The organism is Pseudoalteromonas sp. APC 3355, from assembly GCF_030407615.1.
Classification (GTDB): Bacteria; Pseudomonadota; Gammaproteobacteria; order Enterobacterales; family Alteromonadaceae; genus Pseudoalteromonas; species Pseudoalteromonas distincta.
On the sequence record NZ_JASDDB010000019.1, the window covers coordinates 1 to 57671 of the forward strand.

The following is a 57671-nucleotide window of genomic DNA, read 5'->3' on the forward strand; positions in this document are numbered from 1 at the left end:
TATTTTTCGAGTCAACACTTTGTTTTAAACTTTCTTTTTAGAAGATTTAAAACCGAAGTTTTATTTAACTCTCTGAGTAGTTTGTGCCTTGCTATGCTTCAGCGTTTCCCGTCTCAGTGGGGTCGCATTATAGGGAGAACAGATTTTTACGCAAGCGTTTTATTGACAAAACTTTAAATAAAGCACTGTTCGCTGAGAATTTGAGCTAAACGCATTAAAAACACAACATAACTAGCACTTTATTAACATTTAACGCCTATTAAAGTGTTTGTTATGGCCTGCGCTATCAAAAAATACTGTCTACAGACCTGCTATTAAGTCATTTAGCTAAAAGCTATAGTTAAAGCCCGCGTAAAAACGACGACCTGAGTAGCTAGTATTGAGTAATCGCGCATCGGTGTCATTTCCTAAACGCGTTACTGATTCAGATTTAGTTAAATTAATAACCGCTGCGGTAAAGCTAAGCCCGTCGTATAAATTTACGGATGCATTTACATCGAGTTGTTCGTAAGGGTCTTGGTATACATTTAATCCGCTATTTAAACCGAGTACTGTTTCGCCGCGCTTATTATAAGAAGCACGTACATTAAAATAATCTCCTTCATAATAAACAGAGGTGTTGTACTGATACTTTGCACTACCTATTAAGGCCGACTGACCAAATTCTTCACCATTAATTGTTACATCTGCTCTATTGGTTTTGTTATAAGTGTAATTTACGTAAAAGCCAAAACCATTATCAAAGGCATGCTGAATAAATACTTCCGCGCCTTTTGATACTGCATCGGTGCCATTACCTACAGTGCTGTAAGGGGTTATATTAATAGTCCCTGCATCCACTATATTATTTTTACCAGCAAAGTTTTGCTCTACGTCGATCACCAGTGGCACAACAAAGTTATCTACTTTCTTATGAAAAAGTGCCAACCCAACAGCAGAACCTTCGCCATAATAATACTCAATAGATAAATCAGCTTGAACTGATTCAAATGGTTTCAAGTTTTTATTTCCGCCACTACCGCTAAAACCAGGAAGCTCGTTAAATGCGGCTCTATCTTCTGCCCATTCACCTGATACATAGGTAATGCGCTGCTGCGCACCTAAATCACTATAGTCAGGACGAGATATTACTTTAGCTATTGCCCCACGAATAACTAAATCGTCGGTTGCATCCCACGCTATATTAAAGCTTGGCAAAACTTGAGTGTCTTTGTTTTGCTGAGTGACTAATTGATAGTCTTCTACAAAACGAGCGTCACCTGTTACTGGCTCACCTGTTTCATCATTTGTGTGATCTAATTGGTAGGTATATAAGTCAGTAGATGAAGTAAGTGTTTTTGTTTGCACAACACGCACACCCAAATTACCTCTGACTTCACTAAATTCAAAATCACCTTGTATATAAAAAGCCGATATTTTTTCTTCTATATCGTAAACAAAATTATCTTCAATGCGTGTATAAGGTACATAACTAGCAGTGACCATATCGCGGTATTTATTCCAGTCGATACTTGGCATTTGGTTTATATCAAAACCACCTGCAATATTATTCTCACTAGTAAATACATTTTGAGCTAATGGCATTCCACCATTCCATTGGTAGCTATCAAAACGGGTAATACCTTGCTCACTTGCTTCCCCTGCAGCAATATCAAAATTTGGAGCTAAAAAGAAGGTGTTGCCGGTTTCACGGTGAAGAATTGAGTTGCGGTACTTAACACCGGTTCTAATTGTTTTTAAAAAGCCCCAATCAACATAAAAATCCACATCAGCTTGGTAGTAATCTTCTTCTAGCTCACTGCGTACAAAGCTTGAGTTTGAAGAGCCCGCATCACGACCGCCTCCAACTCCATTTTGTAAATTAACTAATGTGTTAGGGTCGATATTAAGTGACACATTATTTTGATTGAGTGACCAGCCAGCCGTTTGAGCTGCGTTTTGAATAGTGGCTGCGTTTTCGCCCGCGTTAGAACTTTTATACGCCGCTTCCCAGCTTTCTTCTGGGCCGCCCTCTGATTGTGTATTACCAATTACAAAGCGCGCTTTAAAATTATCACCTTCATAGGTTAAATTAAAATCAAAGGTATCGGAGGTAGATTCCTCACGTACGTAGCTGCCACGCATCCACGGAAATTGCATATCATTTTCGACACCACTTGCCATTGCATCGTATTGCATACCAGTAACAATAGTGCCCGACTCATCAAGATTTACATCCGTCAAAAAATCAGGATTTAAAGACCACTCTGGTATATCAATCACAGATTCTGTTCTGTCTTGCCCAAGTGTAAAACCAAAATAATTAAAGCCAAGCTCTAAACGATTTGTTGGTCGCCACTGTGAACTAAGTTGAATCCCTTCTCGCTCACGTTTTTCGTTAAGAACAGAACCTCGAACAACTTGCGGAAACCAAACGCCATCGTAACTGTTGCCGTTTGCATCATTAATAGTACCCCAACCGTTATTGTTATCAATTGTATTACCATGTATATCTGTTGCTTGCCCAGTGCCAGTATAGCGCCATACATTAGCATCAGTACCGCCCGAAAGCGTTCTGTTTGTCCGTTCCTGATAGGTATAGCCAACTAATACACCAAAGTTTTCGTTGTCGTTTTTCCATGAATATAAACCCGTAAACTGCGGCTCATACTCTTTTGTAACATCAGCGTAAGTACTCTCGACATTAAATACACCCGAGTTTGCATCCATATTTAAAGGTTTTCGGCTGTGCATTAATACAGTGCCACCAACCCCACCTTCATCTAAGCGTGCCTCTGCCGATTTATAAACTTCGACACTTTCAATCATTGAAGACGGTAACAAAGCATAATCAAACGAACGCGAAGGCTCCCCTGGAGAAGATGCTATAAAATTACCATTAAGCTGTGTAAAGGTAAGTTCTGACGATAAACCACGAATACTGACAGATGAACCTTCCCCGCCATCACGCTCAATTACCACCCCTGGTACACGCTGAAGTGAGTCTGCAACGTTTTTATCGGGGAACTTTCCAATGTCTTCCGCGGTAATGGCATCAACTACTGAGCCAGACATGCGTTTTACATCTAAGTTTTCGGCCATACTTGAACGGATACCACGTACTTCTATTACTTCCATATCTTTTGCGTGCTGCGAGTTTTCTTGCGCTGCAAAAGCACACGTAGAACCCAAAGCAGAAAAAATTGATACATAAAGTGACGACTTACAAAACGTTGAAAAAGAGAAAGGGTATATGCTTGCTACTATCATGTGAGAGGCTGTTCCATTTAAATCTGCTTATATAAAACCTAAAGCGAGAAGTTAGTCCTTTTACGTAAATTATTTACGAAATGGCAAAAATTGTTCCCAATTCTACACAGCCAAACTTAACCGTTTGTTAATCATCAATATTAAAACTAAATAAACGCCTCATATAACTGTATTGGTACCTATTGGATGAAACTTAAAATCCAACCCACACATCAAAACCACTCTTAATTAACAAGCTAAGAGAGGCTTTGTTGAATTTAAATATTTATAGCTTAAAAACAAATTATTCAAATCACCATGAAATCACTTTTTGCTGCTGAAGTTTACCAGTAGGATCTGCTTGCGTTTTAAGTTCACAGAACTCATTTGCCCAAATTGATGTACGCGCTCTTATTGGTGGTTCTTCACTATTTACACATTCCATAACCACATTAGCTACTTCGTCTACTGTTTGAAATACGTCAGCAGAGCGACCTTGAGCACTCGCAATGTACTGCTCTAATATTGGTTTATATTCATCATCTACAATGCCACCAGTTTGCTGAAACTGTGCTAACGCATTATTTGCAAATTCAGAGCTAATACCACCAGGCTCTACATTGGTAAAATTGATATTAAATGCTGGTGTTATATAAGTTGCTACCGATTCAACATAACCTTCAAGTGCGAACTTAGCTGCGCAGTAAATTTCATTAAAAGGTTGACCGACAAGGCCGCCTACTGACGATATATTCACAATATGCCCTTGGCGTGCTTTACGCATATGCGGCAAAACAGCTTTTGTACAGCGTACTACTCCTAAAAAGTTTACATCCATTACCCACTGAATGTCTTGCTCTGTAGTTTGTTCGGTTGTTCTTATATACCCTGCCCCTGCATTATTTACGAGTAAATCTATTTGTCCTTGTTCATCTATAACGTCAGTAATACATTGCTCAATACTTAGTGTATTTTGCACATCTAAATACTTTATTTCAGCTTGCACATTCGCGTTTTGAAGAGCGACTTCAAGTGCACCTTTTTTATCTAAATTACGCATAGTTGCCACAACAAAATAACCTTGTTGTGCTAGTTTTACGACAATGCTAATACCTAAACCAGTCGATGTACCGGTTACAATTGCTACTTTTTTCATCTTGTTTCCTGCTACTAAGTTAGTGCTGACTAGCACGGTACTGTGAGGGCGTTAGACCTACTTTGTTTTTAAATAATCGGGCAAAGTATTGCGGGTACGCGAAACCTAATGCATAAGCAATACTTGCAACAGAGTCGCTACTTTCTAATAAGCTATTTTTTGCTTTATCAATTAAATGATTATGAATGACTTGTTGTGCGGTTTGTCCGGTTTCTATTTTTAATGCATCTGTTAAATAGCGACTAGTCATATTTAGTGAGTCAGCAAGGGTATTAACACTCGGAATTTCATTGTTGTTATTGAGCACTAATAGCTCATCAAATTTTTCCAAAAACGAATCAACAATTGCGCTATGGGATTCTTTTCGCAATAAAAACTGTCGACGATAAAACCGTTCTGCATAGTTAAGCAAAACATTGATGTGTGCTAAAAGAATGTCACGGCTAAATTCGTCGTAGCTGAGCTTTGATTCGCTTTCTATATTCGCAATTACATTGGCAATTAAACGTTGCTCTTTTGGCGAAAGATGAAGTGCTTCATTAACGGCATAACCAAAAAAAGAAGCCTTTTTGAGTGCAGTACTTAGTGCATGGCCACGAATAAAATCCTCATGAAATACAATTGTTTTCCCTTGAGACTCAACAGTTACACCATTGCTATAAAATGTTTGCTGTGGAGAAAAAAACAATAATGTACCGCTACTACAATCATATTTAGTTTGCCCATATACAATCTCTCCTGCAGTCACCTTTTTTAGAGAAATAGCATAAAAATCGGTGCTAATAACACTTTGAGTATTTAAACATGCTTGGTAATTGTTTTGTGATGAACTGTCTGTTGTTGAAATGGCAAAAAGCGGATGCTCCGGCGCAGGTTTTCCAAGCGCGCTGTAAAAATCTGTGATATTACTAAAATGTACTTTATTCATAGGCCATCTCACTTTGGTTGCTGATAAATAGTTTATAGGCTTGATAAAATAATTACAGTGCACAAATCATCATAAAGTGTATACAAAAAAACGAAGGGGATAATTAGATGTGGTAGTCAGCAGTTTATACTTTAAAAAGCAAAACTGCCGGATGATATTTGAAAGAAGTAACAATTGCTAAATAGCGCTTGGTTAACCAAGCGTAGCAATAATCTCTGAAAGCTCAAGTAATGTCGGCTTTCCACCATAATAATTTGTATCTATATGATAACTATTACCAACCCAAAAAGGCGCTTTAGTTGAGTTGTGTCCATGTATTGAAAAGTCGACTCCATGACTTTTAACTACCTTATTTTGTTTAACTACTTCGCGATCCCACAATAAAGATTGCACGATTAGCGATTTATCATCAGGGTAATTTTCCCAATCCCACGATTGTGCAAATGTATGAGACAACCCTATTGTATAACCACGATACTCTAGTACTATTGAAAGCGGTTTAGTTAGTAACTCATCGCACATGACACTGAGCTTTTCACTTGATACCGACTTATGCCAATTGCCACCATTGTCAGTCCATAATTTAAAAGCCGCTTTATCATTACTTAATAATGATTCCAACATTAAATGCTCATGATTACCTAATATCATACATGCCCTAATGGCTTGTAAGTATGTAAATAAGTCATATGTTTTATCCCCGCGATCAACAAAATCGCCTAGGCAAAACAAAGTATCTCTTTCAGAGTTAAAATTTACGTTATTAAGTGCGTTTTTTAAGGCCGGTAAATCACCATCAAGATCGCCAATTACAAATACTCGGCACTCATCATTAATAAATATGGCTTGTTTTGAAGATACAGCCTGAATAGCGTTAATACCTATATCCAAAATAGACTCCTATAGAATGCAATCTAAAACTTAGATTAATACTTGAGTTTATAAAGCCTTAAGGTAACACAATATAGTTGATAATTAATGAAGGTAATAAGATTTGATTGAAACTAAAAATGCATGACAGCGGACTTTTGCTACAAGCTAAATAAGTAATATAGATAGTTTTTAGCCAATAGTAAAAAGCGGCTTAGCAAAATACCTGACGAGTTATTTGCCAGTTACCCGCACAAATTTTTCTGCTAATTCGTCCAAAGTTTCACGCTTATTCGGATCGGGCTTTATGCAGTCAATAGGGCAAACACTTACGCAAGTAGGTTTATCATAATGCCCTACACACTCAGTACATTTACTAGCATCTATTTGGTATATCTTCGCGCCCATATAAATAGCCTCATTAGGGCATTCTGGGTCACACATGTCGCAGTTAATGCATTTGCTATTTATGAGTAGAGCCACTTTTTAGCCTTTTCAATTAATATCATTATAAAACAAAAAGATAAGTAAAAATAAAGGTGTGTAAAGGCTAACTTTTGTGCAGCTCTAGTTTAATAAAAAGCCACTATTTTTTATTAAATCGTAACACACATTTGTAGCACCCCATTTTACTTTTGGGTGTAAATTACAACCGCGAATTATGCCTATCTTTCTCTGTTGCTTTGTTGATCTTAATCAATAGAAATAGCCGCACTTTTACTAAATTTGATATTATTATTTTAACTTTCCTAAGTTATTTATTTAAATTAATATAAAATTAGCTGACCTGCCAAAAAGCGCTTAGGCCCTCTACTTATATGCTAATCCCGTCAAAAGAACATTCAAATAAGGATAACAAGTGAATATAGTACCTCCAAGAATTTAGCCTTTTTCAAAGTGTTATTTGCGCAAATACTCTATGCCTAAAATTAAACCCTATTTAAAGCGTTAAGATGATCTAAATGATGCTTTACTCTTCGTACCATCACTTCAATTTACTTAATCGCTATCAACCTGGCTGTAATCAATTGGTCATATTATTCACTTAGTATTTATTTAAAATAAAATTCTAGACTGAGTAATGAAGACTTTTAAAAGCCCCCTGCCATCGAATTTAAATATTTCTTCTGAACAAAGCGATGTAAAAAACGTTATCAGCCATATTCGTAAATTCATTAGTCGTCGGACCAATAATACAGATGACGTAGACGATCTTGTGCAAGAAGCTCTACTAAGAACATTAAATAGAAATGACACATCAGAAATTGAAAACTTCCAGGCGTACATAAATCAAGTCGCAAAGTCTGTTATGTATAGTGATTGGCAAAAAAATAAAAACCAACCAAATAATGCAGAAGATATTGAGCTTTTTACAAATGATAATAGCGATCCAGAGGCGCAGTCTATTACAGAGCAAAAGCTCGAGCTCGTTAAAAGTGCGTTGCAAGAGTTACCACCTTTAAGAAGAAAAGTATTTAAGCTTCGACGTATTGACGGATTAAGTCGCGAAGAAATTAGTCTGCAGTTAAATATGAGCCAAGAATCTGTAAAAAAACATATTACGCGCGCAATGATACAAATAACGCTTAGCATTGAAAAAAATCAATAAAAATGTCCCCTTTATTACACTTTTACGCTCTTTATATTTAATCAACGCAGGTTAGGTTTTTTAATGAACGAACAACGCTTAGAACAGGCAGCAGATTGGGTAGATCGGATTAATGATTTAAATGATCATGACCGTGAAGAACTATCGCTTTGGTTAAAATGCACAGAAAATAAGAATGCATTTGAAAAAATAGCTAATGTATTTGGCGATCCTGCTGTTAAACAGGCTCTACACATTTACACTAAACAATATAGTTTACCGACTCCAATAATTACGCCTAATGCTAAACGCTCTAGAACTTTCCCTATGCTCGCCTTAGCAGCTAGTTTTAGCGCTATTGCTTTTGCAGTGTACTGGCTTGCTATATCTCAACAGACATTTACACCAACACCGATTGCAAAAACCGCAGTTAAATCTAGCCTGCCTCAGCTTTTAGAAGCACATTTAGGTAAACGTGTATCGCAGTTATTAGATGACGGTTCATATTTGCACTTAAATGCAGATAGTGAGTTAACTGCGCACTTGCTACCACACTCAAGGCAAATCGAATTAAAAAAAGGACAGGTTTTTTTTGATGTAGCCAAAGATAAAACACGGCCATTTATAATAAATTCAGGACAAGCAAGCATTAAAGTACTGGGTACTTCTTTTGATGTAGAGCGCAATAAAGATGAAGTAGTGGTAACTGTGTACGAAGGCAAAGTAGAAGTCTCGGCTTTAGATAAAGTGATATTAACTCCCTCTCAACAAGCTGTTATAAAAAATGGCCATATAACTGTAGATTATAGCCAGCAGTTAGCACAGCTCCCTGCTTGGCGAATGGGTTGGATTGATGCAGAAAAAGAACCTCTAACCAGTGTTATTAAACAATTGCAGCGTTACAGCCCTATGGTAATTAAAGTGGATAACACACTAAATAATACACTAATTAGCGGACGATTTAATCTCGAAACGCCACAACAAAGCCTTATGCTCATTGCATCAACTTATAACTGGAAAGTAGATAAGAAGAACAACGTACTTCATTTAACGTTACCTTAAATGAGTAAAAAATATGACTGTATTACTTTGATTAAATGATTATGCTAAAACAGGTACGTACATTAAATAAAAGTATTTTAGTGTACTTTTTTATCGGTGCTAGTTGTTTAACAACGTTGCCTAGTGCGGCAAAAAATATAAATACCTTTATTTATATACCAGCGGGTTCTCTCAGTGATAGTTTAAGAGAGGTAGCAAATGCATATGCAGTCTCTTTTAGTAGTAACCCTTCACTTATCAACGACAAAACTACGTCCACCTTAGTGGGCGATCATACACTTGCTCAAGCACTAGATTTTTTATTAAGAGGCAGCGAGTTAACATATAAAATTCAAGACAAGGGTTTTGTTATTTTTCAAAAAAAAATAACAACCAATAACGAAATACTTGAAGAAATAACAGTAAAGGGTATTCGCTATTCATTAGCTAGCTCACGAAATTTAAAACACAATAATAAAACGATTAGTGAAGCAATTTCAGCACAAGATATTACCGATATTCCCAATACTAACTTAGCCGAGGCCTTACAGTATATTCCTGGCGTAGCAATTACTCGCGAAGCAGGCGAAGGTCGCCAAGTTTCAATACGAGGTAACTATCCTGATTTTAGTTTGGTGACACTCAACGGTATGCCTGTGTTAGCAAATAATGATTCACCTATGGATAGTCGAGTACAAAAACAGCGCGATCGTTCTTTCGATTTCAATATTTTACCTGCCGAACTTTTTAAACAAATCCATGTAATTAAAGCATATTCCGCCGATAAAATTGCAGGTGGAATATCTGGAACAATGGCATTACAAACTATAAACCCTTTAGATAATGAGGGGTTTAAATTTATTATTACCCCAGAAGTTGGCTACAACGACTATGTGGGTACAGGCGCAAAACGCTATTCAAGCTTAATTTCTAACACGTGGAATAATTGGGGGGTACTTGCAAGCGTTGCATACACAACCAGAGAGTCGTTAGAGCAAGGTGCTAATACATTTCGCTGGCGTAATATTGCAATAGATGGGGCTGACCTATCGGCTTTAACCCAATCACAAGCACTGCATTTGACTCAAGGCGATTATATAGTTCCTCGTGGTAATCGGTACTCGGTATGGCAAGCTACACAGCAGCGATTTGGGGCAAATCTATCTGTAGAGTATAAAAATGAAACCACCCATTTTGATTTTGATATGCTCTCAGGGTTTTTAAAAGGGGATAGGCATGAATATCATTTATACCCTAGAGGGGAGCAGTCTACGCCTATAATTAAAGGGCTAACAACAATTACAGACATTCAAACGAATGAAAATAATGAGCTAGTGTATGCACGTTACGAAAATGCACGAGTCGCAACCGAAAGTAGAACCCAAGAAATAAATACGGCATATCAGCAAGGTGTGCTATCACTTACGCAACAAGTGAATACAAATTGGAAAGTAAGCGCCATATTAGGAAAAGAACAATCAAAGTATGACATTCCTTACAGTAATAAGATTTATACCCAAGGCATAAGTGACGTTACGATTGATTATCGTAAAACTCCATTTTATGCAGATATTAACTACAGTGAAAATTTAAAAAATCCTACAATGTGGCAAATGCACCATGGTGATATAGAACAATACAATTCAAATAGTGAGTACACCTTCGCAAAATTAGATTTTCAATATGACATTAATAGTTTAATAACCCTGCAATTTGGAGCTGATTGGACTCTGTTTGAAAATAAAATGTATAACGCACAGCAAAACGACATTTTTTTTAATGAATTAACCAACGCACCACAACAATTAACTGACCTTCCTGCGTCGTATGTTTCATCGCAAAATGCACATAAAAATCTACAATGGTTAAAAATAAACACGAATGAAGCACTTAAACTTTATGGCATCGACCCATTTAACATAAAAAATAATAGCTCATCAATTACCACTGAAGCTGAGCATATACAAGAATATAGTAGAGGAGCCTATACTTTATTAAGTACAGAGCAAGCACAATGGGAAGCTCATATAGGTTTGCGTTACCAATCAGAATCTATAACATCTCACACTCAAGCGCCTTACTCCCCTATTTCATATAGCCTTTGGCTTCCAACTTTTAATGGATCATATTTTATAAACGATAAATGGCGATTACGTGTAGGACTTTCTAAAAACTATTCAAAACCATTACTGAACTCACTAAGTTTTGATGGTTCAAACGATACCTCAAACAATAAAAAATATACATTTAACTCAAGTCTAAAACCTTACTTATCTTATAATACCGATATTTCCTTAGAAGCAGATTTTAGTAGTCGTAGTACGTTTAATATATCACTCTTTTATAAAGATTTGGATGATTACATAGTTACAACGCAAGTCCCCTTATCAAAAACTTCAGAGTCTACAACCCCCGATATTAATAACCTTTGGCTAAGTAATGCAGAATCAGCTTATCAGTGGGGAGCGGAAATAAGTTTAAATTATTTAATACATAATTCTGACTGGGGTATCAACCTACAAACAACTTACAATAAAGGCAAAGTCACGTATTACGACTCAAATAATGGCTCAGCTTTATTTAAAAAAAACCTACCTTTTTTATCTAAAATAACCGCCTCAAGTATGATCTTTTACGATCACCCTAAGTTCAATTTTAAACTAGGCGCTATTTTTAGAGATAAATATTTAGTTCGGGCAGGCAGTCTTTTGCTCGATGAAAACGAAACAGGGTTTATGCCGACTGTTTATTGGGATGCAAACCTAAATTATTATTTTTCTAATCATTGGAAACTTAAATTTAGCGCATTTAATCTCAGCAATGAACAAGAGCGACAATACAGTAACTCAACACTAAGAGCCTATAACTCAACCACAAGTGGTCGCACTTATTACTTGGGGTTGAGTTATCAGTATTAGATAATCTCCCCCGTTTTCAAATCAACGCTAAAATTCTCACCTTGGGTATGCTTACTAAATTTTGCCATTATTTTTATTAACAAAGCCAAGTACTGCTGTGTTTGCGTATCTGTTTTACAAGTCGATTGAGCTAAAAACTCATTTAGCTGTTGATAAGTAATACGCTTTTGAGGTGTTATATCTGCAGTTACATCACCATTTCGTAATAAATAAAAATCTCGAAGCCATTCTTTTGTAGATACAGCTTTAAGTTGAATTAGCAAATTAGGCGAGACTTTATTTAAACACTGCATATCTGTAAACCAATCTGCTAAATAGTGATTATCGTTTAGCCATGCCACTAAATTTTTTGGCCAATCGCGTTTTAAAAAACGCTGACTAATAAGTCCAAATAAATGCTGTTTAGTAAAATCACCATAATTTTTTGAGCTCAAAATAGTTCGGTCAAAGTTACTAAGGTTATGCCGATTACGATATAACCATTCCTCTTCATATAAACCAAATAAATCATTAAAACCAGGAACATCGTTTAATGTATGAGTACTTACCAATGCGGTTTGCTTAGCTAAATTTAGCTCTGCAACCTTATATGCAGCTTTATAAGCAGCTAAACTTGGCACTTGTACATTAACTAACTGTGAGTCCCGATTACTTGTTACCAGCGCCGTATCATTAAGATGCATATGCCCTGCAAAATGTAGTGTTAGTCCTGTATCTGCAAGTATTTGTGCTGTAAGGGGTGTAGGCACTCTAGGTAGTGAAAAGTGGCCACGACTAAACACTTTATGTAATTCATCATTCGCATTATCGTAAAACTCTCCCATTGGAAAGTGACTAAATGCGATCAGTGTTTTGTTTTGCTCTTTTGACCTTTTTACAACCGTTTTTATCCACTTTAACAGTAAGGGCTTTGCATCAATTAAAGCATTATAGCCGGCACTAGACGACCCCTTAAAAGTGAGTGGCGAATTTTGCCATTGTGGTGCATACACATTGGCATCTATTGCCATTAACCAAACACCTTTTATGGGCTCAACTAAGTAGCTCGCATCTGGCATCGTTATACAATGATTCATATCATGAGGGTCACACCATATAAACTCTCGGTTTTCATAAGGTGTTTCATATAGCACGTCACTTTTATGTTTGCTAAATCCAAAGTCATTAAGTGTGCTTAATATTTCAGTGTATCCCCAGTTCTTTAAACCATCATCACATACAGACTGCTTAGTCATACACTTTTCATGTTGATAACTATACACGCCAAACTCTTTACCTTGAGCCGTTAAGAAGTCAGCTTTACCTGCCGGTGTTGTAAATGGCTTTACGGGGTCATGATTGCCTGGAATCGCAAAAAAACGCATCCCATATTTTTTTCCATAATGGCCTAAAATACGTGCCAGAGCCCTTACATTAATGGGTTGGCCGTCATCAGTAAAATCGCCAGGTAAAACGACTAACTTAATTTCTTTTTCCACCAGCTCATCTAATACATGTAAAAAAACGAAATAATTTTCATTGAAAAGTCGCGTTGAGTGAAGCTGCGCATACATACTGCGCACCAGTAATGGTTGCTGTGACCCTACATCCTTTGGTAGCTCTATGTTGTCTGTATTATGTAAATTAGCAAAAATATCATGTAGATGAATATCGGCTAAAAATGCAACTTTAACCGTCTCCATCTTCACTGCACTTTTAACCTCGTAGTACGAGGTAGCACTCACTTTAAATGTAATACATAACCCAATCCATAGTGCTAACCATAGTGCTTTGAGTCTAATCATGATGGCTTTATCCAGTTTTCACTCAACTTATTATTTAGAGCGCGGTAATGGATAAAAGGGGACATAAAATTTTATAAACATGCTTTTCAATTATGAAACTTTTATTAAATGCATATTTTTGTGTCCCCTAATTTATGAATGCCCGCTCTTAGATAGCAAACTCAACAATTGAGACGTGGTATGCCACTTTTTATTTTTATTATTTTTGCAGATTATGTAACTAGCATTAACGCTATGCCATTAAATACCTTTCAAATGATTGGCTCACATAACAGCTATAAAAAAACATTAAACGTAGGCGTTAATAATAAATTAAATACTCTAAATCCTAAACTAATGGCCCGTATTGATTACGGTCATTCTCCCATTATTAAACAGTTAAATAGCGGTGTTCGCCATTTAGAAATTGACGTTTTAAAAGACCCTAATGGTGATTTATACATAAAACCTTGGGCTAATACTTTTGCAACGACTCCTTTATTTAATGAGTTAGAAAAAAAGCAATTAGCTACTCCTGGATTTAAAGTAATGCACATTCCCGATATTGATGTGCAAAGCCATTGTGTATTGCTCAGTGGATGTTTGAATACACTCAAAACATGGTCAGAGGCAAACCCGCAGCACTTTCCTATTGTTGTAATGCTCAATGTAAAAGAAACGCGATCAGATGTAGTTCTGGGCAATAATCCACTTAAATTTACACCGAACGATTATTATTTACTCGATGAAGTAATTCTAAAGTCGTTACCTAACTCATTATTCACGCCCGATAACTTACGTAAAATACCGTTATCTTTAAACCAAACAGTCGTTAGGTTTGGGTGGCCAAGTACACGCGCCTTGGCTGGTAAGTTCATATTCTTATTTGATGGCAATACACAGCAATCGGCACTTTATAAACAAAATAGGCCTTCGTTAAAAGGGGCAAGCATGTTTGCCAATTATGATGAAAACCAGCCCGAAGCTGCTTTTATGATTGTAAACAACCCTACACGCGACTTTTATAAAATTCAGCAACTTGTACTTAAAGGTTACATGGTGCGCACCCGCGCAGATGCAACCTTAAGTGCAACCAATTCTCAGCGAGCAATCCAATTTAATGCCGCGAAAAATAGCGGCGCACAAGTAATTTCGACCGATTTTATACCCAGCTCGCCACAGCAGGCGCGCTTTAACTATGTGGTGCAATTTGACGAAGGTCATTTAGTGCGCACAAACCCTTTTATTAATAATCAACTTTAAATTAAAAACCAAGGAAGCATTATGTTGAACAAACCATCTCGTACGCTTTTGGCAACGGCTATAATGAGCTCATTAGGCGCGTCTAATTATGTGTATGCAGAACAATCTGCTCAAACAGAAGTAGAAGAAATAGTTGTACAGGGTTATCGCAACAGTTTGTTAAAAGCAAAAGATTTAAAACGAAATGCTGTGGGCGCACAAGACTCTATTGTCGCTGAAGATATTGCTGATTTTCCGGATCTAAACTTAGCTGACTCACTACAACGAGTTCCTGGCATTGCGATTACCCGAGAAGGTGGCGAAGGCCGACAAATTTCATTACGAGGTTTAGGACCAAACTTTACACAAGTACAACTTAACGGTATGGAGGCTTTGGGTACGTCTTCTTCGGCAATGGATAGCCGAGGCTCAGTAAGCAGATCACGCGCTTTTGATTTTAACATATTTGCTTCTGAGTTATTTCAGCGCGTTGATGTGAAAAAATCCTTCTCTGCCGAAATGGATGAAGGTGGTATAGGTGGAACTGTTGGACTTCATACAGCAAAACCATTTGATTTTGATGGGTTTAATACTGCAATATCAGGTCAACTTGGTGACAATTCACAAACTGATGATGTTAGTCCACGTTTTGCAGCTCTGATCTCAGATACTTGGGATGATAAATTTGGCGCATTATTTTCAATTGCATACAGCAAACGTGATGTAAATGAGCAAGGTTACAATACATATCGCTGGCGCAAAAAAAATGCTTCAGGCTCAGATATATCCGAGCTATCAGATGAGTTACAAGACAAAATTAACAACGAAGAAGTGAGCTTTTCACGTGGTAGCCGTTATTCGTTATTTGAAAACCAACAAGAGCGCCTAGGGACAACACTTGCCCTGCAGTATCGCCCAAGTAATAACCTTGAATTTAGTTTTGACGCTCTATATGGTGAACTGAATAATGACCGCAGTGAATACCACTTACAAAATAGAGGTTCTAGTTCAACAGCTATTGGTTGTACTGGACCGGCTTATAACAACGAGCAAATATGCTCAAAGCTAACAACTCTTGAAATAAATGAAAATAACGACGCTATTTATTCGGTATACGAAGACGCCGCTATTCATTCAGAAAGTCGTAGCCAATATGCTGATACTCAAATTAGTCAGTTTGTATTAAATAGCGATTGGCAAATTACAGAAGATTTAAATATGACCGCCTTAGTCGGGCGTTCACAAACCAAGTTCAATACAGGCAGTGTTAAAGTTTACCTAGAAACATTTGGCGATGAAACTATTGATTATCGCAAGGATGCTTATTATGGGGAAAATACATACGGGTTTGATCCTACTGACAGTAGTTTATTCCGCTATCACGAAATTGATATATCTGAAGAAGAAATCACCAATACATTTGACTCTATAAAATTAGATTTTAATTACACGCTTAACAATACTTCAAATATAAAGTTCGGTGTATCTAATAAAAAGTTTGAAAGTGAAAACGGTGAAACTAAATCTGATAACGTTAACCGCAGCGATTGGGAAAATGGCGTACTGGATGACACGGTAGATCCAAGCCTGACATTTACAAATACCGCGCACAATAAACAGCAATGGGTAAGTGTCGATGTACTAGGCACCCTAGCAAGTATGAATATCGATCCTAATTTAGATAATCCTGATTTTACCGATAACGTACAAGAAAAAACCTTTGGGGCTTATTTGCAATACGAAGCTGAATGGGAATTGGGCTCAGGTTATTTAATGGGTAATGCTGGTGTACGCCATTACGATACTAAAACCAACGCCGTAGGTTTAATAAATGGAGAAGTAGTTGATGTTGAAAACACCTACTCAGGACTTTTGCCTGCTATAAATTTAGTTTGGGATAGTAATAACAGTTTAGTACTTCGTGCAAGCTATGGCGAAAATCTCACCCGCCCTTCGCTCGGTGCATTAGTGCCAACAGGCGTTGTTCAAAATGATGCCACATCAACCAATGGCCTTAGTATCAGCTCAGGAAACCCAAACCTTAAACCCTACGAATCAGTTAACTTCGACTTTTCAGTCGAGTACTATTTTGAAAACATTGGGTATGCGGCCGTAAGTTACTTTCATAAATCTATCGATAACTTCATTATCACCGAAACATATGATATCCCATACAGCCAAACCGGATATCCTCTTAGCTTTTTAGGCGACGTAGACGAAAGCGGTAATCCGCAAACAGCAAATACTGTTTTTACTGTTATTCAGCCTCAAAACTTAGATGAAAGTGATATTAGTGGCTGGGAACTCGCTTTTCAACGTGACCTAGACTTTTTACCTGCCCCGTTTAATAACTTAGGTGTTATTGCTAATTATACATTTGCTGATGGTGAAGCGTTGTACCGTAATGTGGGTAATTCAGGTATTGATCAATATAAATCATTCCCTGGCCTGTCAGAGCATTCGGGTAACTTTACAGTATATTACGATTCTGATTCATGGGGCGCACGCGTTGCAGCAGCTTATAGAAGTGACTATATTGCATCGGTACAAGCGGGTAACGGCGATGAAGACGAAAATGGTTTTCATGCCAGTACATACATAGATGCATCAGCATTTTATCAGGTTAATGAAAAGCTAAAGCTCACTATAGAAGCAAGTAATTTGACTAATGAACGAGAAGAGCAGTATTCAGACTCCAATGATCGTTTGTACAATACGACGGTTAATGGCCGTACTGTTTATTTAGGTGCAAGTTATCGCTTCTAAATTATAAAAATGAGGCTCTACTTTTGTGTAGAGCCTCTCATTATTCTTTAGGGATTCATCAAAAAAAGACGACGTATAAATTCACTTAATTAAGCGAATTTATATAAAGCACTCGATGTAAATCACTATTTTAAGTCTATTTTCAATCGCTTTAGCAAATATGACTTAAAACTACTTTTAATTTATTTAGCTGAACAGATAGAGTTACGTTGTTTACCAGTGCCTTTATTGCAGAGTTATGAAATCAAAGTTATATAAAATTTTATTGCCTAACTTCAGTTCTTACCCCTTAATCTCTAATGAAATTTTAAAGTGCCGCTGTTAATATTGTCTACCTCCTAAATAATAAAGTAGTTCTAATGGCAGCTAGTTATTCTCTTGATGATTTACGTTACTTTTGCACCATAGTAAAACTAGGTAGCTTTAAAAAAGCATCCATAAACCTTGGTATGTCACTATCAACTTTAAGCCGTAGAATACGTTTATTAGAGCAAGCTCTGCAATTAACGTTACTAAATCGAGATGCTCATCGGGTAACACTTACGCATACTGGCGAATTATATTACGACCGCTACCGCAAGTTATTTGACGAAGTAGAGTGTATTGAGCAAGCACTTTGTGATGAGAAAGACCAACCTAAAGGAAAAATTAGGATCTCTGCACCCATTTACATAGGTAAACACTTTTTAAGTGCTATTTTTTGTGAATTTTTACTGCAATATCCCGATATTCAATTAGATTTACGCTTTTCCAATAACCTTATTGATATTGAAAAAGAAGGAATTGATATAGCGTTTAGAGTGAGAAACCCAGCCATCGATAATTGGGTTATTAGAGAACTTAAGCTTACTCATAACCTGCTGTGTGCTCACCAAAATTATGCTCATCATCCCATCACTCATCCTGAGCAATTAGAAGAACACCCAAAAATTACGTGCGTTGGGTTAGTTCCGTGGCAGTTAAAAAATCAGCAAACGAATGAAGAATACAGTTTTAATCCAAACACGCATGTCCGGTTAGAAGTTGATGAAATTCAAATGATGAAACAAGCCGTTGAGTCTGGTGTGGGCATTAGCTACATTCCTGATTATATAGCATTGCCTCTTATTGAAGCCACAAAGCTTAAACGTATTCTTCCTGACTGGCAAAGCAAAGGGCAGCCATTTTCTATGCTTTATCGCGACAGAAAACAAGTACCTTATCGGGTACGACTATTAATAGAGCATACATTGCAACACTTCAACGAAAAGTAGCAATGTATGCTTTTAAAAAGAAAGCTTTAAACGTTTAAAAACTAAGCCTAAGTACAATTACACCTAAAAATGCTGTTGCTAATCCTATCACTTCTTGGCGTGTAAAAGACTCTTTTAGGATGATGCGTGAGTACAATAAAATAATTAAAATGTTCATCCCTGAAATTGCCGAAACGAGCCCTGTATTACCAATTGCAAAAGCCGATATTATTGCCACCATACCTGCCACGTTTGTTAATCCAATCAGTAACCCGCATGAAAATGTTTTACTCGCAGACCAATACCCTTGAGAAGTGCCTTGCTCTGCTAGCATTTTTTTACGCTTTACTAACCAACTAACAGCAAAAAGAAAACTACCAAAACCAAACATAGACGTTAGCGTTGCAAACGTATCGGCCTCAAGAAGTGTTGATTGCTTACCCATTAAATCATTAAATGCAAAGGCAAGTGCAGCGAGTAATCCCCATTGCGCACCTTGTAGGTTGTTCAACGAAATATCGCTTGAATAACGAATGATATAAAGGCCACCAAAAATAATGAAAAAGCCAATTAATTGAATTGTTGTTAAGGTCTCCTGCCACAATAAAAAAGCAAATAAAAGGACAAACAAAGGCGTCAATCCCGATAAAATACTAATTAAAGACGCTTTACCAACCGAAAACCCCTTATGCAACAAACCATTAGCAGCAAAAGAGCCAAAACCTAACGCTAGCCCAACCGTAATGTCTGCCCAGCCATACCATGTATGTTCAAATACCACTGTACCTAGCGCACTAATAACAAATCCTACAAAAAATACACCGAATAATAGTAAGTTACGGTTAATCTTTTTCTGCGACGTCCATTGATACAACACTCCTCGAGCACCAAAAAAAACGGTTGCGAGTAATGCAAAAATTATCCACATACAAAAATGATTCCTTTAAAAAGTAATGGGGTAAAAGTGAGGAGCGATTTAACAACACGTGTTAAGTACGAATATCCATTATATTCGCTTTTAAAATTTTATAAATAAGCATTAATGATAAGATAAATTCCATAAATGGTATCTAAAAAATAGCAGATGAAGATATAACTGCTCAGCGTCACTCTATTTAATAAAATAGCTTTGAGCAGTTATTAGAGTGGACCCTAACTGACCTTTTTGAACGGATTACGGGTATCTTGGTGCGCGTCTAGATTACGCATTAAAATAGCGTGATCTAAGTTAATGCCCTTATCTAGCGGGATTTTTACAATGTGACCAGAACCTTTAGCATCGCTAATACTTTCGCCTCTTTTGTTTTCCATATATTCAAGCGTAAAAGTAATGTTGCCTTGTGGTGTCATAAGCTCTAAAGAGTGACCAGTACAAAATTTATTTTTAACGTCTATTTCAACTAATCCATTTTCACATCGCCCAAGTACTTCACCCACAAATTGCTGCTTAGTTGATACAGAGTGACCGTATTCATAGTTTTGATAATCTTGGTGGGCATGGCGTTTTAAAAAGCCTTCGGTATAACCACGATGCGCCAAGTTTTCTAATGTTTTAAATAAGCTAGTATCAAATGGTTTACCCGAAGCCGCATCATCTATTGCTTTACGATAAACTTGTGCAGTGCGCGCCACATAATAAAATGACTTAGTACGCCCTTCTATTTTTAAACTATGTACACCCATTTTTGTTAACTGCTCTACGTATTGCACAGCGCGTAAATCTTTGGAATTCATAATATACGTGCCGTGTTCATCCTCAAACGCAGGCATATACTCACCAGGGCGACCTTGTTCCTCTAGAATAAATACATCGTTGCTTGGCGCGCCTTCACCCAGTGTAGGAATCACCTGCTTGGGGTCAATTTTATGTACCATTTCGCCATTTTCGTTCTCAACACCAGGTTTTACATCGTAATCCCAGCGACATGCATTAGTACATGTGCCTTGATTTGGATCGCGCTTATTTATGTAACCGGAGAGCAAACAACGCCCTGAGTACGCCATACACAGTGCGCCATGTACAAATACTTCAAGTTCGGTGTCTGGGCAGAGTGTGCGTATTTCGGCTATTTCCTCGAGCGACAGCTCCCTTGATAAAATAACCCGCTCAATGCCCTGCTTTGCCCAAAATTGTACACTCGCGTAATTTACCGCATTTGCCTGTACTGATAAGTGGATTGGCATCGCAGGCCATTTTTCACGAACAAGCATAATTAAACCAGGGTCTGACATAATCAGCGCATCGGGCTGCATCGCAATAACTGGCTCTATATCACGTAAATACGATTTTACTTTCGCGTTATGCGGCGCAATATTAGACACCACATAAAACTTTTTATTTTGCGCATGCGCTTCACTAATACCAATTTGCAGCGTGTCTAAGTCAAATTCATTATTGCGCACACGCAAACTATAACGAGGCTGCCCCGCATAAACCGCATCTGCGCCATAAGCATACGCGTAGCGCATGTTTTTTAAACTGCCTGCGGGGCATAATAATTCAGGAATAAAAGGCATTGAAGAAATAACGGGTAACATGTGCGCTCCATACATCGAACTGGGTTTAAACCAGTTGCATGAGTTTTACCAATTTGATTGAAAAATTAAGCATTAATCCAGTGAAATTGGTGTTATTGAAAAATACATAAACACAAGCGCAGCAGTATAAATATGGCTAATAATTTAAATTTGATCGAGATCATAAAACAGCAATCAAACTGGTTTTTAATAAAATTAGGATTTTTCACTTAAAACGCGTATAATTCGCGCCCGTTAATATTCACACTTTTACTTAAAATTATTGGAGCATAAAGATGGCTTTAGAGCGTACTTTCTCAATCGTAAAACCTGATGCAGTTGCTAAAAACCACATTGGCGCTATCTACAACCGTTTCGAAACTGCTGGCCTTAAAATCGTTGCAGCTAAAATGGTTCACCTTTCACAAGAGAAAGCTGAAGGTTTCTACGCAGAACATAGCGAACGTCCTTTCTTTGGCGCTTTAGTATCTTTCATGACATCTGGTCCAGTAATGGTTACAGTTCTTGAAGGCGAAAACGCTGTTCTTAAAAACCGTGAAATCATGGGTGCTACTAACCCTGCTGAAGCACTAGCTGGCACTTTACGTGCAGACTACGCTGATAGCATCGACGAAAACGCTGTTCACGGTTCTGATGCTGTTGAATCTGCTGCTCGCGAAATCGCGTACTTCTTCGCTGACGAAGAGCTTTGTTCACGTACTCGTTAATTCGAATTCGTTAACAAAATGAAAAGGGCTTTCGGGCCCTTTTTTAGTCATTACGCAAAGTATCCATAAGTGCATTTTTTGATATTTTACTTAATGATTAAAGTGAGTGAATTGTGTACAATTCGTCCTCGTAAATTTTTATCTCCACCGTCACCGATTGAGGTTGTTTCATGACCGAGCAAAAAAAGATTAACTTATTAGATTTAAACCGAGATGCAATGCGCGAGCTATTTGCATCGTTCGGTGAAAAGCCGTTTCGTAGTGACCAGGTGATGAAATGGATTTATCATTTTGGCGTAGATAACTTCGACGAAATGACTAACGTAAATAAAAAGCTTAAAGAAAAGCTTAAAGCTGAGTGCGAAATTGTAGCGCCAGAAATAACAGTTCGCCAACAAGCAAGCGACGGCACTATTAAGTACGCGCTTATTCTTGAAGGCGGCCAAGAAGTAGAAGCTGTTTGGATCCCTGAAAAAGAGCGCGCTACGTTATGTGTATCATCACAAGTGGGTTGTGCGCTTGAATGTACTTTTTGTTCTACTGCTCAACAAGGCTTTAACCGTAACTTAAAAGTATCTGAAATTATTGGCCAAGTTTGGCGTGTAGCTAAAGATATAGGCCTTGATGGTCATAGCGAAAAGCGCCCAGTGACTAATGTTGTAATGATGGGTATGGGCGAGCCTTTACTTAATCTTAAAAACGTAGTGCCAGCAATGGAACTAATGATGGACGATTGGGGCTTTGGTTTATCTAAGCGCCGCGTAACATTAAGTACTTCAGGCGTTGTACCAGCTCTTGATTTACTAAAAGAAAAAATTGACGTAGCACTGGCTATATCTCTTCACGCACCAGATAACGCACTGCGTGATATTTTAGTGCCCGTTAATAAAAAGTACCCTATTGAAGAGTTTTTAGCGGCGTGTCGTCGTTATATCGACGGTTCAAAAGCTAATAAAGACGTAACTGTTGAATACGTTATGCTTAATGGCATTAACGACAGCACTGACCAAGCGCATGCATTAGTACAAACGTTAAAAGGCACACCGTCTAAGGTAAACCTTATTCCGTTTAACCCGTTCCCGGGTAATGAGTACACACGCTCAAGTAATAGCCGTATCGACCGCTTTTCAAAAGTACTACAAGCTGCAGGTGTAACCTGTATTGTGCGCCGTACTCGCGGTGATGATATTGACGCAGCTTGCGGTCAGTTAGTCGGTGACGTAGTTGACCGTACTAAACGCTTAGCTAAAAAGAAAATCCGTGACGATAACGCGATTGCCGTTAATATCCACCAAGCATAATCTGTAACAGCCTTATATGAATAAGCCATATAAGGCTGTTAAGTTGTTTATTTTTAAATAAATGATGCAAGAGTAAAGCTTTTAGGTAAGATAGGCGACATGGACTAAAAATAAAGAGATAAGGTAATGCGATCTATACTTGCTATAACACTATCAACACTTGCCCTAAGTGGCTGTGTGAGCGAAAGTAGTTATAACGGCAGTAATAAACCCGTCGTCGAAAATAAAGTTAATAATACTGGCGCAGCACGAACAAGAATTGCTTTAGCCCTACAGTATTTAAAAACGGGTAATAATTCTCAAGCCAAATACAATTTAGAACGTGCAGCAGCATTTGCTCCTGACCTACCTGAAGTACATTACTCTCTTGCTTATTACTACCAACAAGTGGGCGAAAACCCGCTAGCAGATAAAGCCTACCAAAAAGCACTTGAAATCAAGCCAGACGATCCTAACACCCTCAATAACTACGGTGTGTTTTTATGTGGTATTGATGAATACGATCGTGCAACTGATCAATTTTTAAAAGCTATTGAAGTACCAAGTTATATTCGCGTTGCCGAAAGCTACGAAAATTTAGCCTTGTGTGCTATTGAATTTGATGATTTTGAAAATGCAGAAAGCTACTTTCAACAGGCACTTAATCACAGCTCTCAGCGAACATCTACATTAATTAGCTTAGCCGCACTGTATTACGCTAAAAGTGACTTGTACAAAGCCAGTGAACTTTTAAAACGCTATGAAAGTTCGGGCCGAGTATCTTCTCGCGCATTAATGCTTAGCTATCTTGTAAAAAACCGAATGGGCAGAATTGAAGAAGCTGAAAAAATTTCCAACACTATTTTGCAAACTTACTCTACCAGCAACGAAGCCTATGCGTTAAAAGAGAAAAGAACACGCTTTAATGAGTTTGAAATACTGCGAGAAAAATACCGTAAAGCGCAGTTAAAAGAACTAAAAAATGACGCAAGCGGCACACACGTTAGTTCAAAACCAAAAATAAAAGTTATTAGAAAGAAACGTTCGCCAGAGGACGGTTCAACAAGCTTGGTAACAAACAACGAGCAAAAGACAGATAAAAATCTCGCAACAGCAAATAACCAAGATGTAAATCCAGTTATAGCAAGAGAAGAGCAAGCTCAAGCATTGCCAAATACGCTCAGTACGCAAGCCGACGAAGCAACCGTAATAGCAAAACAAGTAACGACCCAAAAAGAAGAAGCTCCTAAAGTCGTCGCGCCAAGCAATCCTACCGATACATCGGCTGTTATGCTTGCACTTACTACTGAGCACGACTCTGCAGATTCTATAGTAGCAGCGCCTGAAAAAAAAGCACAGCCCGTTTTAGAACCTAAAAAAGAAGTTATAGCGACAAAACAACCGGCTAAAGCCGATGACGAGGTAACAATAATCTCGTTTGGCGCACCTAAAACAGGCCAGTTTAATTCGCAGCAAACTAGTAACTACAGTAATTCTGCACCTGCAGTTACGAATCAAAAAAACAGTAGTGACGTGGTATTCTACGAAGCGACTAAAAATACAACCGTTTTTGAAAACAGCAACTATCAAAATAATGCTGATATTGAATTTAAAAGCTACGAAACAGTGCAAAAAACTGAGCTTCCAATGCTTAATCCTAAAGTATCGCCTTTACGCGTGCCATTTCATGTAATTGCTGTTGGCGAAAACCTATTTAGCATTTCGGTGCGATACAATGTTAAACTACAAAAACTCCTGCAATGGAATGGTTTAAAAGAGTCGGATCGGGTAATGAATGGAAGTAAAATATACCTAAACGATCCTAATATTTATTACGAAATTAAAGCTGGTGATTCCCTTTACGATATAGCTACCCAGCGGCATGTATTAATTGATGAATTAATGCGATGGAATAAATTAAGTCCTGATATAGCATTAAAACCAGGGCACAGACTTTTACTAGTGGATCCAGACTCATACACATTATGAATGAAGAAAATACGCAAACACAGAGCGAACAGCCAACTGTAGGCCAAATACTAAAAAATCATAGAGAGCAAGCAAACGTTAGCATCGCAACTATCGCTGCACCGTTAAAGCTGTCTGAACTTCAAATTAAACGCCTTGAAAATGATGAATTTGCGTTACTAGGCCCTATCACTTTTGTTAAAGGCTATATAAAAAATTATTGCCGTGAATTAAAAGTCGATAGCGCACCTATATTAGCAATGATGCCGGCTCCACCAGAGCCGACCAAGCCCGCTAATATGCAAAGCTTTTCGCGCCGAACAGAAAAAGAAGCAAGCGACAGCCGTTTAATGTTTTTTAGTTATTTAATTTTAGCGATTGTTATTGGCTCATCTGCTTTATGGTTTTGGCAAAACGCCACCCCCATTGAAGAGCAAACCAGTAAAATAAACGTTGCCAACTCAATAATGAGTGAACGACAAGCAGCTCAACCCAGTATTTTACAGCAACAGCAACAAGCTGAAATTAACGACGAATCACTATTAGAATCAAAAGATACGCTTGAAACATCAACAAGCTCAGAAGCCGTTACAGAAACGGCTCCTATTGCATCTAACAACGAAAGCCAAGAAGATGCTAGCAGTACAATTGTTATGAACTTTAACGGCGAAAGTTGGGTTGAAATTTACGATGGCGAAGGCGAAAAAATAGCATTCGGCGTTAAAAAAGCAGGCTACATTATGACCGTAAGCGGAACGCCTCCTTTTTCAGTTGTGCTTGGTAAGCATGACGCTGTAGACATTACTTTAAACGGCGAACCTGTAGATGTTTCTGCATTTCCTAAAAACCGTTTAGCCAAATTTACATTACCACTAGCAGAGTAGTCGCTATGTTTTCAGAATCCCCAATTAAACGCAGAAAATCCACCCGTATCAATGTAGGTAACGTCCCTATTGGTGACGGCGCCCCTATTGCTGTGCAATCAATGACCAACACCGACACCATGGATGTTGATGCAACCGTTGCACAAATTCAGGCAATACAAGATGCAGGTGCCGACATAGTGCGTGTATCAGTCCCGACTATGGACGCAGCTGAAGCGTTTAAAAGTATTAAAGAACAAGTGACTATTCCGCTAGTAGCCGATATTCACTTTGATTACCGTATAGCCTTAAAAGTGGCAAAGTACGGCGTAGATTGTCTGCGCATAAACCCAGGTAATATAGGTAGTGAAGAGCGTATAAGAGCTGTGGTCGATTCGGCTCGCGAGCATAACATTCCTATTCGTATTGGTGTAAATGGCGGCTCACTTGAGCGCGACTTACAAGAAAAATACGGCGAGCCTACACCTGAAGCCTTATTAGAATCAGCAATGCGCCATGTAGATATATTACGCCGCCTTGATTTTGACCAATTTAAAATATCGGTAAAAGCATCAGACGTATTTTTAGCGGTAGGCGCCTATCGCTTACTCGCTAAAGAAATAGACCAACCACTGCATTTAGGTATTACCGAAGCGGGCGGCATGCGATCTGGCTCGGTTAAATCTGCAGTAGGTTTAGGTATGCTACTTGCCGAAGGTATTGGCGATACACTGCGAGTGTCGCTTGCAGCTGACCCTGTTCAAGAAATTAAAGTAGGTTTTGATATTTTAAAATCGCTGCGCATACGTTCGCGCGGAATTAACTTTATTGCCTGCCCAAGCTGTTCTCGTCAAGAATTTGATGTAGTAAGCACCATGAACCAGCTTGAAGAGCGCCTTGAAGATATTATTGAGCCTGTATCGGTTTCGGTAATTGGCTGTGTTGTAAACGGCCCAGGTGAAGCACTTGTTAGTGATATTGGCCTTGCCGGTGCAAACCGTCGCTCAGGTTTATACATTAATGGTGAGCGCCAAAAAGCACGTATTGACAACAACAATATTGTTGACCAGCTCGAAGGCTACGTGCGCGACTTTATTGCTCAAAAAGAGCAGCAAACACCTATCGATATTAAAATAGTCGAATAAATACCGTATAAAGCGCCAAACAGCGGTGTTTGGCGTTTACCTTTATGACCAAAACGCTATAATGTCAGGTCAATTTTTAGCATTCTTGTTGTGTAAGCATTTTTTATTACACATAAACAGCATTTAGGATTTATCAGTGGCAAAACAAATTCAGGCAGTTCGCGGTATGAACGATTGTCTGCCGGGCGATACACAAGTTTGGCAGAAAGTAGAAAGCATTTTACGCGAGACAGTAGCATCGTTCGGTTATCAAGAAATTCGTTTTCCTATTGTAGAATCAACCGACTTATTTAAACGCTCTATTGGTGAAGTTACCGATATAGTAGAAAAAGAAATGTACACCTTTGCCGATCGCAATGGCGACTTATTAACACTTCGCCCAGAAGGCACCGCAGTATGCGTACGTGCTGGCAACCAAAATGGCTTACTATATAACCAAGAACAACGCCTTTGGTACATGGGTCCAATGTTTCGTCACGAACGTCCGCAAAAAGGTCGTTACCGTCAGTTTCACCAATTTGGTTTAGAAACATTTGGTATTGCCACAGCCGACATAGACGCAGAAGTTATTTTATTAACAGCGCAACTATGGGAAGCCTTTGGTATTACTGACCACGTTCGTTTAGAGCTAAATTCTTTAGGCTCTAACGAAGCGCGTGCAGATTACCGTGATGCGTTAGTAGCCTACCTTGAGCAACACATTGATGTGCTTGATGAAGACTCAAAACGTCGTATGTATTCAAACCCATTACGCGTACTTGATAGCAAAAACCCAGACGTACAAGCAATTTTAACTGATGCGCCTAAATTGTCTGAAAACTTAGACGCTGAATCAAAAGAACATTTTGAAAATTTATGTGAACGTTTAGACGCTGCTGGCGTCTCATATACGGTTAATGAAAAGTTAGTACGTGGTTTAGACTACTACAACCGTACCGTATTTGAATGGGTAACCGACAGCTTAGGCGCACAAGGCACAGTATGTGCTGGTGGTCGTTACGACGGCTTAGTTGAACAGCTTGGCGGCAAAGCAACGCCAGCAGTTGGTTTTGCAATGGGTCTAGAGCGCTTAGTGTTATTACTACAAGCGCTTGAGTGTGTAGGTGACATTCGTCGTAATGCTGATGTATATTTAGCAGCAATGGGCGACAAAGCAAGCATTCAAGCTCCTGCAATTGCAGCGCAACTACGTAAAGACGTACCGGGTTTACGCGTTATGGTGCATGCGGGCGGCGGCAACTTTAAAAAACAATTAAAACGTGCTGATAAAAGCGATGCACTTGTTGCAGTGATTATTGGTGAAGATGAATTAGAAAAAGGCGTTGTGACCATCAAGTATTTACGCGAGCGTAAAGAACAAGTCACATTAGAATTAGAACAAGCTAAAGCGCTATTAGCTGAGCTTATTAACGGCTAAGCGAACATTAGAGGTAAGAATGGATATTTATTCAACAGAAGAACAACAAGCAGAAGCCATTAAACGCTTTTTCCGTGAAAACGGCATTTCACTTGCACTAGGCATACTTGTTGGCCTTGGTGGCTTATATGGCTGGAAAGCATATAACCAAAACCAAATTACTACCGCTGAAAAAGCATCAGATTCATATACAGCGCTTGTTGAAAGTGATGATGTATTATCTTCAGCTGATGCGTTTATTAGCGAAAATAAAGATACAAACTACGCAACACTTGCTGCATTTGTTGCTGCAAAAGACGCTGTAGAAGCAAAAAAATTAGATGTAGCAAGCGAAAAGCTAAGCTGGATAGTGTCTAATACTGAAAATACAGAATTAAAAGCAATTGCGATTACACGTTTAGCGCGAATTCAAATTGCACAAACTAACTATGACGATGCATTAACTACATTAAATGCACCATTACCTGAAGCATTCAATGCAAACGTTGCCGAGCTTAAAGGCGACATTTACACACAGCAAGGTAACAAAGATCAAGCACGTACTGCATACCAAGCAGCAATAGATGCGGGTGGATTAACAAGTAACCCACTATTACAAATTAAGTTAGATGACCTAGCAGTAACTAGCCCAGCGGCATAAGGTTTTAGGCATGAAAAAATTTACAACAGCAGCCCTTGCCCTATGTATGGCAACACTGATGGGTTGTTCATCAAGTGATGATGAAGATGAACTAGTACTTCCTGAAATTGTAAACCAATTTGAAACTGACGTTGTTTGGCAAGAATCTGTAGGTGATGGCGTAGAGCATTACTTTTCTCGTTTAACACCAGCTGTTTACAAAGATACTGTATATGTTGCTAGCCGCGAAGGCCAAGTAGAAGCGCTTTCGCTTACTAACGGCGATACCAAGTGGGAAACCGATGTACGCCAAGATTTATCGTTTTGGCCATGGGCTGACAACGGTAATGCAAAATTATCAGGTGGTATTTTGCAAGCCTATGGTAAAATTTATATAGGTTCTGAACACGGCTTTATTATTGCCCTAGATCGCGAAACCGGTGAAGAAGTTTGGCGTAAGAATGTACCAGGCGAATCACTGTCTAAACCAACAGCAGGCGATGGCTTAATATTTGTAAATTTAGGCTCTGGTAAATTGTTAGCCCTTCACCCAGATACAGGCGAAGAACGTTGGAGTTTTGAACAAGAAGTTCCACCACTAACATTACGCGGACAAAGCTCGCCAACTGTTGCTAACGGTGGTGTATTAGTAGGCCTTGAAACAGGCAAGCTAAGCGTTTTAATTTCAGACAGTGGTTACTCAGCATGGAGCGCAGAAATTGCGGTTGCTAAAGGCGCATCAGAATTTGAACGCCTAGTTGACGTAGACACTCAACCACTTATTAGCGGTGCATATGCTTACGCTATAGCTTACAACGGCAACTTAGCTGCTGTAGATATTCGCTCTGGCAACGTAGTGTGGAAACGTGAGTACAGCAGCTATCGCGAAATTGCGATGGATGCACAAACAATTTATTTAGTAGATAGCGATGGTGTTATTTACGCATTAGATAAAAATTCAGGTATTGAACGTTGGAGCCAACCCGCTCTACGTGGTTGGTACCTAACAGGCCCTGCAGTTGCAGGTAGCCACTTAGCTTTAGGCGACCAAGAAGGTAACCTACATTGGCTAAATAAAGAAACTGGCGAGCTAGTATCTCGCGAAGACTTTGACAGCTCAGGCTTTTTTGTTGAGCCAGTTGTTGCCGACGATAAGCTAATTTTATACACCCGTGATGGTGAAGTTAGTATGGTAAAAATACCAAACTAACTGACTGCTATTAGTATAACCTGCTAATAGTTAATTGTTTTTTGTAAGGCTTCGCACTGCGAAGCCTTTTGTTGTTTTTTAAAGAGGTAGTTTATGCTTCCCGTGATCGCTCTAGTTGGGCGACCCAATGTGGGCAAGTCCACATTATTTAACCGTTTAACACGTACTCGTGATGCACTCGTAGCCGATTTTCCAGGTTTAACACGAGATAGAAAATATGGCCAAGCTAGTTACGATGGCTATGAATTTATCGTGGTAGACACGGGCGGTATTGATGGCTCAGAAGAAGGCATCGAAATCGAAATGGCAGATCAATCTCTGCTAGCCATTGAAGAAGCCGACATTGTTCTGTTTTTAGTAGATGCTCGTGTAGGTATGACCGTAGCTGACCAAGCCATTGCTAATCACTTACGTAAACAAGAGAAAAAGTGCTTTGTTGTTGCCAATAAAACCGACGGCATTGATGCAGATTCAAACTGTGCTGAATTTTACCAATTATCATTAGGTGAAATACATCACATTGCAGCTGCACATGGCCGTGGTATTACCCTATTACTTGAACAAACACTTCAGCCGCTTATTGCTGAACTAGCTGCTCAAGATGAAGAAGTAACAGGTGATGACGAAGAATTAATCGACCTTTACGAAGAAGGCGAAGGTGATGATACCGATCATCAAGCGTTTGCAGACAAACCTGTAAAGCTTGCTATTATTGGTCGCCCTAACGTTGGTAAGTCAACACTTACAAACCGTATATTGGGTGAAGATCGTGTAATTGTATATGATATGCCAGGTACAACGCGCGATTCTATTTATATTCCAATGACGCGTAACGACAAAGAGTATGTGTTAATTGACACCGCAGGTGTTCGTAAGCGTAAAAAAGTAAGTGACGTAGTTGAAAAGTTCTCAGTAATTAAAACATTACAAGCAATCGAAGATTGTAACGTGGTTTTACTTGTTGTGGATGCGCGCGATGGTATTTCTGATCAAGACTTAAGCTTATTAGGTTTTGCGCTTAACTCAGGTCGTTCGCTGGTTATTGCCGTTAATAAATGGGATGGCCTTGACGACTACGTTAAAGATCGTATTAAAACAGAGCTTGATCGCCGTTTAGGCTTTATTGACTTTGCACGCTTACACTTTATATCTGCACTTCATGGTACAGGTGTTGGTCATTTATTTGAATCGGTTGATGAAGCGTACGAGTCAGCAACTAAGCGTATTAGCACCGCAATGCTTCGCCGTATTATGGATATGGCTCAAGCCGATCACCAGCCGCCACTTGTTCGTGGTCGTCGTGTTAAGCTTAAATATGCGCATGCCGGTGGTTATAACCCGCCACGTATTGTAATTCATGGTAACCAAGTTCACGATTTACCAGATAGCTACAAACGCTACCTGATGAACTATTACCGTAAAGCACTTAAAATTATGGGCACCCCAATCAAAATTGAATTTAGAGAAGGTGATAACCCATTTGCAGGGCGTACTAACAAAGTAACGCTTTCGCAAAAACGTAAAATACGTGCATTTGCAAAAGAAAACCGTAATAAATAAACTGCATAAGCGTTAATCTATTACAAAAAAACGGCGTACTTTTTAGTACGCCGTTTTTTATTACTGAAAATTAAGTAATGCTAATTGCACCAGCCGTTCAACTGTGGTGTCTTGAACATTTTTAGGCGCTTTGGGGTAATACTTTGATTTTGGAGGCTTAATAGTTATAAACCCATGATTGGTCGCCATTTCGTGGGCTAACAGCTTACGCTCTCGGGGGGTTAAATGGTTTTCGTGTATTTTTGCCAGCTCGCCGCTATCAAGCCATATGCCTGCACAACCTGGGCATTCGTCTATTTCAACCACTTTGAGCGGCGAAAAATACCGGCGCATCATCACAATACTTGGGCATTTAGGGCAATTTACTCGCGATGAGACTTCGCCCTCACCTTCTGTATAATTACTCAAATACTTAAGTAATACCTGACCATGCTTTAGCTCTGGCGAGCTAAATTTAAAAATTTGGCTGTTATCAAAAAATACGCCGCCTTGCGCTGACGTAAAAACAGTAATGCCGCCAACAAGTAAAGGTTCAAGAGAGGTATTTGTACGTGGGCATAACATTCTAAAAATCCTTTTTATTTTAATACTTAACTTACACTACTTTACTCAAGTGCTTTATGAATAAGCCCAACAAGCGGCCCCGGCAATGTAATATTACCTGCAAGTACAAACTCATGGGCTTCATCTGACATTTTTTGCCATGTACGGCGAATAATACCAATCCATTTTTCTTCATTGTAATCTGGTTTTGCATTGGCAAACCCAAGCATATAATGCTCAATAAATACAAGGCTTGCTACATCTTCTACTAATTGGCTGTCTGGGTTACGTTTAATATTTTTTTTAGCGACCGCATCGTACACTCGGTTTTGCTCAGCCTCGCTGTAACCAGCTTGCTTCATGAGCGCAACCACGCTGCTAGCATGAAATATATAAAGTGCACTGCGCCACTGATGATAGCCCTGTTTGTTCATTTCAAAATCACTACGTGGCGACTTCCAGCGCTGAATATGCTGTGCACGCACTGCAATTTGCATGAGTTCATCGGCATCTGGTTTAAAACGAGTTAACATTTCGCTCATGCGCAAGGCGTATAAACTTTCTTTTGGAAAGCTTTGTCCATTGTGCTGCTCAGTATTAGGGTCTTGGTTATTTGCTTCATCAATTAAGGTAATTACTTTATTAAACATGACGGTCATTTTTTATAATAAGTTTTAATCATTCTAAACGCTGATAAAACAATAAACTAGTACGCCAATCAGTTACGCAGTGAAATTTGTTCAATCAAAAAGTAAAACCAAGAGTTACAAGCTATAAAAGTAAGCGCATTGATTAAGTTAACTTGGTACTATATTGAGCACAAATTAAAATAAAAAAGCGCGATAAATAATAACAAACTCGCCAATAACGGATGACTATGTTTAAAAAAAGTATTCTAGCTATATGCTTAGCGGTTGTATCGCTACCAAGCTTAGCCGACAGTAACACTGAATTAAAAACCATTATTGATAACCACTGGCAAAACGCCAAAGCTGAAAAAATATTTTTTCGTACCGACCCAGACGGCTGGAAGCCAAACGGTACTTTGCCAAATTGGAGCGAGCAAGCCATTGCAAAGCGCCAAGCTTATAACAACAGCGTGCTAAAAAGCTTAGCCAGCATTGACCCAAAAACGCTCAACAACGAGCAGCTAATGAACTACCGCTTATTTAAATATGAGCGAGAAACCGAGCAGCAAAGCTACCTTTATCAAGATAAGTATTTTCCGGTTAATTTTTTAAGTGGCTGGCATACTTATTTTGCCGAAGCCCCCGCTAATATGGCATTTTTAACACCCGACGATTACAACGCATTTTTAATCAGCCTTGCCGACTACCCGCGCTTTAATCAGCAAAATATTGATTTAATGAAAGAGGGTATAAAAACAGGCTTTACTCATTACTGCAAAACCTTTGAAAATTACAGCCAAAGCATTAGCGCGTATATTGTTAAACAACCTGAAAACAGTGCCCTTTACGAGCCCTTTACACGTATACCAAACACGTTTACAGCAGAGCAAAAAGCCACATACCAAAATAAAGCAAAGGCCTTAATCAGCTCAAAAGTAGTCCCTGCTTATCAGCATTTTTACGACTTTTTTGAAAACGATTACATGCCTAACTGTAGAGCCCAGCCGGGTATTGCAAGCATTAAAGGCGGGCTTGAGTATTACAAATATGCAGTTAATTATTACACCACAACCAATGCCACACCAAAGCAAATACATGAGCTTGGCTTAAAAGAAGTGGCGCGTATAAAAACGCAAATGCAAAACATTATTGATGAAGTAGGTTTTGATGGCACATACAGCGATTTTTTAGAATTTTTAGCGACCGATGAGCAATTTTACGCAACAGACGCGCAAGACCTGCTAGAAAAAACCGCTTTTATAACGCAAAAAATGTATGGCAAGTTACCAACCTACTTTAATCATTTACCGCGTAATACCTTTACTATTAAAGGCTCAGCGAGTCGCGGCGCGTTTTATATGCCACCTGCTGATAACCGTTCCCCCGGCACTTATTTTTTAGCCTCAACACCTAAACTACAGCCTTTGTATAATTTAGAAGCACTTAGCTTACATGAGGCAATACCAGGGCATCATTTACAAAACGCTATTGCTATGGAGTTAAATGTACCCGAATTTAGACGCACACTTAGTCACTCTGCATTTGGCGAAGGTTGGGCACTTTACACCGAACGCTTAGGTAAAGAAGCGGGTTTTTATCAAAGCCCTTACAGCGATTTTGGCCGTTTAGGTTACGAAATGTGGCGAGCAGTGAGACTTGTTGTTGATACCGGTATTCATGCCTTTGGTTGGAGCCGCCAAAAAGCAATCGATTACCTAGCAAGCCACACTGCTTTGCCACAAAGTGCGGTGGAGGATCAAATAGATCGTTATATATCATGGCCAGGCCAAGCGCTTTCGTACAAAATGGGCGAAATAAAAATACGCGAACTGCGCGCAAAAGCCGAAAAAGAACTAGGCGCTAAATTTGACATACGCAGCTTTCACGACACAGTTATTGGCCAAGGTTCACTCCCTATGGAAGTACTTGAAGACGTAATAAACGATTGGATAGCAAAACAAAAATCGGCTATTTAAACATTAAAGGAGGCGGTCTTTACCGCCCCCTTTTTAAAACTCTCTTAAACACCTCAAAACTAATCCCTACCCGCTTTTGCTTCGTAAAGTTAATGATTACAAAAACCTGAGCAAACCTATGAGCAAACGCATTTTATATTGGCTACAAAACGATTTACGTCTAACCGACAACCCTATTTTAAGCGAACTTGCTACTGAGCAATGCGCGCTTGATATTGTATTTGTTATAAACCCGCACTGGTTTAAAAATAATAACTATCAACAAAAGCCATATGGCGTGCACAAACAGCAGTTTTTAATGCAAAGCTTGTACGAACTACAACAAGCACTTATTGAGCGCGGGCAAACCCTGCATGTGCTTGAAGGCGAACCTGTATCGCTTTTGAAAGCGCGTATTAATGAGCAAAATATAGATAAAGTTGTATACAGCGAGCAATTTGGCCTGTACGAGCAACGCCAAATAAACTTACTCAAAGCACATTGCCCCAATGTACAGTTTACAGGGTCGCAGCAAGACACGCTCTTTAAGCAAAGTGACCTCCTCTTTGATTTAAGCGAATTACCTAAACACTTTACCCCGTTTCGTAAAAAGGTAGAGGCCGCCACTAGCCCCATTTCACTTTCAACATTACCAAACGGTTTGCTCCCTCAACCAATAACCTTGTGCGCTAAAAAACCTTTAGAACGTATAGCAAATAATGGTGTAATGCATGGCGGGTTTAAAAGTGCGCAAATACACTTAGAGCAATACTTTTCAGGCTTGCTGCCAAGTACTTATAAAATAACTCGAAACGAGCTTGATGGCTTTAATAACACCACAAAATTTAGTACCTGGCTTGCTTTTGGGTGTGTAAGTGCGCGGCAAGTTTATAAAGCAGTTGAGGCGTACGAATATAACCAAATAACAAACGAGTCTACCTACTGGATTAAATTTGAATTGCTATGGCGAGAATATTTTAAATGGCATGCACTTAAGGCAGGTAAAAGCCTGTTTAATTTTAAAGGCCAAAAGCAAACCAAACCCCTTACTACATTTATACCAAACCGATTTGCTGCATGGTGTAATGGCGCTTCACCCTACCCATTAGTCAATGCCATTATGAATGAGCTTAATGCTACGGGTTATATATCAAATAGAGCAAGGCAAATTGCAGCAAGCTGCTTAGTGAACGAGCTTGGCCTTGATTGGCGCTATGGGGCAGCTTATTTTGAACAGCAACTGATTGATTACGATGTAGCCACTAATTGGGGTAATTGGCAATATATAGCGGGTGTAGGCGTAGATCCGCGTGGTGGTAGGCACTTTAATATTGAAAAACAAACGTTACAGTTTGACCCGCACGCTGTTTACACTAATAAATGGCAAGGTAATAAAAATGCAAGTACACAACTCGATAACTTAAACGAAGTTGATTGGCCAATTTAAGCCGCCAATCAACTTTTACAAAGTAACGTTTAAAACAGCTCAGCAATGCCTATATTAATAGCGTAACCACCCAAGGTTAAAAACAAAAATAAACAGCCTGCTAATAACAGCGGTTTTATACCGGCTTGGCGAATAGCGCCAACATGTGTGCGCAGCCCAAGTGCGACCATGGCAATGGTGAGTAATATATTATCAAACCAAACAACTGCGCTTGTAGCCACTTGAGGAATAATAGAGAGTGAATGCACACCACTTGCCACAATAAATAACACAGCAAACCAAGGGATTGTAATACCCGCTTTTTGCTTGCCGCCATGCACGTTATTGTTTGTTTTAGCATGCTTTTTACTTTGCCAAAACGATAAGCCCACTAAAAATGGCGCAAGCATCATCACCCTTAGCATTTTTTCTATAACGGCGGTATCTGCAGCATTGGCGCTTACTGCTGTTCCCGCTGCAACCACTTGCGCTACTTCATGAATAGTTGAGCCTACAAAAATACCGTAAGCGTGTTCACTCAGCCCCATGTAATCAAACATAATTGGGTAGGCGAACATGCTTAACGTGCCAAACACCACCACCGTTGCCACCGCTACCGATACTTTATGCGCCTGCGCTTTTATTACAGGCTCAGTTGCCATAACCGCAGCGGCACCACAAATAGAACTACCCGCGCCAATTAATATGGTTGTTTGTTCATCAAGCTTAAATACGCGCTTACCTAGCTGCACTGCCAAAATAAATGTTCCTAACAGCATTACAACATCGGTTAATAAGCCTTCCCAGCCTACGCCCGCTACTTGCGCAAAGGTAATTCTAAACCCAAACAACACAACCCCCGCTTTAAGCAATATACTTTTAGCGTAATCAACACCTATATCGGTTTGCGTAGCAATACGCGAAAACACACTGTTACCCACAATAATGCCAAGCACTATACCAATAGTTAAAGAGCTAAATTGCGCACTTTGCATTATGGGTAACTTACTTAATGCAACAGATGCCCCCGCCAAAACAACCACCAGCAGCATACCTAGCCACCAGCGCGCATCGCCGTATTGCTTAGTATTAATACCCAAATTTTTAATAGCGCTAAGCATAATATTCTCTCAATTGAACAACGTTAAACTGTTGACTTCATTTTAAGAAAGCGCAAAATATAACTCCAATACATTAAAATCATGATTTGATAACTTAAAGTTATGTAATTTGAGAGACACAATGAACTTGCATGCACTTAGGGTGTTTTATACGGTAGCAAAGCTTGGCAGTTTTTCAGGCGCAGCCGAGGCGCTTTTTATAAGCCAACCCGCTGTATCTAAAGCGCTAAAAGAGCTTGAGCACCAATTAAATATTCAACTTATAGAGCGTGCATCTAAAGGCAAAAAACTTACCTTAAGCGAGGGCGGCCAAGCCTTGTATGATCATGCACGTAGCATTTTTGCCATTGAAAAAGCCGCCATTGAAGATATTAAATCACGCACAGGGCTTAAGCGCGGCACACTCGTTATAGGCACCAGTACAACCATTGCCAGCTATTGGCTGCCTCCCTATTTAGCCAATTTTTGCGCACAATACCCCCATATAAAAGTAGAAGTACAAGTTGCTAATACCGCGCAAATTGAGCTTGCCTTACTGGAATGCACTATCGATTTAGCACTGGTTGAAGGCACACCCACCGAGCCGCATATTATAAGTAAGCACTGGCAAAACGATTTGATGAGTGTTGTTATACCGAGTAACTTTAAGCCCACGAAAGACCTAAAAGCATGGTTAAACAAACAGTTTTGGCTACTGCGCGAGCCGGGCTCGGGCACTTTAGAAATGTCGGTAAAGTTATTAGCCCAACATGGTGTAATAGCAGAGCGCAGTATGCAATTGGGCAGCAATGAAGCCATAGCAAGGGCTGTTGCTCAAGGTATGGGGGTCGCTTTATTGCCAAATGTAGTTACTGAGGATTTAGTGCAGCTAGGCAAATTAACACGCCTGAGCCAAAAAAATAACGAGCAGCTTTCTCGGCCACTTTATCAACTGCATTATAAAGACAGACCGTCTTCACACGCTGCGCAAGCGTTCGAAAAAAGCCTGTTTAGTGAATAATGCTCGCAATCTGTAAGTAGTAAGGCACCAGTAGCAAATTTACATAAAGTTTAATCTTTGAAGTCAAAATTTGAGCCCTTTAGTCTTTCTAATGCCTATTAGCTAAGTTAAAACTCACTTGTGTTACGTGATACACCTTTCATGCTTTACTATTAAATTAAAATAATTTTTAAACATGTGTTCAGAGCTGGTATCCCTTAAATCCACATCAAAATAGTAGCCGTCTTCTAAAACTTTCAAACTCTCTAAATCATTGCAAATGCGCTCAAGAATCACATGTTTATATTTTGGAGTTATATTTTTGATTTCATCCAGAGTGAGCCCTTCGGCATCAAAATTCACAACAACTCTTAAACTGGTACCTGAATAACCATGCCTTACAAAACTAATTCGGCTATCAATGGATGAAAAAAAGGTGCTGAAGTGATTTTTATCTTCCTCGTATTTCCATTGAGAAGCATCCCCCCAAATCAACACAAAAATAGCACCAAAAACAGCTGCAGCTACATACAATTTGTTGGCATTTATCATAAACCACAATTGAACTTTTTCAGTTCGCATTAATTTCATAAGTCACATAACTTTTATGTAAAAGACTAAATCAGTCGGATAAAATAAAAGACTAATAATCAAAACCAAAGTCTTGCTCATTCACATGTGTAGGTAATATAACTAGAGTTAAGAAAAATACCTTGATGCAACACCAATGCCGATAAGTAAAATAATTAATAAAACCCAATACCTTTTTGAACCATCTAAATTTTCACCGCAGACTGGGCAAGATGATGACGCGATTGGAGTCCCGTTAATATTTGTCGTTTTAACAATTGGGGAGGTAATTCCTGATTTACACTTTTTGCACTTCATAAATATCCATATTAATTATAAATAAAATCGCGGGTTGATGCTCACAAAACGCTTACCTAATTGACGTTAAATGACAGGCTATAATTAGCAACAAATCACAGAAAACCAACCTTTATACATCCTTTTAATTGAATTGCCATAACATAAGAATAGACCTTACAAACCCTGAGTTAAGTCTTGCGCTAACGTACCCGTTGGCTTTTCAATTACGCGTACCAACTCTTTGCCATTTTGTTTAACAATAAACGTTGGTGTGTATTGTAAGTCGTGAGCCTGTGCAATGCCTGCATCGTCTTGCTTGTTGTAACCTACGGCCACGTAGTCAATACTGGCCAATGTAACTTTAGATTCATCTAGCAACTTAATAAGCTTTGGCACTTCGCGCTCACTGTCGTGGCACCACGTTCCAAATAACACAATAACTTCTTTGCCTTCTAGCTTTTGCATTAATGAAATGTCTTGTGCTGTTGGTGTATACGCCTTGTATTGCTCGTTAAATTTATCGTAGTCGCTTAGCAGTGCTTGCGTACTTATCTCGCCCGAAAATGGCGCTGTAGCAGCGCAGCTTATAAGCGGCATACTTAAAGCGCACAATAAAATTAATTGTTTAAACATAAGGTTGCTCTTAATTTAGGTATTAATTTAGGTATTAATTTAGGTATTAAACGACTATACCCAATATTGAGTGTGGAGTGAACAACTCAAAACAGTTACTTTTTATCCATAAAAAAGTTAACTTGCGATAAGTTAGTTAAATATTCTCGCCTTACGTTTTTATTCTCAGCTAGCTTGTCTAAATCACCAATTAGGGTAACTAACTTATTATGAGAGTGGCTGCTTGTTTTTTTAAACTCGTCTTGTTTTTCGTCACTCTCAACACGCTCTTTTTTATTCATGTTGTAGCTGTTTTCGTTTTCTTCAAGCCAAATATCGTCAATTAAGCGAATGTTGCTTTTACTAACGGTTTGTTCTTGCATCGCCATTTGCAGCTCGTATTGATTGGTTTGCGGATTAAACTCAAACATTTTTGTATCAACATCAACCTCGTGAGACTGATCAAGCCCCACAAGTTCTTTATTTTTAACCGCAGTACCTACGTTATAACTCTCTTCTTTGTCGTAATAATCAGGGCGACTGTATTGATAATCAAAGTGGCTACTTACATTTTTACTTTGCGTTACACCGCTAATCTCCCCTAATTGGCTTTGCTCTGTCGCTTGGCTTAGCTCAATTGTACTTTTAGGCTGATAATCGCCGTTATCAAGCGCATAAGAAAATGTAGCATCAAAATCAGCGAGCTTAGAAATACCCGCTCCTAATGTATTTGGCGCCTTATTACCAAGCCCTTGGTAACGGGCATCGTTTGTAATCATGTTATCAACCAAATCGGCAACCATGGCGCGCCCGTCATTAAAGTGCTGTTCTGCAAGTGACTCCAAATTGCTATAACGCTCAGCCGCCGCCGACATACTCGCAAAAGCGCCTTTAAACAATGCAAAACCTTGCTGCATTGCCTCGTCGCCTTTGCGCCCAAATGCCGACTCTTTATCGTCTTTGGTGCTGTTTACTCGGCTATCTTCTAGGCTTTGATCGAGCGACGCTAAATACCGCTGCATTTGCTGCGTGTCTTTAGCGCCAATGGTTGACATATCGAGTGCAAAATCAATGTCGTTTTGCCCACCTACGGCTTTAAACACAAGTGCTTGCTGGTTTGATGCTTCATCAATGGAATAACTTAAATCAAGTGTGTTCTGGGCAGTATCAAGCGCATCATTTTGCGTTGTCGAAAACGACACATTAAAACCGGCTAACTGTTCACTATTAAAGTCCGCTAAAAAATCTAAACTCATGTCTGTTTGGTTTGGCACTATAAGAGGGTTGAATGAATTTTCACTCACTTTAAAAAACTCATCGGCCATTTCACCAACACCCGCAATAACCTGCGTTAGAGCCGTATGTTCAGCCTCTGATAAATTGCCATTAACTTCGTAACTTATGCCAAAGCCATCTATCGCTTCACCTGTTTCTTCGTCATAACCTTGCGATGAGTTAAAGGTAATGTTTATAACATCACCCTCTTTAGTTTTTACCGAGAGCTCAAACAGGTAGTTATCGTCATCCTCGTATTTTGCGCGATTAAGGCTTTCCATATATGGATTAAGCGAGCGCTCTACACGTTGCTGGCTTGAGGCTAAAAACGTTTTTTGTTCATGCCCAAGCTGACCTAAACTCGATAAAATATCGCTGGTATTAGCATAAGCACCCTGAATATTTTTAACCGACGTATTTAATCGCTCAATTAATTGGGTGCTGTTTTCGTTTTTTAATAACCCCTCATGCTGAGAGCTTGTTACGGTGCGCAGGGCGAGTTCTTCATCGGAGAGTTTATAGTTAAACGTGCTTGAAATAGTAAATAACGAGGTAAGTTGATGCTTTAAAACGTCCTCTACATTTTGATTACTGGCTAGTGCTTCATTAAGAGTTTCATTATTTAACTGGCTTAATAACCCATCGGTTATTTTTGACTCGTTAGTTTGTAAATCATTAATAGCTTGAAGGTCGCTACCGGTTAGTAGCGAAGGACTCACAGGGTTTTGGTTAGCGTTATTAACTGATTGGGCAAGTAAAGTGCTTAAATTAGCGTGGCTGCCAAGTGCATTATTAACCATGATTATCCTTAATCGCTAAACCCTATTAAGTAACTTATCGGACGCACCATTAAAAGCTTTAGCTTAAGGAGGCATTTTTACCTATTATTTATACAAACAACCCATTAATAAATTAAATAAGCATAAATCTAAATCGAATAAGCGTAGGTCGGATAAGCGCAACGCCATCCGACAATTCACTATTCTATTCGCTTAACACTTCCATCTGTTTCTTTAATTCTTTTTACTAAAAAGTCGACCGCCGCTTTTACCTTTGGTACTAAATAGCGCTGCTTTTGATACAACAAATAAACCGCCATAGTCGCATTTTGGCTTATCGCTAATTCATGCTCAAACTTAAGCTCTTGCAACTGGCCAGACTCAAGGTATGAGTCGAGCGCCCACCGAGTTGACATTAAAATGCCCTCGCCATTACATGCTTTTTTAGCTAGCCACGAGCCGTTATTTGAAATAGCGACCGCAGGCCCAGAAACGTCGTGCCATTGCTCATCCATTTTACATAACCACGGCGTTGGCCCCGCTGGCGTTTTAAAATAAAGGCCACTGTGGCCCTTTAATTCCATAACATTAGTAGGCACACCGTATTTTTGTAGGTAGCAGGGTGACGCGACAGGAATAAAGCCGTTATCCATTAGTTTTATTGCCAACACGCGCTCATTTGGCGCATAACCACCGCGAATCGCAATATCAACATCGTCACGCCCGAGTGTCGACAGCTCATCACTTAAGCTAACATCTAATATAATTTCGGGGTATAGCGCGCTAAATTCATCAAGCAGAGGCAGTAATATTTTGTCACCAAAACTCACCATTGAGCTTATGCATAATCGCCCCATTGGTGTTGTTTGATAACTGCGTACAGTTTCGTGGCTTTGCTCTAGCTGATTTAATATTTGCTGAACATCGTTATAGTAAATTTGCCCAACTTCGGTCAATTTAACTATGCGGGTCGAACGCTTTAAAAGCGTAGCCCCCAGGCTTTTTTCTAAATCAGCAACTCGCCTCGACAACGACGAAGGCGGCACACCAAAAGCTTTGGCGGCTTTGGTAAAACTGCCCGTTTCAACCACCTTAATAAAATACCGTATGGCTTTTAGTTGATCCAAGTCGCCTCTCCATTAAATAAAATGCTTTATTGTCTTAAAGACAAAAGTGATTCGCATTTTCCCCTATATATAAGCAAATTAAAACAAGTAATAATGTACTCAACCTAAAGACAGGGACTTAAATTGCATTTTTTGGCAATTAGTATCTTCACGTTAATAATGGAAAGCTGACTTATGATTACTTTGCACGGTTTTGCTGCTAGTAACTATTACAACCTAGTTAAACATGTACTTTTACACAAACAACTGCCATTTAAAGAACACCTTGTTTACGGCGGTAGTGAAGAGTTACTAGCAATCAGCCCTGCAGGCAAAGTGCCTGCAATCACAACAGCTAATGGCCTTAATATTTCTGAGTCGAGTGTTATTTGCGACTTTATTGAAGAGTCGTACCCACAAACCCCGCTATATCCTGCAGATGCAGGTGAGCGCGCAGTTGTACGTCAAATTATGAAAATGGCAGAGCTTTATTTTGAACTGCCAAGCAGGCGGTTTATCCCTTATGTATTTTCAGGCGCTGAAGTAACCGACACAACTAAAGCCGAAGTACGCCAAGTATTAACGCGTGGTGTAACCGCTTTGAGTAGCGTGTGTAAGTTTTCACCTTGGATTGCAGGCGAGCAATTCACAATGGCAGACATTTACGTTTATTACGTAAACACCATAGTTAGCGCATTTGGCTCAAGCCAGCTTGATTGGGATGTACTAGCACAAGTACCCGGCATGAAAGAGTGGAACGAATCAATGAGCCAATTAGCCATTGCCCAAAGCATAGAGGCCGATCGGCAATCAAATATGGCTGAATTTATGCAAAAAGTGAAAGCGCAAATTCAAGCAGCAAACGCCAAATAACGCGTAGCTATAAAAGTATCTATTCTAATTTTTAATTACTAATACAGATCGCCAATACAATAACGTAATTGGCTTAACAAATTTAATTCTTTGCAGGAAAAACCTATGACAAATAAAAATATCCAACTTACTTCAACTATCAGCGAAGACAATAAACTTACACTTGCCTTAAAAAACATCGAGATGCCAAAGCCAAATGCCGATGAAGTGGTTATTCGCATTGAAGCTGCACCATTAAACCCATCAGACTTAGGCGTTTTATTCAGCGCAGCTGATATGTCTACTGCAAAGCAATCGGGTACTGATGAAGACCCAGTAATTACTGCCGATGTTCCAGCTCAATTTATGCCATCACTTAAAACCCGTGTTGGAAAAGCAACGCCCGTAGGTAATGAAGGCGCAGGCACCGTAGTGGCAGCAGGCTCATCACCAGCCGCACAAGCATTAATGGGTAAAACCGTTGCAGTAATTGGCGGCGGTACGTATCGTCAATTTATATGTGCCAATGTACAAAGTTGCCTAGAGCTAAAAGAAGGGACTACTGCTAAAGAAGGTGCATCATCTTTTGTTAACCCACTTACCGCACTTGCAATGGTAGAAACCATGCGCGCTGAAGGCCATAAAGCCATTATTCACGCCGCTGCAGCTTCTAACCTTGGCCAAATGCTAAACCGTATTTGTATTGCCGATGGCGTTGATTTAATTAATATTGTTCGTAAACCAGAACAAGAAAAGTTACTGCGCGATATGGGTGCAAAATATATTGTTAACTCAAGCAGCGACACTTTTCTTGCTGACCTAACAGCTGCAATAATCGAAACAGGTGCAACTATAGCGTTTGACCCTATTGGTGGCGGCCAACTAACAAGTGACATTCTTAACTGTATGGAAGTTGCAGCTGCGCGCGATATGAAAGAGCACACAATTTATGGCTCTGATACATTTAAACAAGTGTATATTTATGGTGCACTAGACCGCGGCCCTATTACGTTAAACCGTAACTTTGGCTTTGCTTGGGCTGTAAACGGGTTCTTGTTATTTAATGCCTTAGGTAAATTAGGCACAGATACAGTAATGAAAATGCGCAAACGCGTTGCTGATGAAATCACCACTACATTTGCGAGTAACTACACGCATGAAGTGTCATTAGCTGAGGTATTACATTTACAGTCAATCGCGGCTTATTCTAAACAAGCCACCGGCGAAAAGTACTTAATTAAACCTCAAGCTTAATTAAATATTCTTCGTTAAAAATTAAAAAGCAGATGCTAATTAGGTATCTGCTTTTTTACGTTTAAATATACGCACTCTACTATTGCTAGGTTTGCAGTTAACGCGTCCTTAAAGCTGTCATAAAACCATCACAAAAACGTAATTTACTGAATGTTTACACATTGTTTGCACCTTTTATTCTTATAGTTTATCCACTTTAATAAAATAATAAGCGTGCCTACATGAATATAAAACCTTTTATATTTTATTCAGTTATTGCCTCTACTACATTATTGTATGGCTGCGGCGGTGCTGAGCAAACTACCGACACTAGCACAGAGCAAAGTACTGATTCATCATCAACAATCACGTCAACTGGCTTAGTTATAAATGAAATTGTCGCAAGCCCAAGTGATACCTCCTACGATTGGATTGAGCTATATGCCACTGAAGATATAGCCGATTTGTCGGTATTTTCACTTGTTGATGATAACGCCGACAGAGAGCCTCAAGCATTACCCGCAGTAGCGCTTTCGCAAGGAGAGTTTATTGTTATTCAAGCTATTGATGAAACCGACACACCGCCCGATAACGGTTATTACGTTACCTTTAAACTAGGTAGCGACGACGCTGTTACGCTTTATGAAAATGGCACTGTGGTGTCTGTACTTGATTGGGAAGAAGGCGAAGCCGCTGAAGGTTTTAGCTACGGTTTATACACCGATGGCACCGGCACCGCGCAAACATTAACACCAACACAGGGCGCAGCTAACCAAACAGCCGACACCTCAACACTTGTTACCACTCTAATTGCTGAAGATGCCCCACTGCGTATAAACGAAGTAGTAGCAAAAGACAGCAGCGGCGGCGAGGACTGGATAGAGCTTTATGTAACAAGCAGTAGCGATGTTTATTTAGCTGACTACACACTAAGTGATGACAATAACGAGCAATTTGCCCTACCCGACATTACTTTAGCGCCCGGTGAGTTTTATCGCATTTACGCCAGCACCGATGATTTAGGCGACCTCCCAAGCGTAGCGTTTAAATTAGGCTCAAGCGATACCGTAAGCCTTTACAGTAACAATGTAATTATAGAGCAGTTATCGTGGAAAAAAGGCCAAGCCTTGAGTGGTTACAGCTATGGCCGCTACCCAGATGGCAGCGATGCAACAGCGGTATTAACTCCAACAGAGCTTAGTCAAAATAGCAAAGCAACTCACGGACCACTCGTTATTAACGAAGTGGTGGCAAGCGCCGCAGACGATGGTAACGACTGGTTTGAGCTATACAATAACAGCGAAAATACTATTAACTTAGCCAACTACCAAGTTATTGATGAAAGCGACGACATAGACCCAGTAACCCTGCCCGATATAGATTTATACGCAGGCCAATACATTACTATTTATGCCACCGATGAAGATCCAGGCACTTACTACGTACCCTTTAAACTAGGTAAAGAAGACGAGTTAAGCTTAATACTCAACGATGAAGTAATTGACTACATTGATTGGGACGAAAGCGATGTAGCCACAGGCTTTAGTTACGGCCTAAGTAACAGCACCGACTTTACTCATGCGTTTTTAACCCCTACTCCAAGTAGCGAGAATACCGTTGCAACCGCATTTACACCCACAGCTGTTAATACGCTTTCGATTACAATTACCGACGAAAACTGGCAAGACATTCTAGATAACCCACTTGATGAGGAATATCACGAAACTGCTATTACTTTTAATGGAGTAACACTCGATAGCGTGGCTATTCGCACTAAAGGCGGCTCAAGCTTAAGCAGTGTTGCCAACTCTAGCAGTGACCGATACAGCTTTAAGGTCGATATTAACGAATACGTGTCGGGCCAAAAGTTTTTTGGGCTAAAAAAATTCACACTGCAAAACTCGTTTAACGACCCGTCGTACATGCGTGAAGTAATTGCCTACGACCTAATGGATGAAATGGGCGTACCAACGCCTGAGCATGCTTACGTTAACTTTTATGTAAACGGCGAACTATTTGGTTTGTACTTAATGGTAGAAGCCATAGATGGTGAGTTTTTAGAAAAACACTTTGCCAACAGTAACGGCGATTTATACAAGCCAGATGGCACAGGCAGCGATTTATTATGGCTAGGTGACGACATACAAAGCTACACCGACATAAACTTACAAACTAACGAAGACACCACCGATAACGGCGCATTTATTAACTTTGTAGAATCGCTCGATGACGGCGAAACCAGCGCCATAGAGGTAGATACACTTTTACGATATATGTCGGTTAGCACTTCGCTTTCTAATTTAGATAGCTACCACGGTACGCTTGCTCATAACTATTATATTTACGATGACGATGGCGTATTTAGCATTTTGCCATGGGATTTTAACGAGTCATTTGGCACCTTTAACATGAATTGTAATGGTGTAGATGTAAGAGAGCTCTACATTGATGAGCCAGTAAGCGGCGCATTAAATGAGCGCCCGTTAATCGCTAATGTATTTGCCGAGCAAAGCAACCTTGATGTTTACCACAGTTACTTAACGCAACTTATTAATGGCTCACTTTCAAGCGACACATTTAGCGCCCGCGTAAATGAAATAGCCGACTTAATCCGTGAGCACGTACAAAACGACCCCACTAGTTTTTACGGCTCAGATTACTTTGAGCAAAACCTAACCTCTACTACGGGGCAGTTTTACGGTTTAACGTCGTTTATGCAGTACCGCGTAGCAAATATGACCGCGCAGCTTGATGGCACATTGCCTTCAGCCGGCGACGGCAGCGGCTTTTGCTCTAGATAAACAACCCATCCTTCATGCAGTGCCAGCACGCTGGCACTGCACTCTGTAACTTTGCAATTTAATAATCTGAGAAAATTATGACAATTCAAGCACGTTTAAAGGATGAACTTTTTGAAAAGGATACTTCAATTGCACCTGTAGCACTTGCTGCAATAAACACTAAAAATAAGCAGGCCCAACCTGAAAAGCCAAACGCTGATAGCCCATTATCAACATTAATTAACGAGCTACTCACCCCGTTTGAAGGCTACGGATTAAAAGATCTTAATAACGCCAACTTAATGAACCGTGTAGACAGCAAGTTTATGCTGCCACTGTCTTTTTTACCTGAGCTACTAACTCACTTACAAGGCCAGTACCGTGTGCTTGATATACAAGGTAAGCGCTTATTCTCTTATTATAATCAGTACTTTGATACGCCCGAGCTTGATTTATACAAAGCCCACCATAACGGTAAGCTTAATCGCTACAAAGTGCGCCAAAGACGCTACGTTGATACCGCCACCGAATACCTAGAAGTAAAACTAAAAAACAATCAAAGCCGTACGGTTAAAACACGTATCAAGCTCGAAAAAAACAACGAGCAAGCCCATTGTACTGCGTTTATGAAAGAACAAATGAAAAACAGCTTTGCACATTTAAACGTAACCCAACAAAGCGGCTATAACCGAATAGCCTTAGCCAACGAAGAAAAAGCCGAACGCTTAACGCTTGATTTTAACCTGTGGTACAACACCCCAAAAGGCGATAACAAAATAAACCTACCGGGCTTTTTTATTGCCGAACTTAAGCAACGCAAAAAAACAAAACACTCGCCATTTTATAAGCTTATGAGCAAACACCACATATTCCCTGTCTCGTTTAGTAAATACTGCATTGGCTGTGCTTTGCTCTACCCCGAGCGCTTAAAAGTAAACCGCTTTAAACCTGTTTTAGCCCGTTTAAAACACCTTAACCGCACTAACCCGCTTTTACCTTTAGAGAATAATTAAAATGACAAAATTAGATCTTATTTTTCTTTCCCGTTTTTTAGTAAACATCCTATCGCTGGCTGTACTTTGCTATGGCTGTTACTTTCGCATAAGTAAAAATGCAGTGGTGGCAGGCTCGTTTATTTTATTTGGCGTAGGCGTTTTTATTATTACCTTTTTGCTGCATGGCGTTGATATGTCAATGGAATTTGCATTTGGCCTATTTGCGGTATTTACCATGCTAAGGTACCGCACTGAGTCTATTTCGATTAAAGAAATGACTTACTTATTCCTCGTTACCGCCATTGCTTTACTTACCTCTGTAGGGCAAATGAGCTTAATTGAGCTAAGTATTCTTAACGGCATAATTTGCTTAATTGCCTTTTTGATTGACTCAAGCGTATTTGTAAAACGCTACGAAGTACAAAGCGTGTGCTACGAGCGCATAGAAAACATAACTCCGCAAAACCAAGCCACACTCATCCATGATTTAAAACAGCGCACGGGCCTAAACGTAGTGGCTGTAGATATAGAACACATCGACTTTTTAAGAGACGTAGCGCAACTAAAAGTAAGTTACTTAGCCGAAAAACAAACAAAGGCAGCCTAACATGACCTCTAAACTAACTATTTCTACAGTGGCGCTTTCAACACTTTGTTGTTTTGTTAGTAACGCAAGCTTTGCCAAAATTAACGATGATATAGACCTAAGCGGCTATATCATGCTCGACTACAACAAGTTTGATACCTCATTATTAGAGGATCAATACGACAGCAACAGCTCAGAAAGTACCTCAGAAATACGCCGCGCTCGCCTAAGTTTTAAATCAGACATAAGCAAAGACTGGAAAAGTAAATTTCAACTTGGCTTTGCCGATGGCGAAACCGAAATAAAAGACGCCTACCTAAAATACTCAGGCTGGAAATATGCTGATTTAACCATAGGCCAGCAAAAAGAAGGTTTTGGCCTAGAAAAAATAACTAGCTCTCGTAATTTATTAATGCTCGAACGCAGCATGATAAGTGAAGCGTTTTCGCCAGGGCGAAGTTTAGGTATTAGCCTTTCAGGAGAGATAGCCTCAGTAAATTGGCAACTTGGTTATTATCAGCCCGACGAAGACGAAGCAACATCTGCTATTACAGGGCGGGTAGCCTGGGTGCCATGGCAGCAAGATACTAACTTATTACACTTAGGCGTCGCATTTAGTGAGAGGCAGTACGACGGTAACGAATTTAGAGTAAATGAACCACTTGAAGTTTATACCGCCGACTCATTAATAGAAGGCGAAAAAATTAATGCCGATAACCTCTCGCAGCAAGGTATAGAGCTGTTATGGCTTAAAGACAGATTGACCATGATGGCCGAGTGGCAACAAGCACAAGTAACCAGTATTGAAGAGTCAACCAATGATTACGAAGGCGGCTATTTGCAATTTGGTTATCAGCTATCGGGCGGATACCGTAAGTATAAAAACGCAAAACTAGGCGCAAGCTCAGAGCCAGGCTGGGAGCTCACTGGCCGCTATAGCCTACTTAAGCTCAAGCAAGAAAACCAAGACGCAAAAACCTACGCCCTTGGTGTTAACTACACCGTAAACAAGAATATAAAGTTTATGGCCGACTACATTAAAGCCGACTACTACGAGGCAGGCGGTACTATCACATCGGGCAATGCAATCTCATTAAGGCTGCAATACTCGTTTTAATGCGCTTGCGTGTTAAGCCAGTTAATCTAAAACTATAAAGCCCTGTGCTAAACGTTACGTTTAACACAGGGGCTATTTTAAAAGAGCTGTTATAAACTCTCTAAAGGTAACTTATCAGGCTGGTACTTATCCCACTAATTACAGTAAGGCAATTTAAGCTTGTGAGCTTGCCACTCTCCTCGTTCATTAATGATGGCCGTTCAATAAAAATGAACAGCTGAGATTAGTGAACGAAACTTGACTAGCGTTCAATTTATATTTATGTTCATAAACAATGAACAGTTAAATTTAGTGAACAAATGATGGACCACGGGATAATACAGGCAGCTATTGAGAAATTAAACTTGCAGACGAGTTTAGGCGCAGAGTATAAAGCTTTTAAAAAAGAGTGTACTGAAGGCGAACTCGCTTTGCCTAATGTTAAAAGCAATTTAATTATTAAATGCAAAAAGCACCTAAATACAACCACCTTACAAAAGTATATTGCTGAATTAAAAATAAAAAATCAGATAACCAATGCCCTATTAATTACTGAGTACATCAACCCTAATCAAGCAGCTCTATTAAAGGAGCAAAATACATCCTTTATAGACCGAGTTGGTAACACGTATATTAATTGCTCCCCAATTTATATTGATATTCAGGGAAATAAGCCCGAAAAAGCCCACAATGAAATAGCCTTAGCCAAACAATTAGGTAAGGCATTTCAACCCAAGGGTATGAAAGTAGTATTTATGTTTTTAGTGCAACCGGAGCTGGTAAATAAACCCATGCGCACAATTGCAAAGATGGCCGAGGTTGCACTGGGAACGGTTAAACAAGTAATTGACGATTTAATATATCAAGAGTTTATAGTTCAAAAAGACCAACACACTAAAACAATCAACAATTCAAAAGCTTTACTAGAGAAGTGGTTAGACGCTTATCCTGTAACTGTTGAAGCTAAATTAAAACAAGAAGTCTTCACTACTGATAACACGGAGCTACTACAAAAACTTGAACTAAATAATGTAAATGCCATATGGGGAGGCGAATATGCTGTTCAACAATATGATGATTATTTAAATACAAAAAATTATCTAATTTACGTAAGCCCTGAACATAAAAAAGTCATTTTAAAAACTGCACGATTACGAAAAGTAAAAGCAGAAGATAATATAAACGATGCAGTAACAAAAGTAGTTTTAGTGGAGCCATTTTTAGCTATAGAAAAACTTGTTGGGTCAAAGACTCATTTAGCACACCCGTATTTAATTTATGCTAATTTATTAGCTAGTAGAGACACAAGAAACATAGATGCTGCAACGAGGTTTTATGAAAAGCACATCGCTTAATGTCGTTGGTAAATTACCACGAGGGTTAGTTGGCCTTTATCAAAAAATAAACGCCCATACTGAAGCATTAGGGATCCCTTACCTAGTCATAGGTGCTACCGCCAGAGACATTATACTCCACCATGGCTACGGTGCTGCAATTGAGCGAGGTACAAGAGATATTGATTTTGGTATACAAGTCCAAAACTGGGACCAGTTTGAACAGTTAAAGGAGCATCTGCTAAAAAATGGTTTTACCCCTGATCAAACAAAAGTACACCAGCTAGTAACTACCGTTCCTAACGGTGAGAGCTGGGAGATTGATATTATTCCATTTGGAAATATTGCTGGTGATGGTAACTCTATTACTTGGCCGCCACAGCACGATATTGGAATGTAAGTAACAGGCTTTAACGAAGCATTTAAACATGCCCTAGACGTAAAAATTACCAATAACCCCAATCTTAATATTAAAGTTGCATCGCCTGCTGGGATGCTATTGTTGAAGTTAATTTCATGGCTAGAAAGGGAGCATAGCGTTAGACGTAAAGACGCAATGGATATTTTTTATCTCACTAGGCACTACTCAAAAATACCTGATATCGCAGATTCACTTTATGAGGATGACTTTATGGACGCTCAAAACTATGATGAACATAAAGCGAGCACAATGAAACTAGCCACTGATGCTTGCAGCATCGCTAACGAAGAAGTTCTTTCATTCATTAATGAAAAATTGTTCAATATTGAGTCCAAAGTAGACAATTTAGTACTAGATATAAGCAGAGCAGTTCAAATTGAATATAGTGATGCTGAAGAGCTTTTAAGTATTATTTCTGAGCAGCTAAATACTGCTTAACTGTTTCAATAGCTCCTTTGTTTTATATATAAAGTAATCGCTATTGAAACCGCCGGATGCAATTTTCTTATTCCCATAAGTTACTAAAACAGCTTTGCTTATATGTTCTTTCTCATTCAAGCTTGGAATTGGGACCTATATACGGCGAGGATTTAATAAGTGAATTTCCAATAGAAATTTGGAATATTTCCCATTCAATGCTGGAATTGAGCTTATTTCTCAATTAACGCTGGAAGGGATCACCCGTACGTTGCTAGCCACCCAAGTACATTAAAGGTTTAAGGATATAGTTAATTTGATAGGCGTACTCTGGCAAACTTCGCTAGTGCGACATCGGCAGGCACTGGCAAACCTTGATATATGAAGTCAAAATTTGACTCTTTTGACCCAAAAATTGTTGACTAAAATAGGCGACGCAGGAGCAAAAGCCCACTGTTTTTAGTCCTTATTGATTTTCTTGTTAGTGTTCTTTGCTTTAATAATGAATTTCATAGCGCCTAAGTAAAAAAACGGCAACATAACATATGCGAGTAAAAGAGAATCAAAAAACAGTATCCAATGAAAAACTACAGCTTTCTCTTTGGAGTTACAGAGATCGCGAGATAATATCTCAAAGCAAACTCCATCAGATGAACCTAGAATATAAACTCCGATTCCAAAAAGTACTAAAGCGATCAAAACTCTTTTGAACATTTCAGCTTTTAACTTTTTGCTAGCCTTGACCCTCAGCTGAAACCTCCTTGAACACTAACATCCCGCTTAGGGGCAATAACACGTGGGCTAAAATTTGGAGCGAAGCGACTGAGTCCACGTATTACTGTCCCAGGGAGCTTGCGACCGACTTAATGTGATTTTTCAACGTTTAATTACCAATCAGCTGCATACTGTTTATTTGCTTTAAAAGCCTCGACTTCTAAAGGTGCTTTGTCATAACCAAATTCAGCTATGTCAGAGAAGTGCTGAGTTATCACTTGGTCAAGACTAGATCTTTCGATTTGTAGCACATGAACCAATTCATGAGCCAATTTTGGTCTATTGAGCTCATATCCATTACGAACATAAATGGAATACCCGAAAGCCTGAGCATTATTAGTAATACCTTCACCAATAAAACCTAGTGCTTCACCTAGTGTTTTTAGAGCGAAGTTTTCGTATGGAAACGGTACTTCTTCAACATGTACAATCCTAACTTTCTCTGGTTTTTGAATTCCTATATCAGCTGCCAAAGCTAATTCTCGTGAATTTAGCGGAATTCCTGACTCCGAGCCTTTTCTTTCAGTTTCATAAGCCCAGTCAACATACTGCGGTATCAATATGTCTGAGATGATTTTCTGGTATGACAGTGCTGCACCAATAATTAAAGCAAATAATATTATCACTGTAAGTTTGAAAAATTTCATTCAATTCAAATCCCTTTAAAAATTCCTACTAACTTGCAAAACAACATAACTTTAAGCTAAGGGGCGCAGATGCGTGGGGCATAATGGCGAAGCCGCCCCGCGTATAGGCGTCCCAGCGACCGGAGGGAGCGAGCTTGAGCGTTTTGTTAGAAGTGCCATGCTACCAACCCTCCAAATGTGTACCAACTTCTTTGCCTTTTTCGAGGTCATCCTTTGCAAGGTAGCCAAATCTGTTATGTTCATTTCGCATACTTAGCCTATGAAATGTAATGCAAAAAAGTAAATATACAAACCAGAAAAAGAATAATAATCCACTAAACAATAATGACTTTTCTACTAAATCTAAGCCATCCCTAAAAAATACAATCGGAATTCCAATTAGGGCAACAAGCCAAGAAATATGTAAAAAAGAGACTTTTGCAGCGGTCTTTAAAATAGTGGAGTTGTAATAAGACATTTGCAGATCCTTCTGGCGCTTCTAACAATTTAATAGTACGCTCGTCGCGCATATTTCTAACGACTTAGCGCTCATTTATCAACTTTATATAGTTTTAGCAAATAACCTAAGGTATTACTATCACTAAGTTTTCTAAAATATTTGAGTTAAGTTAAATAGATCAATATGCGCGTGCAGCTTATTTTCATGAATATATGCGCAAAAAGCAATTTGACCAATCAATTAACTACTATATTAAGCCAATCTCAATAACTGGTTTTCGCTCATAACCGCCTTAGAACATTTGCATTGCGACATTTATCTTGGCCGCTAACACCGCTCTATTAATATGAGGTACAACAATAAACCGCTATCCATACAGTAATAAACCAAAAAAGATAAAGTATGGAATTTTAGTTGGGAATCTCTGTTTAATTAGTTTGTGCCTAAAAACTAAATTCGATTCTCTATGAAGAAAAGTCTATGATAAAAACCCAAATAAGGAACAACACCATCGCTACAAGCACGGCCACATATGGCTCTTCATTCCAGATGTGTGACAAACCATTCCAAAACCGAATGAGAAAGAACAAAAAGATCCTCTTTGATCAAACTACTCAATAATTGTACTAAATAATGCAATTAGTCATAAATCTGTAACTTTGATCCGCGATAATCTCTATCCGATAAATGAATAGACTCAAGAAGATTAAGTAAGATGAGTACACCCTTAGTGCAACTAACATTTGCACTGCAATCATTTGATGATTCCATGTCTGCGGCGATGAGCCACGCTATGGAATATGAAAAGCTATCGCTAAAAGCCAATGCTGCGCATAACATTACGCTGCAGTGTGTGTTGCCTGATGGCGCAAATGAGAGCGATGTTATTTCACTAAGTGCAACGCAGCCCAGTGCGCGTGGGGCGCAGTATTTTACTGAAAAAACGCTGAGCAATGCAGACCTTGAATCTGGTACTGTAAATCTTACTTTAAGTAACATTACACAAAGCCAGTGTTTTGTAGTGCAAATGATGCTGCACGGAAAAAATACGACCTTAAAAGAAAGCCAGCAACTCGATGTGTACATTAAAGCATTTGAGCAAGGCTATATTCCTGAGCAAATAAAAACTGAACATACCAAGTCACAGGGCGTTCGTAGCTACTTTGCGAGTATGGGTTCTACGTTTTTATCGCTGTTTTAGTGCTGATTGCACTTAAATTACGCGACGCTACTTATAAGTTATTAATCTGCAAAACTTACTTTACCCATAGTAACTCCAGCGATACCCTGCGCGGTATTACTTAGGTGTTGCTGCTCTCCGGCTAGGCATTCGTTTGCTAAAATAGCAAATAACACGGCCTCTTTTGCGTCGGGGTTTATACCTAAACCGTCGGTATTTTTAAAAGCTTTAATATGTGGGCAAAGCGTTGTAAGTTGCGCCATTAGTAATGGGTTATGAATACCCCCACCACTTGCATACACCACACAATTTTGTTCGCGCTCTGCACACTCGTTTAATGCATTTGCTATAGCGGTTGCTGTAAAGGTATTTAAGGTGGCCATTACATCTTCATGGCTTAAGTGCTGTGTATTTGTAAGCTGCTTTGCGGCGTTTAAATACGCTAAGTTAAATACCTCAGGCCCTGTAGTTTTAGGCATTGGAAGTTCAAAAAATGCGTTATTACACAATGCATTTAATAATGGTGTATTTACCTTGCCTGCTTTTGCTATTTTTGCGCCATCGTCATAATGCATATCTTTAAAATGTTGCTGCACGTAGGCATCCATAATGGTATTACCGGGGCCAATGTCGGAGCTAAATACACCGTTTGCATCGCCATTTTTGGGTAAAAACGTTAAATTAGCTATGCCGCCCATATTTAGCAAAACCCGACTCTCCACAGCGCTCGAAAAATACAAATAATCGCCATACACAGCAAGTGGTGCGCCCTCGCCTCCTGCGGCTATGTGTTTTTGCCTAAAATCACCAATGGTTGTAATACCCGTAGTAACGGCTATTTGGTCGCTATCGCCAATTTGTAAGGTGCCATTAGTAAAGCTTTTGTGGTTATGCTGCGACTGCGGGCAGTGGTAAATGGTTTGCCCGTGGCTTGCAATTACATCAATACTTGCCGGGTTTATATCCCACTTAGCTAAGCACTGATTAACCATATTGCCATGGAGTTTACCTACCCACGGGTGCAGTAAAGTTACAAGCTCTAAATCACACTCTCTTTTGGCAAATACCTGCTTTATTTTAGTTTTATAATCGTCGTTGTAGTCAACGGTGGTAAAATTTAAAACCTCAATGTGTGTATTTAAGCCTGCGCCCGTTACCTTACACAGTGCAACATCAAGCCCGTCCAACGAGGTGCCGCTCATTAAACCAATAATTAAACGGCTTGGTTTTAGGGCGCTGTTATAAAGCGCTTTAATGTGAGGGTGCATAGTGGCATCTAAAATAGGTGTAATATTTTGCTTATATTAGAGGACTTTAAAACAAAGTAATAGCCGTAAAGCGTTTAATTTAGGTTCTGATTGTTTAACTCTTAAATGATTGTTAAGTTAGTGTGCATACTAAAAATTTATGAAAAAATATGATCACCCTCAGAGAATTTAAAGCCCAAGACGCGCCTTTTATTATTAACACCTTAAATGATGAACAAGTAACGCGTTATTTATCGTCAAAAATTCCGTTTCCGTATACGCAAGCCGATGCAAACTGGTGGATAAGCCAAGGCTCAAAAAACGGCATTATTAAGG

47 protein-coding genes and 1 pseudogene (1 of these 48 running past the window's edge) are annotated in these 57671 nt (G+C 39.3%); 30 read left to right on the forward strand and 18 right to left on the reverse strand.

Annotated elements, in window-relative coordinates; translation table 11 throughout:
* Window positions 1-327 precede the first annotated feature (327 nt).
* The 5 genes from QMA08_RS18725 to QMA08_RS18745 form a co-directional block, all read right to left on the reverse strand.
* Window positions 328-3249 (reverse strand): TonB-dependent receptor, encoded by a 2922-nt coding sequence (locus QMA08_RS18725; RefSeq protein WP_290175209.1) that lies wholly within the window; start codon window positions 3247-3249, stop codon window positions 328-330.
* A gap of 292 nt (window positions 3250-3541) precedes the next feature.
* Complete coding sequence (locus tag QMA08_RS18730; protein ID WP_002961275.1) at window positions 3542-4384, reverse strand: SDR family oxidoreductase; 843 nt, start codon at window positions 4382-4384, stop codon at window positions 3542-3544.
* 19 nt (window positions 4385-4403) lie between these two features.
* Window positions 4404-5312 (reverse strand): helix-turn-helix transcriptional regulator, encoded by a 909-nt coding sequence (locus tag QMA08_RS18735; RefSeq protein ID WP_002961276.1) that lies wholly within the window; start codon window positions 5310-5312, stop codon window positions 4404-4406.
* A gap of 192 nt (window positions 5313-5504) precedes the next feature.
* On the reverse strand, window positions 5505-6203 hold the full coding sequence (locus QMA08_RS18740; RefSeq protein ID WP_290175210.1) for a metallophosphoesterase: 699 nt from the start codon (window positions 6201-6203) through the stop codon (window positions 5505-5507).
* Between the two features lie 213 nt (window positions 6204-6416).
* The gene (locus QMA08_RS18745; RefSeq protein ID WP_002961279.1) at window positions 6417-6665 is read right to left on the reverse strand and encodes a YfhL family 4Fe-4S dicluster ferredoxin; all 249 of its coding nucleotides are present in this window, start codon (window positions 6663-6665) and stop codon (window positions 6417-6419) included.
* A gap of 598 nt (window positions 6666-7263) precedes the next feature.
* Here QMA08_RS18745 and QMA08_RS18750 point away from each other — a divergent pair.
* The 3 genes from QMA08_RS18750 (at window position 7264) to QMA08_RS18760 (ending at window position 11729) form a co-directional block, all read left to right on the forward strand.
* Window positions 7264-7791 carry a sigma-70 family RNA polymerase sigma factor gene (locus QMA08_RS18750; protein WP_290175211.1) on the forward strand — a complete coding sequence of 176 codons (528 nt, stop codon included), beginning with the start codon at window positions 7264-7266 and terminating at the stop codon, window positions 7789-7791.
* 63 nt (window positions 7792-7854) lie between these two features.
* Entirely contained in the window at window positions 7855-8832 is a 978-nt protein-coding gene (locus QMA08_RS18755) for a FecR domain-containing protein (protein ID WP_039488746.1), read from the forward strand.
* A gap of 41 nt (window positions 8833-8873) precedes the next feature.
* Window positions 8874-11729, forward strand: coding sequence for a TonB-dependent receptor (locus QMA08_RS18760; protein ID WP_290175212.1), 2856 nt, complete (start codon window positions 8874-8876; stop codon window positions 11727-11729).
* Here QMA08_RS18760 and QMA08_RS18765 read toward each other — a convergent pair.
* Window positions 11726-13513, reverse strand: a complete 1788-nt coding sequence (locus tag QMA08_RS18765) for a metallophosphoesterase (RefSeq protein WP_290175213.1) — start codon at window positions 13511-13513, stop codon at window positions 11726-11728. The two genes, QMA08_RS18760 and QMA08_RS18765, sit on opposite strands and share 4 nt — an antisense overlap.
* 180 nt (window positions 13514-13693) lie before the next feature.
* On the opposite strand from QMA08_RS18765, the gene QMA08_RS18770 reads away from it, so the two are divergent.
* From QMA08_RS18770 to QMA08_RS18780, 3 genes are all read left to right on the forward strand, one after another.
* Window positions 13694-14755: a Ca2+-dependent phosphoinositide-specific phospholipase C gene (locus tag QMA08_RS18770; RefSeq protein ID WP_290175214.1), complete on the forward strand. Its 1062-nt coding sequence runs from the start codon at window positions 13694-13696 to the stop codon at window positions 14753-14755.
* Between the two features lie 21 nt (window positions 14756-14776).
* A complete protein-coding gene (locus QMA08_RS18775) occupies window positions 14777-17500 on the forward strand; it encodes a TonB-dependent receptor (protein WP_272452224.1) in 2724 nt (907 codons plus the stop codon).
* Window positions 17501-17859: 359 nt separating this feature from the next.
* Window positions 17860-18753, forward strand: a complete 894-nt coding sequence (locus QMA08_RS18780) for a LysR family transcriptional regulator (RefSeq protein WP_290175215.1) — start codon at window positions 17860-17862, stop codon at window positions 18751-18753.
* Between the two features lie 34 nt (window positions 18754-18787).
* Here the strand turns inward: QMA08_RS18780 and QMA08_RS18785 are convergent, their stop codons facing one another.
* Window positions 18788-19660, reverse strand: a complete 873-nt coding sequence (locus tag QMA08_RS18785) for an EamA family transporter (RefSeq protein WP_002961284.1) — start codon at window positions 19658-19660, stop codon at window positions 18788-18790.
* A 224-nt stretch (window positions 19661-19884) separates the two neighbouring features.
* The gene (yegQ, locus tag QMA08_RS18790) at window positions 19885-21270 is read right to left on the reverse strand and encodes a tRNA 5-hydroxyuridine modification protein YegQ (RefSeq protein WP_290175216.1); all 1386 of its coding nucleotides are present in this window, start codon (window positions 21268-21270) and stop codon (window positions 19885-19887) included.
* A 275-nt stretch (window positions 21271-21545) separates the two neighbouring features.
* Here yegQ and ndk point away from each other — a divergent pair, with 275 nt between their 5' ends.
* The 9 genes from ndk (at window position 21546) to der (ending at window position 32039) form a co-directional block, all read left to right on the forward strand.
* Window positions 21546-21977: a nucleoside-diphosphate kinase gene (ndk, locus tag QMA08_RS18795; RefSeq protein ID WP_002961288.1), complete on the forward strand. Its 432-nt coding sequence runs from the start codon at window positions 21546-21548 to the stop codon at window positions 21975-21977.
* A 170-nt stretch (window positions 21978-22147) separates the two neighbouring features.
* Window positions 22148-23278 carry a bifunctional tRNA (adenosine(37)-C2)-methyltransferase TrmG/ribosomal RNA large subunit methyltransferase RlmN gene (locus tag QMA08_RS18800; RefSeq protein ID WP_002961289.1) on the forward strand — a complete coding sequence of 377 codons (1131 nt, stop codon included), beginning with the start codon at window positions 22148-22150 and terminating at the stop codon, window positions 23276-23278.
* A gap of 126 nt (window positions 23279-23404) precedes the next feature.
* On the forward strand, window positions 23405-25246 hold the full coding sequence (gene pilW, locus QMA08_RS18805; protein ID WP_290175217.1) for a type IV pilus biogenesis/stability protein PilW: 1842 nt from the start codon (window positions 23405-23407) through the stop codon (window positions 25244-25246).
* Window positions 25243-26109 carry a RodZ domain-containing protein gene (locus QMA08_RS18810; protein WP_290175218.1) on the forward strand — a complete coding sequence of 289 codons (867 nt, stop codon included), beginning with the start codon at window positions 25243-25245 and terminating at the stop codon, window positions 26107-26109. Before pilW ends, QMA08_RS18810 begins: the two co-directional genes overlap by 4 nt.
* Window positions 26110-26114: 5 nt before the next feature.
* Entirely contained in the window at window positions 26115-27233 is a 1119-nt protein-coding gene (gene ispG, locus QMA08_RS18815) for a flavodoxin-dependent (E)-4-hydroxy-3-methylbut-2-enyl-diphosphate synthase (RefSeq protein ID WP_002961295.1), read from the forward strand.
* A 136-nt stretch (window positions 27234-27369) separates the two neighbouring features.
* Window positions 27370-28650: a histidine--tRNA ligase gene (gene hisS, locus QMA08_RS18820; protein WP_008168943.1), complete on the forward strand. Its 1281-nt coding sequence runs from the start codon at window positions 27370-27372 to the stop codon at window positions 28648-28650.
* Between the two features lie 19 nt (window positions 28651-28669).
* A complete protein-coding gene (locus tag QMA08_RS18825; protein WP_002961300.1) occupies window positions 28670-29290 on the forward strand; it encodes a tetratricopeptide repeat protein in 621 nt (206 codons plus the stop codon).
* 10 nt (window positions 29291-29300) lie between these two features.
* Window positions 29301-30479: an outer membrane protein assembly factor BamB gene (bamB, locus tag QMA08_RS18830; RefSeq protein ID WP_290175219.1), complete on the forward strand. Its 1179-nt coding sequence runs from the start codon at window positions 29301-29303 to the stop codon at window positions 30477-30479.
* Window positions 30480-30572: 93 nt separating this feature from the next.
* A complete protein-coding gene (der, locus tag QMA08_RS18835) occupies window positions 30573-32039 on the forward strand; it encodes a ribosome biogenesis GTPase Der (protein ID WP_024597862.1) in 1467 nt (488 codons plus the stop codon).
* Window positions 32040-32099: 60 nt separating this feature from the next.
* On the opposite strand, the gene QMA08_RS18840 is transcribed toward der, so the two are convergent.
* Window positions 32100-32603, reverse strand: coding sequence for a zf-TFIIB domain-containing protein (locus QMA08_RS18840; protein ID WP_182673018.1), 504 nt, complete (start codon window positions 32601-32603; stop codon window positions 32100-32102).
* Window positions 32604-32644: 41 nt separating this feature from the next.
* Complete coding sequence (locus QMA08_RS18845) at window positions 32645-33232, reverse strand: DUF4202 domain-containing protein (RefSeq protein ID WP_138490219.1); 588 nt, start codon at window positions 33230-33232, stop codon at window positions 32645-32647.
* Between the two features lie 227 nt (window positions 33233-33459).
* On the opposite strand from QMA08_RS18845, the gene QMA08_RS18850 reads away from it, so the two are divergent.
* Window positions 33460-35187, forward strand: coding sequence for a DUF885 domain-containing protein (locus QMA08_RS18850; protein ID WP_290175220.1), 1728 nt, complete (start codon window positions 33460-33462; stop codon window positions 35185-35187).
* A gap of 118 nt (window positions 35188-35305) precedes the next feature.
* The gene (locus tag QMA08_RS18855) at window positions 35306-36613 is read left to right on the forward strand and encodes a DASH family cryptochrome (protein WP_290175221.1); all 1308 of its coding nucleotides are present in this window, start codon (window positions 35306-35308) and stop codon (window positions 36611-36613) included.
* 29 nt (window positions 36614-36642) lie between these two features.
* Here QMA08_RS18855 and QMA08_RS18860 read toward each other — a convergent pair whose 3' ends face one another.
* Window positions 36643-37713, reverse strand: coding sequence for a YeiH family protein (locus QMA08_RS18860; protein WP_290175222.1), 1071 nt, complete (start codon window positions 37711-37713; stop codon window positions 36643-36645).
* A gap of 121 nt (window positions 37714-37834) precedes the next feature.
* Here QMA08_RS18860 and QMA08_RS18865 point away from each other — a divergent pair, with 121 nt between their 5' ends.
* Window positions 37835-38713: a LysR substrate-binding domain-containing protein gene (locus tag QMA08_RS18865; protein WP_290175223.1), complete on the forward strand. Its 879-nt coding sequence runs from the start codon at window positions 37835-37837 to the stop codon at window positions 38711-38713.
* Between the two features lie 123 nt (window positions 38714-38836).
* On the opposite strand, the gene QMA08_RS18870 is transcribed toward QMA08_RS18865, so the two are convergent.
* The 4 genes from QMA08_RS18870 to QMA08_RS18885 form a co-directional block, all read right to left on the reverse strand.
* A complete protein-coding gene (locus QMA08_RS18870) occupies window positions 38837-39283 on the reverse strand; it encodes a hypothetical protein (RefSeq protein WP_290175224.1) in 447 nt (148 codons plus the stop codon).
* Between the two features lie 453 nt (window positions 39284-39736).
* Window positions 39737-40195, reverse strand: coding sequence for a thioredoxin family protein (locus QMA08_RS18875; RefSeq protein ID WP_290175225.1), 459 nt, complete (start codon window positions 40193-40195; stop codon window positions 39737-39739).
* Window positions 40196-40290: 95 nt separating this feature from the next.
* A complete protein-coding gene (locus QMA08_RS18880) occupies window positions 40291-42249 on the reverse strand; it encodes a hypothetical protein (protein WP_290175226.1) in 1959 nt (652 codons plus the stop codon).
* Between the two features lie 179 nt (window positions 42250-42428).
* Window positions 42429-43355 (reverse strand): LysR family transcriptional regulator, encoded by a 927-nt coding sequence (locus QMA08_RS18885; RefSeq protein WP_290175227.1) that lies wholly within the window; start codon window positions 43353-43355, stop codon window positions 42429-42431.
* Between the two features lie 174 nt (window positions 43356-43529).
* Between QMA08_RS18885 and QMA08_RS18890 the strand changes: the two genes are divergently transcribed.
* The 10 genes and pseudogenes from QMA08_RS18890 (at window position 43530) to QMA08_RS20330 (ending at window position 53069) form a co-directional block, all read left to right on the forward strand.
* The gene (locus tag QMA08_RS18890; protein WP_290175228.1) at window positions 43530-44207 is read left to right on the forward strand and encodes a glutathione S-transferase family protein; all 678 of its coding nucleotides are present in this window, start codon (window positions 43530-43532) and stop codon (window positions 44205-44207) included.
* Between the two features lie 105 nt (window positions 44208-44312).
* Window positions 44313-45440, forward strand: a complete 1128-nt coding sequence (locus QMA08_RS18895) for a zinc-binding dehydrogenase (protein WP_290175229.1) — start codon at window positions 44313-44315, stop codon at window positions 45438-45440.
* Window positions 45441-45661: 221 nt separating this feature from the next.
* Window positions 45662-48220, forward strand: a complete 2559-nt coding sequence (locus QMA08_RS18900; protein ID WP_290175230.1) for a CotH kinase family protein — start codon at window positions 45662-45664, stop codon at window positions 48218-48220.
* A 77-nt stretch (window positions 48221-48297) separates the two neighbouring features.
* The gene (locus QMA08_RS18905) at window positions 48298-49212 is read left to right on the forward strand and encodes a polyphosphate polymerase domain-containing protein (protein WP_290175231.1); all 915 of its coding nucleotides are present in this window, start codon (window positions 48298-48300) and stop codon (window positions 49210-49212) included.
* A gap of 1 nt (window position 49213) precedes the next feature.
* Entirely contained in the window at window positions 49214-49801 is a 588-nt protein-coding gene (locus tag QMA08_RS18910) for a DUF4956 domain-containing protein (RefSeq protein WP_039037236.1), read from the forward strand.
* Window position 49802: 1 nt separating this feature from the next.
* On the forward strand, window positions 49803-50897 hold the full coding sequence (locus tag QMA08_RS18915) for a porin (RefSeq protein ID WP_290175232.1): 1095 nt from the start codon (window positions 49803-49805) through the stop codon (window positions 50895-50897).
* 299 nt (window positions 50898-51196) lie between these two features.
* Complete coding sequence (locus QMA08_RS18920; RefSeq protein ID WP_290175233.1) at window positions 51197-52231, forward strand: type IV toxin-antitoxin system AbiEi family antitoxin; 1035 nt, start codon at window positions 51197-51199, stop codon at window positions 52229-52231.
* Window positions 52212-52610 carry a hypothetical protein gene (locus QMA08_RS18925; RefSeq protein ID WP_290175234.1) on the forward strand — a complete coding sequence of 133 codons (399 nt, stop codon included), beginning with the start codon at window positions 52212-52214 and terminating at the stop codon, window positions 52608-52610. The genes QMA08_RS18920 and QMA08_RS18925 overlap by 20 nt, the downstream gene beginning before the upstream one ends.
* Before the next feature lie 39 nt (window positions 52611-52649).
* Window positions 52650-52829 (forward strand): annotated as a pseudogene (locus QMA08_RS20325) (nucleotidyl transferase AbiEii/AbiGii toxin family protein); the annotation flags it as partial.
* 12 nt (window positions 52830-52841) lie between these two features.
* Entirely contained in the window at window positions 52842-53069 is a 228-nt protein-coding gene (locus QMA08_RS20330) for a hypothetical protein (RefSeq protein ID WP_356783460.1), read from the forward strand.
* Between the two features lie 866 nt (window positions 53070-53935).
* On the opposite strand, the gene QMA08_RS18935 is transcribed toward QMA08_RS20330, so the two are convergent.
* On the reverse strand, window positions 53936-54469 hold the full coding sequence (locus QMA08_RS18935; RefSeq protein ID WP_033022044.1) for a hypothetical protein: 534 nt from the start codon (window positions 54467-54469) through the stop codon (window positions 53936-53938).
* 160 nt (window positions 54470-54629) lie between these two features.
* Window positions 54630-54926, reverse strand: coding sequence for a hypothetical protein (locus tag QMA08_RS18940; RefSeq protein WP_182673582.1), 297 nt, complete (start codon window positions 54924-54926; stop codon window positions 54630-54632).
* A 697-nt stretch (window positions 54927-55623) separates the two neighbouring features.
* Between QMA08_RS18940 and QMA08_RS18945 the strand changes: the two genes are divergently transcribed.
* Entirely contained in the window at window positions 55624-56109 is a 486-nt protein-coding gene (locus QMA08_RS18945; protein WP_010554987.1) for a hypothetical protein, read from the forward strand.
* A 41-nt stretch (window positions 56110-56150) separates the two neighbouring features.
* On the opposite strand, the gene QMA08_RS18950 is transcribed toward QMA08_RS18945, so the two are convergent.
* Entirely contained in the window at window positions 56151-57356 is a 1206-nt protein-coding gene (locus QMA08_RS18950; RefSeq protein WP_290175235.1) for an anhydro-N-acetylmuramic acid kinase, read from the reverse strand.
* Between the two features lie 149 nt (window positions 57357-57505).
* Between QMA08_RS18950 and QMA08_RS18955 the strand changes: the two genes are divergently transcribed.
* On the forward strand, window positions 57506-57671 hold the start of the coding sequence (locus QMA08_RS18955; RefSeq protein ID WP_290175236.1) for a GNAT family protein. The gene runs 329 nt beyond the window's last position; 166 of the gene's 495 nt are visible here — the first part of the coding sequence; its start codon is at window positions 57506-57508; its stop codon lies off the right edge, out of view.

What these genes read in the sequence shown, in the direction of transcription:
- QMA08_RS18725 (WP_290175209.1), bottom strand. Translation starts at nt 3,249, where the DNA reads ATGATAGTAGCAAGCATATACCCTTTCTCTTTTTCAACGTTTTGTAAG.
- QMA08_RS18730 (WP_002961275.1), bottom strand. Translation starts at nt 4,384, where the DNA reads ATGAAAAAAGTAGCAATTGTAACCGGTACATCGACTGGTTTAGGTATT.
- QMA08_RS18735 (WP_002961276.1), bottom strand. Translation starts at nt 5,312, where the DNA reads ATGAATAAAGTACATTTTAGTAATATCACAGATTTTTACAGCGCGCTT.
- QMA08_RS18750 (WP_290175211.1), top strand. Translation starts at nt 7,264, where the DNA reads ATGAAGACTTTTAAAAGCCCCCTGCCATCGAATTTAAATATTTCTTCT.
- QMA08_RS18755 (WP_039488746.1), top strand. Translation starts at nt 7,855, where the DNA reads ATGAACGAACAACGCTTAGAACAGGCAGCAGATTGGGTAGATCGGATT.
- QMA08_RS18760 (WP_290175212.1), top strand. Translation starts at nt 8,874, where the DNA reads ATGCTAAAACAGGTACGTACATTAAATAAAAGTATTTTAGTGTACTTT.
- QMA08_RS18765 (WP_290175213.1), bottom strand. Translation starts at nt 13,513, where the DNA reads ATGATTAGACTCAAAGCACTATGGTTAGCACTATGGATTGGGTTATGT.
- QMA08_RS18770 (WP_290175214.1), top strand. Translation starts at nt 13,694, where the DNA reads ATGCCACTTTTTATTTTTATTATTTTTGCAGATTATGTAACTAGCATT.
- QMA08_RS18775 (WP_272452224.1), top strand. Translation starts at nt 14,777, where the DNA reads ATGTTGAACAAACCATCTCGTACGCTTTTGGCAACGGCTATAATGAGC.
- QMA08_RS18780 (WP_290175215.1), top strand. Translation starts at nt 17,860, where the DNA reads ATGGCAGCTAGTTATTCTCTTGATGATTTACGTTACTTTTGCACCATA.
- QMA08_RS18785 (WP_002961284.1), bottom strand. Translation starts at nt 19,660, where the DNA reads ATGTGGATAATTTTTGCATTACTCGCAACCGTTTTTTTTGGTGCTCGA.
- yegQ (WP_290175216.1), bottom strand. Translation starts at nt 21,270, where the DNA reads ATGTTACCCGTTATTTCTTCAATGCCTTTTATTCCTGAATTATTATGC.
- ndk (WP_002961288.1), top strand. Translation starts at nt 21,546, where the DNA reads ATGGCTTTAGAGCGTACTTTCTCAATCGTAAAACCTGATGCAGTTGCT.
- QMA08_RS18800 (WP_002961289.1), top strand. Translation starts at nt 22,148, where the DNA reads ATGACCGAGCAAAAAAAGATTAACTTATTAGATTTAAACCGAGATGCA.
- pilW (WP_290175217.1), top strand. Translation starts at nt 23,405, where the DNA reads ATGCGATCTATACTTGCTATAACACTATCAACACTTGCCCTAAGTGGC.
- QMA08_RS18810 (WP_290175218.1), top strand. Translation starts at nt 25,243, where the DNA reads ATGAATGAAGAAAATACGCAAACACAGAGCGAACAGCCAACTGTAGGC.
- ispG (WP_002961295.1), top strand. Translation starts at nt 26,115, where the DNA reads ATGTTTTCAGAATCCCCAATTAAACGCAGAAAATCCACCCGTATCAAT.
- QMA08_RS18825 (WP_002961300.1), top strand. Translation starts at nt 28,670, where the DNA reads ATGGATATTTATTCAACAGAAGAACAACAAGCAGAAGCCATTAAACGC.
- bamB (WP_290175219.1), top strand. Translation starts at nt 29,301, where the DNA reads ATGAAAAAATTTACAACAGCAGCCCTTGCCCTATGTATGGCAACACTG.
- der (WP_024597862.1), top strand. Translation starts at nt 30,573, where the DNA reads ATGCTTCCCGTGATCGCTCTAGTTGGGCGACCCAATGTGGGCAAGTCC.
- QMA08_RS18840 (WP_182673018.1), bottom strand. Translation starts at nt 32,603, where the DNA reads ATGTTATGCCCACGTACAAATACCTCTCTTGAACCTTTACTTGTTGGC.
- QMA08_RS18845 (WP_138490219.1), bottom strand. Translation starts at nt 33,232, where the DNA reads ATGTTTAATAAAGTAATTACCTTAATTGATGAAGCAAATAACCAAGAC.
- QMA08_RS18850 (WP_290175220.1), top strand. Translation starts at nt 33,460, where the DNA reads ATGTTTAAAAAAAGTATTCTAGCTATATGCTTAGCGGTTGTATCGCTA.
- QMA08_RS18855 (WP_290175221.1), top strand. Translation starts at nt 35,306, where the DNA reads ATGAGCAAACGCATTTTATATTGGCTACAAAACGATTTACGTCTAACC.
- QMA08_RS18860 (WP_290175222.1), bottom strand. Translation starts at nt 37,713, where the DNA reads ATGCTTAGCGCTATTAAAAATTTGGGTATTAATACTAAGCAATACGGC.
- QMA08_RS18865 (WP_290175223.1), top strand. Translation starts at nt 37,835, where the DNA reads ATGAACTTGCATGCACTTAGGGTGTTTTATACGGTAGCAAAGCTTGGC.
- QMA08_RS18870 (WP_290175224.1), bottom strand. Translation starts at nt 39,283, where the DNA reads ATGAAATTAATGCGAACTGAAAAAGTTCAATTGTGGTTTATGATAAAT.
- QMA08_RS18875 (WP_290175225.1), bottom strand. Translation starts at nt 40,195, where the DNA reads ATGTTTAAACAATTAATTTTATTGTGCGCTTTAAGTATGCCGCTTATA.
- QMA08_RS18880 (WP_290175226.1), bottom strand. Translation starts at nt 42,249, where the DNA reads ATGGTTAATAATGCACTTGGCAGCCACGCTAATTTAAGCACTTTACTT.
- QMA08_RS18890 (WP_290175228.1), top strand. Translation starts at nt 43,530, where the DNA reads ATGATTACTTTGCACGGTTTTGCTGCTAGTAACTATTACAACCTAGTT.
- QMA08_RS18895 (WP_290175229.1), top strand. Translation starts at nt 44,313, where the DNA reads ATGACAAATAAAAATATCCAACTTACTTCAACTATCAGCGAAGACAAT.
- QMA08_RS18900 (WP_290175230.1), top strand. Translation starts at nt 45,662, where the DNA reads ATGAATATAAAACCTTTTATATTTTATTCAGTTATTGCCTCTACTACA.
- QMA08_RS18905 (WP_290175231.1), top strand. Translation starts at nt 48,298, where the DNA reads ATGACAATTCAAGCACGTTTAAAGGATGAACTTTTTGAAAAGGATACT.
- QMA08_RS18910 (WP_039037236.1), top strand. Translation starts at nt 49,214, where the DNA reads ATGACAAAATTAGATCTTATTTTTCTTTCCCGTTTTTTAGTAAACATC.
- QMA08_RS18915 (WP_290175232.1), top strand. Translation starts at nt 49,803, where the DNA reads ATGACCTCTAAACTAACTATTTCTACAGTGGCGCTTTCAACACTTTGT.
- QMA08_RS18920 (WP_290175233.1), top strand. Translation starts at nt 51,197, where the DNA reads ATGATGGACCACGGGATAATACAGGCAGCTATTGAGAAATTAAACTTG.
- QMA08_RS18925 (WP_290175234.1), top strand. Translation starts at nt 52,212, where the DNA reads ATGAAAAGCACATCGCTTAATGTCGTTGGTAAATTACCACGAGGGTTA.
- QMA08_RS20330 (WP_356783460.1), top strand. Translation starts at nt 52,842, where the DNA reads ATGGACGCTCAAAACTATGATGAACATAAAGCGAGCACAATGAAACTA.
- QMA08_RS18935 (WP_033022044.1), bottom strand. Translation starts at nt 54,469, where the DNA reads ATGAAATTTTTCAAACTTACAGTGATAATATTATTTGCTTTAATTATT.
- QMA08_RS18940 (WP_182673582.1), bottom strand. Translation starts at nt 54,926, where the DNA reads ATGTCTTATTACAACTCCACTATTTTAAAGACCGCTGCAAAAGTCTCT.
- QMA08_RS18945 (WP_010554987.1), top strand. Translation starts at nt 55,624, where the DNA reads ATGAGTACACCCTTAGTGCAACTAACATTTGCACTGCAATCATTTGAT.
- QMA08_RS18950 (WP_290175235.1), bottom strand. Translation starts at nt 57,356, where the DNA reads ATGCACCCTCACATTAAAGCGCTTTATAACAGCGCCCTAAAACCAAGC.